This window comes from Deinococcus sp. AB2017081 (assembly GCF_034440735.1).
GTDB lineage: Bacteria > Deinococcota > Deinococci > Deinococcales > Deinococcaceae > Deinococcus > Deinococcus rufus.
In genome coordinates this window covers 595,005-652,675 of record NZ_CP140098.1, presented here as the reverse complement: position 1 = coordinate 652,675, position 57,671 = coordinate 595,005, and the positions used below count along the sequence as shown (strand labels likewise).

The window sequence follows — 57,671 nt, the reverse complement described above, 5'->3', positions numbered from 1 at the left end:
GTCGATCACGAGCACGCTGTCGGGCGGCGCGGCGTCGATGGCCCGGTACACCGCGCTGAGGTCGGTGCCGGCGGTGCGGACGGTCACCGCCACGCCCGCGAAGGTCGCTCCTGTCCACAGCGGGCGGAAGTCGGCCCCCAGGCCGCCGGTGTGCCCCAGCGCATCGCTCAGGTTGCAGGTCAGGTCGCGGCCCGGTAGCGCGGCGTTCAGGCGATCGGCCAGCGCCACTACATTCACACTAGCCATCCGCGTGCCCCAGCGCCCACCACAGGCGCAGCCACGCCTCCTGGCCCTCGTACAGGCGCGGGATACGGAAGAACTCGTCGGGGGCGTGGATGTTCTCGTCGCCCACGGCGAAGGAGAACAGCACCGTGTCCAGGCCCAGCACGTCTTTGAATGTTTCCAGGATGGGGATGGAGCCGCCCATGCCGACCTCGACGGGCGCAGTGCCGTACAGGTCATGCAGCACCTGCCCGGCTGCCCCGCGCAGTGGGTGTCCGTCCGGCAGGGCGTAGGGGCCGGCGGCATGGTCGCTGGGCCGCAGTTCCAGACGCACGCCGGGCGGTGTATGCGTCCGCAGGTGCTCGGCCAGCAGCGCGGCGATGGTCTCCGGGTGCTGGCCCGGCACGAGGCGGCACGTCAGCTTCACGTGCGCCTCGGCGGGCAGGACGGTCTTGCTGCCCTCGCCGGTATAGCCGCCCCACAGGCCGTTGACCTCGACGGTCGGGCGGTGCCACTGGCGCTCCAGGGTGGAGTACCCGGCCTCGCCGTAGGCGGCCGGTGCGCCGGTCTGGGCCACGTACTCCGTGTCCGAGAAGGGCAGGCGGGTCAGGCCCGCCCGCTGCTCGGCGGAGAGTTCCTGAACGCCGTCGTAGAAGCCCTCGATCGTCACCCGCCCGTGGTCGTCGTGCAGGCCGGCGACCAGCGCCGCCGCCGCGTGCAGGGGGTTGTGCAGCGCCCCGCCGTGCCGCCCGGAGTGCAGGTCGCGGGCCGGGCCGTACACGCTGAATTCCAGCGCCGCCAGCCCGCGCCCGCTGACCGTCAGCGACGGGAACTCGGCGCTCCACATGCCCCCGTCGGCGCTGATGACGAAGTCCGCCCGCAGCTCGGCGGCCCGCTGCGCCACCAGCTCCGGCAGGTGGGCCGAGCCGACCTCCTCCTCGCCCTCGAACAGGAACTTCACGTTCAGGGGCAGGGTGCCGGTGGCCGACAGCAGCGCGTCCGCTGCCTGAACGGTCAGGAGCAGCGGCCCCTTGTCGTCGCTGACGCCGCGTCCGTACACCCGCTCCCCGATGACCGTCGGCGTGAAGGGCGGCGTGCTCCAGCGTTCCAGCGGCTCCGGGGGCTGCACGTCGTAGTGGCCGTACACCAGCGCGGTCGGAGCCCCCGGCGCGCCCAGCCATTCGCCATACACGGCCGGATGCCCGGCGGTGATCCACAGGGCCACATCCTGGAGTCCGGCCCGTTCCAGCCGCGCCACCAGCCAGGCGGCAGCGCGGGCCATGTCCGGCGCGTGGGCGGTCTGGGCGCTGACCGATGGAATGCCGGCGAAGTCGATCAGCTCGGCCAGCGAGGCGTCCGCGCGGTTCCTGAGCAGCGAGACGGCCGCCTCCAGTGCCGCCGGCAGTGGAGCCGCGCCGGGCCGGGGCGCGGGCCAGCCGGTCGTCCCCGCGCTCACTTGCCGCCGTCCACGCTGAGCACCTGACCGCTGATCCACCCGGCCTGCGCGGAGGCGAAGAACATCACGGCACTGGCGATGTCGTCCGGCGTGCCCAGGCGCCTGAGGGCAATTCCCTGCACCAGCTTGCGCTGCCCCTCCTCGCCGTAGCTCTCCCACTGGAGCTCGGTGGTGGGGTTCGAACGCACGAAGCCCGGCGCGACGTTGTTGACGGTGATGCCCCACTCGCCCAGTTCGTGCGCGAGCTGCCGGGTCAGGCCGATCTGCGCGGCCTTGGCGCTGGCATAGGCCTGGATGCCGGTCAGGCTGATGCCCAGCCCCGCGCCCGACGAGATGTTGATGATCCGCCCCGAGCGCTGGCGCTTCATGTGCGGGGCCACGGCCTGCGCGAACAGGAAGGCCCCGTCCACGTTCACCCGGAAGATCGCGTGCCAGTCAGCGGCGCTGATCTCCTCCAGCGGGCGGCCGACCTGCCCCAGCACGCCGCCGGCATTGTTCACCAGCACATCCACGCGGCCCGTCGCGGCGGCCACCTCGGCCACGAGGGCCTGCACCGCTGCGCCGTCCCCCACGTCCACGGTGCGCGTCTGGATCGTCAGCCCGTCGTGGGCGGCCAGCCGGGCAGTCTCGGCCAGTCCGGAGTCGTTCAGATCGCACGCCCACACGGAGGCACCGTTCCAGGCGAACGCAAGCGCGATGGCCCGCCCGAAGCCGTGCGCCGCCCCGGTGACGATCACGGTCTGCCCCTGGAAGTCGATGTTCATGCGCCCACCGCCGGCATCGCGGCCCGCAGCGCCCGCATGTTCGGGCCGTCCCCGCCCGCCGTGTCCAGGGTGCGGCGGCCGTCCTCAATGTCGTGGATCAGCTCGACCAGCAGCGCATTCAGGGGCGTGGGGGCGCCGTGCTCGTGGCCGAACCGCACCACCCAGCCGACCTGGGCATCGACCTCGGTGCGGCGCTTTCTCACCGACAGGTCACGCCAGATGCCGCTGTGGGTCTTGGCGCTGCGGCGGTTGAAGGCCACCAGCTCGTCCAGGCTGGCGTGGGCCTGTGCGTCGGCCGCGCCGGGCAGGAAGGCGGCCGGGTCGAAGCCGTTGAAGGCTTCGGGCGTGACGCCGTGGGCCAGGGCCACCCGCATGACCTCGCGGCCCAGTTCCACGTACATGGCGCGGTTCTCCGGGCGGGCCAGCGCGTCGGCAATGGAGTCGTCGGTGACGGCGGTGGCGAACAGCAGCGAACCGTAGCCGAGCTTGCTCCACAGGTAGCCGAAGATGTTGGGCGTCAGGATCGCGGCGGGCTCGAAGTGCCGCAGCAGGGTGTGGATGGCGTGTGCCCGCGCCGTCAGGGTGCCGTCCTGTTCTCCCACGACCACCGCGCCGCGCCCGCCGTAGGTCACCACGCCGGGTTCCAGATAGTCGGCCCCGAAGTTCACGAACGCGCCCAGCACGCGCTCGGCACCGAAGATCTCGTTCAGGATCAGCGGATTCAGGCCGTTCTGCACCGACACGACCGCGCCGTCCGGCGTGACGTGGGGAGCGAGGGCCCGCCCGGCCGATTCGGTGTCCTGCGCCTTGGTGCACAGCAGCGCCAGCGGCCACTGACCGGCCAGTTCCTCCGGGGTACATGCCGGGGCCTGGACGGTGTGATCCCCGAACGCCCCGGTGACGCGCAGGCCCGAGTCGCGGATGGCCTGCACGTGCGCGGCGGCCACGTCCACGAAGGTCACGTCGACCCCTGCCCGGATCAGCGCCGCGCCGATAGAGCCCCCGATCGCTCCGGCTCCCCAGATCAGGACACGGGGTTGGGCACCCTCCGACGAGCCGCTCACTCGATCCACCCGCCGTCCAGCAGTTCCCGTGTCTCCTGCACCGCCACGTCCCAGATCGCGTGCATGTCCTCGTCGGGGCGCTGGAATTTCCCGCCGTAGTTGCCCTCGCCCAGATAATGGCGCAGCGCCTGGGGAGCGAGCAGCCGCAGGCGATCCAGGTTCACCGCGCCCTTCTCGGCGTCGGGCATGGTGACCCCCTCCAGGCGCGTCCACGGGAAGTTCTCCATCCATGACGCGTGGCTGGCGTTGGTGTCGGTGGCCTGTACCTGGGCCCACACGCGCGGCGCGTTCCACCAGTTGTGGAACTTGACCTGTGTGCCGGGGTGGTCGGCCATCCACTCGGCGCTGAAGCCCAGCGCGGGCGAGTTGCCGCCGTGACCGTTCACAATCAGGATGCGCCGGAAGCCCTGTTCGTGGAGGCCGTCCAGCAGGTCGCGCACCACGCTCAGGTACGTCTGCACCCGCAGCGTGACGCTGCCCGGATAGGCCCGGAAATACGGCGTGATGCCGTAGGGCAGCACCGGAAAGACCGGGATGCCCAGCGGCGCGGCCGCCTCGTGGGCCAGCTTCGACGGCAGGATGTTGTCCACCGCCAGGCTCAGGTAGGCGTGCTGCTCGGTGGAACCCAGCGGCAGGACGCAGCGGTCGTCGTGTTGCAGGTAGGCCTCGACCTGCATCCAGTTCATCTGTTCAATCGGGGTCATCCCAGTCTCCTCTGATTCCCAGCCCCGCCGGATACCCCACCGGCCGGTCTGTCCATCGCCGGAGCCTGGGCCAGGTTCCTGCTCACTTCGTTCGGGTTCGTCTTCGACTCACCGGGAATTGTTGTCATGGTGTTCCTTGCGGCGGGCCTCCACGGCGGGAAGCACCAGCCCTTCCACGTCGCGCGGGTCGATCATGTGGCGGTATTCGATGGCGGCGGTGCCGGGCACGAGATCCCGCACCATCTCCGAGCCGGTGGCGTACACGACCACGTCTGCGTCCTCCAGAACGGTCTGGAGGCCGGGGGCGTGCAGGTGCGTGGCGTTCAGTGTCAGCACGTGCGGCGCAAAACGGCGGACGCCGGCCAGGAAGGTGGGCAGGAAGTCCTCGAAGGTGGCGACCAGCGCGACCGTCGAGAGCGGGCTCAGGCCCGCCAGGGCGGCGCGGGTGGCCTGGGCGGGAATGAAGCCCACGGGGATGACGGTCACACCCGGCAGCAGCGCCTGCGTCTCGGCCAGGCGGTGGGCCAGGGCCAGCACCACGTCGGCGGCGTGGGCGTGCTCCAGGCCGTCCCCCCGGCGCAGTTCGCCCAGCGTGACCGTCTGCACCCGGTCGCCGGGGCGCAGCGCGGGGTGCAGGTCGGCGGCGTACGAGCGCGTGGCGTCGGCGAAGAGGCCCACCAGCAGCACGGTCACGCCCTCCTGGGCGGGCTGGCCGGCGCGGGCCAGCAGCACGCCCATGACCTCGCTGATCTGCCGCAGCGTGAAGCCCTCGCGCTGCGCGTCCCCGATGGCCCCCGACAGCAGGTCGCGCAGCCGGGCGTGATCCGGGCTGTTCTGCACGCGCGGCGCGTCGGCCACGTAGGTGCCGCGTCCCCGCGCCGTGACGATCAGGCCCAGGCCCAGCAGCTCCTTGTAGACCTGCGCCACCGTGACGTGCGCCACCCCCAGCTCCTGCGACAGCTCGCGCACGCTGGGCAGGCGGGTGCCCCGCGCGATCTCCCCGCAGGCGATGCCGTATTCCAGCTGCCCGCGCAGCTGCGCCCCCACCGGCACGTCCAGCGTGCGGTCGATGCTCAGGGGCCGGACGAAGGCGGCGGGCGTGTCCAGGGTGGGCGCAGTCATGGAATCACCGTACCCTGCCGCTCCTGCCCCGGACGTTCCGGCACCGACCCGGCGGGATCGTACAGGTGGCACGCGACCTCGCCGCCCGAGGTCGGCAGCAGTGCCGGCCGCTCGGTGGCGCAGCGGTCGAAGGTGTGCGGGCAGCGCGTGCGGAAGGCGCAGCCGCTCGGCACGTTCAGCGGGCTGGGCAGCTCGCCCGAGATGGCGGGCTCGCTGCTGCGGGTGCCGGGTTCCAGCGAGGGGGCGGCGGCCAGCAGGCCCTGGGTGTAGGGATGCCGGGGCGCGGCGAACAGGGTGGCCGTGTCCGCGACCTCGACCACCCGGCCCAGGTACATCACCGCCACCCGGTGCGACAGGTGGCGCACCAGCCGCAGGTCGTGCGCCACGAACAGCACGGTCAGGCCCAGGCGATCCTGCAACTCCAGCAGCAGGTTCACGACCTGCGCCTGCACCGACACGTCCAGCGCCGAGACCAGTTCGTCGGCGATCAGGATCTCGGGCTCCAGCGCCAGCGCCCGCGCGATGCCGATGCGCTGGCGCTGCCCGCCGCTGAATTCGTGCGGCAGCCGTCCGGCCGCTTCCGGGGGCAGGCCGACCAGACTCAGGAGTTCCTGAATGCGGGCTCCGATCTGCTCCGGGGGCCGCATCTTGTGGACGCCCAGCACCTCGCGCAGCACCTGCTCGACCGTCATGCGTGGGTTCAGGCTGGAGTAGGGATCCTGGAAGATCATCTGCACCGAGCGGTTGTAGGCCCGCAGGTCGGCCCCCGCGAGGGTCGTCACCTCCGCGCCGCCGTAGCGGACGCTGCCGCTGTCGGCGTCGTAGAGGCGCACCAGCGTGCGGGCCAGGGTGGACTTGCCGCAGCCGCTCTCGCCCACGATGCCCAGCGTCTCGCCCCGGCGCACGCTCAGGTGCACGTCGGTCAGGGCCTGCACGACCGTGCGGGGCTGTCCCCGCAGCCGCGAGAGCAGCGACTGCCCCGCCGGGAAGGTTTTGGTCAGGCCGCTGACCTCCAGCACGGTGTCGGATGCTGTGGCGCTGGGCGTGAGGGTCTGGGTGGGGGCGCTCATGCCAGGTCTCCGGGGGGCGGCAGGCGGTCGGCGTGTACACACGCGCTGTCGCGGCCGGGGGCCACCGGCACCAGCGGGGGTTCGGTGCCCAGGCAGGCGTCGTCGCCGTAGGCGCAGCGTGGGTAGAAGGCGCAGCCCTGGGGCGTGATCCGCAGATCCGGCGGGCCGCCGGGAATCGGCACCAGCGGCCGGCGCTCGCCGCCCACGCCCGGCAGGCTGCGCAGCAGGCCCAGCGCGTAGGCGTGCCGGGGCTGGCGGAACAGTTCCACGACGGGCGCGGTCTCCATCAGCCGGCCGCCGTACATCACCGCCACGCGGTCGCAGGTCTGCGCGACCACGCCCAGGTCGTGCGTCACCAGGATGACCGCCATGCCCAGCTCGCCCCGCAGTTTCAGAAGCAGCCGCAGGATCTGATCCTGGATGGTCACGTCCAGCGCCGTGGTGGGCTCGTCGGCCAGCAGCACGCGCGGCTCGGACGCCAGCGCAATGGCGATCATGGCCCGCTGGCGCATCCCGCCCGAGAACTGGTGCGGGTAGTCCGAGAGCCGCGCCCGTGGGCTGGGAATCCCGGTCAGGTCGAGCAGGTCGGCCGCCCGCTCCTGGGCCGCCCGCCCCCGCAGCCCTTTGTGTTCGCGCAGGTTCTCGGTGATCTGCTCGCCCACCGTCAGCACCGGGTTCAGGGCACTCATGGGCTCCTGGAAGATCATGCTGATCTGGCCGCCGCGCACGCCGCGCAGCTGCTGGTCGCTCAGGGCCAGCAGGTTCCGGCCGCCGTAGCGCACCTCGCCGCTCATGGCGATCGGCGGGCGGTGCAGCCGCAGCAGCGCCCGCAGGGTCACGCTCTTGCCCGAGCCGCTCTCGCCGACCACGCCCAGCATCTCGCCGGGGTGCAGATCGAAGTTCACGCCGCGCACCGCGTGCAGCGTGCCCGAGGGCGTGGGGATGCGGACGTTCAGGTCGTGGACACTCAGCAGCGGCGCGGTGACGGGCGTGCCGATCCCGGTCTCTGTGAGCGCCGTCATGCGCGGGGCCTCAGGGCGTCGGCCAGGCCATCGCCGATCAGCGAGAAGGTCACGCCGGCCAGCGTCAGGGCCAGGCCCGGGAAGGTCGAGATCCACCACGCGGTCGCCATGAAGTTCTTGCCGTCGGCGACCATCACGCCCCATTCCGGGGTCGGCGGCTGCGCGCCCAGGCCCAGGTAGCCCAGCGAGGCCCCCAGCAGGATGCCCAGACTCATGTCGGTCATCAGGTACACGATGGCCGGCGTGACCGCGTTGGGCAGCAGGTGGCGCAGCAGGATCCGGCTGGGGCTGTAGCCCAGCACCCGGCCCGCCTGCGCGTACTCGGCCTTCTTCTGGCTCATGACCTCGCCGCGCGTGAGCCGCCAGTAGCTGACCCAGCCCACCGCACTGACCGCGATGTACATGTTGGTGAGCCCCGGCCCCAGCACCGCCACGATGGCGATGACCAGCACCAGGAAGGGAAAGACGACCACCAGATCGGCGATCCGCCCGACCACGGCGTCGGCCCAGCGGCCCAGGTAACCGGTGAGCGCGCCCAGCAGCGTGCCGAACAGGAAGGGAAACAGGGTCGTGAAGATGGCGATCTGGAGATCGACGCGCGTGCCGTAGATCACGCGGCTCAGCACGTCGCGCCCGAAGTTGTCGGTGCCGAAGGGGTGCCGGGCGGTCGGCCCCTGCAGGATGGCCTCGTAGTCGAAATCGGTGGGGCTGTGCGGCGCCAGGGCGGCCGGAAACAGCGCCGCGACGATCAGCACGGCCAGCAGGATCAGCCCGATCAGCAGGGTGGGCTTGGGGCCGCGCCGCGTGCGAACCGGGGCGGCGGGAACGGTCGTGACGGCGGTCATGCCGGGCTCCTCGGAATGGACAGCAGAGACATCAGCTCAGCTCCGTGCGGGGGTCGAGGCGGGCGTGCAGCAGGTCGGTCACCAGAAAGACCAGCGACACCAGCACCGCAAAGGTCAGGGTCAGGCCCTGGATGACCGGGTAGTCGCGCCCGAAGATGGCGTCCACCATCAGGCGACCCACGCCGGGAATGGCGAACACCGTCTCGGTGATGACCGCGCCCCCGATCAGCGCCCCGATGTTCAGGCCGAGCAGGGTCACGGTCGAGATCAGGGCGTTGCGCAGCACGTGCCGGCTCAGGATCACCCGCGCCGCCATCCCCTTGGCGCGGGCGAACTCCACGTACTCGGCGGTCAGCACCTCGATGACGGCGCTTCTGAGCGTGCGCACCAGCACCGCCGCCAGGTTCAGCCCCAGCGTCAGCGCGGGCAGGAACAGGTGGTACAGGTGGCCGCCGAAGCCCTCGCCGTAGCCGCCGATGGGAAACCAGCCGAGCCGGGCGCCCAGCAGCGTCAGCAGTTGCAGCGCCACGTAGAACACCGGCAGCGACAGCCCGACCTGGAACACGCCCCGGATCAGCGCGTCCACCCAGGTGTTGCGGCGCACGGCGGCCAGCACCGCCAGCGGCACGGCGAGCAGCACACCCAGCACGGCGGCGTACACGGTCAGGAACAGCGTGACGGGCAGCCGTTCCACGATCAGGCGCATGACCGGCACCTTCAGGCTGATCGAGTCGCCCAGATCACCGGTCAGGAGGCGCTGCACGAAGATACCGAACTGCACCGGCAGCGGCTGATCCAGCCCCAGCTCGCGGTTGGTGCGCTCGACGATCTCGGTGGTGGCACGGTCGCCCAGGATCGCGCTGGCCGGGTCGCCCGGCAGGAGTCTCACGAGCAGGAAGACCAGCAGCATGACCGCCAGGAAGGTCGGGATGATCTGGAGTAGCCGCTTGACAACATAACTGGTGTGCATGACACCTCCAGCACCCGGCCGCCGCACGGGAAGTCGCGGCGGCCGGGGACGGTGGGGACGGGGGCAGATGTCTTCTACGGATTCCGTCCGATTCCCGGACATCCGCGAGAGAGCCGGATGTCCGTCCATCTCCCGAAATCCGTACGGCTCCTACTCCCTTTGGTCGGATTTCACCCCGCTTTCAGCGGGATTCAATCGGAGTCCGTCTTACTTGTCGAGCCACGCTCCGGCGAAGATGTTGTTGCCCAGCGGGATCTGCACGAAGCCGCCCACCTTCTTCGAGAGCGCCACCGGATACGGCGTCTCGTACAGGTACACGATCGGCGCGGCCTGCTGGTAGATGGTCTGGATGCGACGGTACTGCGACGCGCGGTTCACGCGGCTGAGTTCCTGCTGGCTCTGCGCGAAGAGTTTGTCGATCTCGGCATTCTTGAAGCCGGTATGCACGGACTCGATGTTGTCGAAGATCGCGTAGTACGACGTGATCTGCGACGGGTCGTTGATGTCGTTCGTCCACGCCCCGGTGCGCATCTGGAAGTCGTTGGCACGGTAGCGGGCGGTCTTGGTGGCGGCGTCGAGCTGCTCGATCTTGAGCCGCACCCCGATGGCCCCCCACATCTGCTGCATGGCGGTGAGCAGTGCCAGATCGTCGGCGCTGCCGCTGGTGGCCATGACGCTGACCTCGAAGCCGTTCTTGTACTTCGTGGCGGCCAGCAGCGACTTGGCCTTCGCCAGGTCGTAGGGGAAGCCCTTCTGCGCGGCGTCGTACAGCGGCGTGGTCGAGGACATGAACGACTTCATGACCTTGCCGGTGCCGAAGGTCACGACCTGGATCAGGGCGTCCTTGTTGGTGGCGTAGTTCAGTGCCTGGCGCACGCGCACGTCGCTCAGGGGGTTCTCGGCCCCGTTCTTCAGCGTGGGGCGGTTGTTCATGAAGATCGAGCTGACCTTGGTCGAGGGGAAGAGTTCCATGTCCAGCCGGGCGTCGCGCTTGAGTTCGGCCACGCGGCTCAGCGGGATGAATTCTGCGCCCTGGAGTTCCCCGGCCTGCAGCTTCAGGATGCGGGTGTTGTCGTCGGGGATGATCTCGAAGCGCACGGTGTCCAGGTAGGGCAGCGCCTTGCCGTCCTCGCCCTTCTTCCAGTAGTAGGGGTTGCGCTTGAGCACCATGTAAGAGCCGCGCTTCCACTCGCTCAGGACGAACGGCCCCGAGCCGATGGGCTTCTCGGCGAAGGCCTTGGCCTTCTCGGCGTCGTTCTTGCCGGCGGCGGCCGTGAACAGCTTCTGCGGCATGATCGCGGCGTTGAAGGTCGCCAGCGCGGCGGGCAGCGTGGGATCGGGGCGCTTCAGTTTCAGGGTCACGGTCTGGCCGCTGGCCGTGATCGAGTCGATGCTCGCCAGCGAGGAGCTCCACGCCCCGGCGTCGGGCTGCCGGGCGCGGTCGAGCGACCACTTCACGTCGGCGGCGGTCAGGGCGCTGCCGTCGGCGAACTTCAGGCCGGGGCGCATCGTCAGGGTCATGGTCTTGCCGTCGGTCGACGCGGCGTAGCGGCTGGCCAGGCCCGGCTGCACGCCCTTGCCGTCGGCGGTGGGCTGGAGCAGCGTGTCGTACAGGTTGGTCAGGATCCAGATGTCGAGGTTGGCGTCGTTCAGGACAGGGTCGAGAAACAGCGAGTCGGCATAGCGCCCGTAGACCAGTTGGCCACCGCGCGTGACGGCAAGTGAGTGGGAAACACTGAGTGCGGCGGCGAGCGCGAGCGTGGCACGTGACAGTCTGTTCATACCCCTACCTCCAGAACGTCCATAACAACTTCGTAAATGTTATGGTGAACCATAACACCGAGCTCTGGATCTGGCAAGCCCAATGTTCCGGCCTGCAGCGCCGTGCGCCCGGAGGAGAATGTTCCCGCTGCACACGGAGTGACAGCGCGCTGCGTCGACGCCGGGGCGGATGGACACTGGTGGGTCGCGTGATCCGTCGTCCGTCTGCCGGACGGTGCCGGCACCATGGCCAGTCCTACCCGGCTGCTCGCGGCGGTCGGGCCCGGGAACCGGGAGCGTCGAGGACAACCCGGAGTGTGGTCAGCATGAACCGGCCGTCGATCGGCACGGTCAGGGTGTGTGGCGACTCCTGCAGGACGCCGCTGGTATTCGTGTTCACCCGGAACTGGCGGTCGGAACGCGGTGGGCCGGGTGCCGCAGGCGGCGGCCCAGGCGTGCCACTGGGCGCCAGCCCGCCTGCCCGGGGCGAGCCGAGTGGAGCCCGGATCCCTGGGGCGCCTGGCGACTGCCCACGCCACGGGGAGCGCTCATCCCGACAACCCCGTGACGGGCGTGTCCGTTCCCCCCAGCGACGCCCCTGGCACCCACTGACACGGCAGGCTGACGGATGCAGCCGGCAGACCGCCGAGGAGCTGCGTGAGGAGCCGCACTGCCTCACGGCCCATCTGCACGCGGGGGATGGTCACGTGTGCCCACCCGGCGGGCAGTTCACTCTGGTAGATCGGATCGCCCAGCACCGCAACGCCGTCGTCCTGTGGCCAGTGCACGCCGAGGGTCGCAGCCGCCGCGATCCACCCGGCGGTGAGGCGTTCGTTCTCACACAGCACGCCCGTCACGCCGGCGTCCAGCGCGGCCCGCACCACCGACGGGGTGACCGTCTCGACCCGCTCGACCCGGCCGCGTTCCGGCGCGTGACCCATGGCGGCGCGGTAGCCGAGTTCCCGGTCGACCGCCGATTCGTGGCGTGCCACCGTGCCCAGATACAGGGTGCACTCATGGCCCCGGTCGAGCAGGGCCGTGCACGCCCGCGCGGTCGCGGCCGGATGGTCGGCCGTGACGTACGGCAGCTCGTGGCCCGGCAGATCACGCCGGCCGATGACCACGGTGGGATGCCCGCCGCCGCCGAGCTGTGCCAGGCCGCCCGCCATCCGCTCCCCGGGCGTCCACGCCGCTGCTCGCGCTTCCCGGTCAGGGTGTCATGTCCGGGTCACACCGGAATGAGCAGGGCCGCCAGATCCCGGGGATACAGGCTGAGGCGCTCACTACCGCTGCCTGTGACCAGCACCGTGTCGGAGTGGCGGAAGCCGGCGAGGCCCGGCACGTACAGCCCCGGCTCGATAGAGAAGATCATGCCCGGCTCGATGACGGTGTGGTCGTCCAGATCGAGGAAGGGATGCTCGTGACCCTCCAGCCCGAAGGCGTGCCCGGTGTGGTGCCGGATCAGGCGCGTCATGTCCAGGGTGTCCTCAATGTAGCCGCGCACCTCGGCCTCGACCTCGGCACACGTGCGGCCGGGGCGCAGTGCGGCGAGGCCCACGTCCTGCGCGCCGAGCATGGCGGCGAAGTATCGCTCGAAGTCGGGGGTCGGTGCTCCGACGTGCATGGTGCGTTCCAGCTCGCTCTCGTAGCCGCCCACGACGCCGTAGGCCCCGGTCACGAGCACGTCACCCGGCTGGACGCCCACGCTCTGGTGCAGACCGTGTGGATGCGCGGTGTTCGCGCCGCTGATGAACATGGCGTTGGCCGGGAGGCCCTCGCGGGTCTTGGGCACGTAGCGCTCACCCAGCGCCGCGAGCATCTCGCGGGTGGCCCGCAGGCTGGACTCGTGCGACACCACGAGTTCATTCACGCCGGGGGCAATGGCGTCCTGCATCATCCGGTGGGCGTGGTCGCCCCACGCGCAGGCCTCACGGATCAGGGCGATCTCCGCCGGACTCTTGACCATCCGCAGGTCGTCGACGAGGGCCAGGCCGTCCGCGACCGGCTGCTCCAGCAGCGCCGAGAGCGCCGGCCCGCGGTAGCCCCAGCGGTGTTCGTAGCCGTCCACGTCGGCCGCGATCCGCTTCAGGCCCGATCGCCGCAGGTGGTCGGCCAGCACGGTCACCGGGTGCCGGCCACTGCCGCCCCCCGGATACTCGGGATACGTCAGGGGGGCGGGCAGTTCCGGGCACTGGTGGGCGTAGTGCTCGGCCTCGATCTCGGGCAGCAGCATGGTCAGGTCGCCGCCGCCGGTCAGGACGAGCCCGATGGGCCGCTCGGTGGCCGCGAAGTGGAAGCCGGTGAGGTAGGCGACCCGGACAGGCCCGAACACGCAGATCGTGTCGAGTTCCGCGTCGTGCAGCCTTCGTGCGAGCCGCTCCCGACGCTGGGCGTGTTCCGCCCGGCCGATCTCCAGACGATCAGCCACGGTCATGGGCGGTGCGCCTGCGGTTCGTCCTGGGGTTGCAGGATCAGTTCCGTCGCCGCGCGGTGCGCCACCTGCTGCACGCAGGCCGCGAGTTCCGGCACCCGCTCGCGCAGCACGCGGCCGCTGGAGCCGGCGATCCCCACCGCCGCAATCACCTTGCCGGCCCCGTTGAGGATGGGCGCGGACAGGCAGCGCACGCCGATCTCGCGCTCCTCGTCGTCGACGGCGTAGCCCTGCTCACGCACGACCTGCAGCGCCGCATCGAGGTCATCCGCACTGGTGATGGTGTGCGGCGTCCGGGGGCGCAGGCCGGTCTTGTGGATGATGTCGGTGACCCGCGCCGGCGGCAGATCCGCCAGGAAGAGCTTGCCCACGTCGCTGCAGTACAGCGGCGCGATGGAGCCCGGCGTGGTGAACATGCGCACCATGCTCAGCGGCTCCAGCTGGCTGAGGTACATCGCGCTGGTGCCATAGAGCTCGGCGAGGTGCGCGGTCTCGCCGGTCAGGTCGACCAGATCCTGCAGGTACGGCCGCACCCGCCGCACGAGGTCGTAGCGCAGGTACAGCGAGCGGCTGATCTCGACGATCTCCGGGCCGATGTCGTAGCGCTTGGTCGCGTGATCCTGGTGGATGTAGCCCCGCGCGGCGAGGGTCTGGATGATGCGGTGGATGGTGCTGGGGGCCAGACCCGCCGCCTGCGACAGCTCGGCGATGCTCAGGGGCCGCTGGGCATCCACGATGGTGTTGATCAGGGTCAGGGCCCGTTCGATGCTCTGGACGCTTTCACTCATGTCGGCCGCCTCATACGGACTCCGCAGGGGTCCCGGATATCCGGGACAGCGCCGGATATCCGTTCATCTCCCATCTCCCGGACTGCGTGGTTTCTCCTTCTCCCTCTGCTGCGCAGCTTTGCAAGCCCGGTCGGATTGAACTTACATTCTGCGGGATTCAAGCGGAATCCGCCTCACGCCTGGAACATCAGGAGGCTCCGCGGCGAGTGCATCTGGCCGTACAGGGTCTCGATGAAGGCCGCGCGCTGCTCGGGCCGGATGCGCTCGCGCACCGTGCGCACCGCCTCGTCGCCGTGCCAGTACGACGCGATGAACGGCCCCCGGAAGGAATAGCTGGCGAAGCGGATGCGGCCGTCGATCCACACGCGCTGCCCGAAGCTGGACGTCTCCAGGAACGCCCGTACCCGCTCCTCGCTCCAGCCGCCGCCCATCTGATACCACGCGGCGCTGGTGGCGCTGGCCGATCTCAGGCGGCGCAGCGCCATGTGGATGGCGTCGTTGGTGTCCTCGACCCAGTCGATCAGGTGCACGCCCTGGTCGCCGATGCCCTCCTGCACGCAGCCGGTCACCGCGTTGGCGGTGCACAGCAGGACGTCGGCGGTGCTCTCGCCGCGTTCGGCCGCGTCACGGGTGTAGAGCAGCTGGGTCGAGTGGCCCGGGAAAACCTCGTGACAGACCAGGTGCTTGAGCGCCGAGCGCGTGAAGTCGAGATCCACGTTGAGATCCATCTGGCCGGCGTTGAAGTTGCAGCGGGCCGTGAAGGGCACGCCGCGCACCGCGTTCAGGGCCATGGTGTAGTCGCCGGTCGGGTAGATCATCGCGTCGGTGCGGCGCTGGGCCTCGGCCATCAGGGCGGTGAAGGTGGCCTCCAGCTCCGAGGCCGGGGTGGCCCCGTCGGCCTCCCAGCGGTGCACCCGCTCGCCGAGGGTGCCGTCCACGTACCCGGCCTGGCGCAGCAGCGCGTCGATGGTGGCCTGCATGTCCTGGATCACGTCGTCGCTGACCGGCTCGGCAGGCACGCCCACGAGCTGCTCGAGTTTCTCCCGGAAGCTCAGTTCCTCACCCTCGAAGAGCCGCGCAGCGGTACGCAGCGACCTCAGCATGTCCTCCAGGAAGGCGCGGCGGGGGCCGTCCGCGAGCGTCCGGGTGGCCGCGTCGAGGGCCGCGAGTTCGGTGTGCACCTCCTCCCAGTCCTGATACGCCGGGGCAGGGACGAGGTTCTGCCCGAGATAGATCGGGACGAGTCCCTCGCTGTCCAGAACACCGTGACCGCGCGAGAGGCGGCGTTCGAGCTGATCCATACCGATGGTGAGGGCCGTGAGGCGCTGGCCGAGCTCCTGATCCTGAACGGTCGTGTCATGGGTGGGCATTGTGACCTCCGGCTCAAGCGTAGCGCAAATTCCGCATCGTGGAACAACAACTCAACCTCGGCGTTCCGCATCGTGAAATGCATCTGGCCGGTTCGGTGTTGACTTGCTCTGCGGCAGTCCTTACAATCCAGGCGTTCCATAAGAATTGCGTCGGCCCAGTGGAGATTGATCATCACCCCCTTTCCGGAGGTTGCATCATGACTCGGATCACCCGTAGCCCATATTCCGCATCCCGAAACGCGCTGCGCATTGCTGCCGCCAGCTTCATTCTGCTAGGCGGAATGGCTGGGGCCCAGCAGCGTGGCGGCACCCTCACGGTCGGCCTGGGGTATGACATCGACACCCTGAACGTGTACTCGACGGGCTTCCTGGGCGACGTTCAGGCCGCCGTGGTCGAGGGCCTGGTCGCGCCGGATGCGAAGGCGAACTACGTCCCGGTGCTGGCGACCCAGGTGCCCACGGTTCGCAACGGCGGGATCAAGGTCGCCGCCGACGGCAAGAGCATGACCGTGACCTACCGCCTGCGCCCCGGCGTGAAGTGGTCGGACGGCCAGCCGCTGACCTCGGCTGACGTCAAGTTCACGTGGGAGGCCGTGAAGAATCCGAAGTTCATCGCCGAGAGCAAGGACGGCACCGAGGACATCGCCTCGATCGACACGCCCAATGCCACCACGGTCGTCGTGAACTACAAGCGCGTCGCCCCGGACTTCATGAGCACGCTGTTCACCTTCGGGATCTTCCCCAAGCACGCGCTGGAGGGCAAGGATCTCAACACCGACACCTACAACGAGAAGCCCCTGGGCACCGGCCCCTTCCGCGTCAAGGAATTCCGGCGCGGCCAGTACGTGATCCTGGAACGCAACCCCTTCTACTGGCGCAAGGACAGCAAGGGCGTGCAGCTCCCGTACCTCGACGGCATGGTGTTCAAGATCATCCCCGACAGCAACACGCTGGTCACGCAGCTGCGTACCGGCGAGGTGCAGCTCGCCTACGGGATTCCCTACTCGCAGGTCACCCAGCTTGACGGCGTGCCCGGCCTGAAGATCGTCAAGAACACGGTATTGAGCTGGCAGCACCTGGACTTCAACCTCAAGACCGTCGACGCTTTCAAGGATCCCAACGTCCGCAAGGCCTTCGCCTACGCCCTGAACAAGTCGGCCATCAGCAAGGCGCTGGGCGGCTACCCCACGCCGATCAACACCGTGGTCGTGCCGGTGTTCTCGTACACCAACCCAGCCGTGCCGAAGTACGACTACAACCTGGCCCGCGCCCAGCAGCTGCTCGACGCCGCCGGGTGGAAGCCAGGCGCCGACGGCATCCGTGTGAAGGACGGCAAGCGCATGAGCTTCAAGATCATGGCGCAGGCCGGACGCTCCACCGACGAGGACGCCGAACAGGTCATCATCGCGTCCCTGAAGCAGGCGGGCATCGAGCTGCAGCCCGACAACAAGTCCGGGGTGGCGTTCCGCGACGCGCGCTACAAGGGCAACTACGACCTGTTCTACGGCGGCTGGATCACCTCGGCCGACCCGACCTACAGCGTGTTCTACGGCTCCAAGGGCGTGAACAACGGCCAGGGCTACTCCAGCGCGAAGATCGACGCGCTGCTCGCCCGCGCCGAGAGCACCCTCGACCCAGTCCAGCGCACGGCCGCGCTGCGTGAGTTCCAGACCGCGCTGATGACCGACCTGCCGAGCATCCCGGTCACGAGCAACCCCTCGATGATCGCCGTGACCGAGAAGCTGGGCGGCTTCGTGCCCAACCCGACGAACATGACCAACTTCGTCAACACCAGCGGCTGGTGGCTGAACAAGTGACCACAGACGGGTGGGCGCGGCCCGTGCAGCCCACCCGCGAGGACGCCCCGTGAACGTGACCCACCTGCTCCGACGGCTCGTCGGTACGCTGCCTCTGCTGCTCGGGGTGTCGCTCCTGCTCTTCGGGGTGCTGCACCTCGCGCCCGGCGGCCCGCTCGACGTCTACGCCGACAACCCCTCGGTCAGCCCGGAGGCGCTGGCGCAGATGCGCACCGCCTTCGGTCTCGACCAGCCGCTGCCTGTGCAGTACGTGTCGTGGGTGACCGCCTTCTTCACCGGCGAGTGGGGCTACTCGATCCGCACGGCGCGGCCGGTCACGCAGGAGATCGCCGAGCGGATCGGCCCCACGCTGATCCTGGGCGGCACCAGCTTCGTGCTCTCGCTGCTGATCGCGCTGCCGCTGGGCATCGTGAGCGCCGTGCGCCGCTACAGCGGCATCGATTACGTCATCACCTTCCTGTCGTTCCTGGGCGTGAGCATGCCGGTCTTCTGGCTGGCGCTGATGCTGCAGCTGCTGTTCTCCGTGCAGTGGAGACTCCTGCCCTCGGCCGGTATCCAGACCATCGGCAGCGACTCGGTGCTCGACCTGATCCATCACCTGATCCTGCCCGCGTGCATCCTGGCCTTCGCGTCGGTGGCCGGCTGGAGCCGCTACATGCGCTCGAGCATGGTCGAGGTGCTGGCCCAGGACTACGTGCGTACGGCCCGTGCCAAGGGCCTCACGGGCGGGCGGGTGGTGTACGGCCACGCGCTGCGCAACGCCCTGATCCCCATCATCACCGTCGTGGCGCTGGACTTCGCCACCATCCTGTCGGGGGCCGTGATCACCGAGACGATCTTCGCGTGGCCCGGAATCGGGCGGCTCTTCATCGAGAGCATGAACGGCCGCGACTACCCCGTGCTGATGGCGCTGATGATGGCCGGCTCGTTCGCGCTGATCCTCAGCAACCTGCTCGCGGACCTCGCGTACGCGGCGGTCGATCCCCGGATCCGCTATGAGTGACGCCACCCTTGCCCCCACCCGGGCCCGCGCGGCCGACACGCCGTGGCGGCTGTTCCTGCGCCGCTTCCTGCGCCACCGGCTGGCGGTGACCGGACTCGCGGTGCTGACCGTGCTGGGCCTGCTCGCGCTGCTGGCTCCCGTCATCGCCCCCTACGCCTTCGACGGGCAGGATCTCGAGATCATGGGCCAGCCCCAGCCGCCCAGCCGCGAGCACCTGATGGGCACGGACCAGCTCGGCCGCGACGCCTTCACGCGCGTGCTGTACGGCGCCCGCGTGTCGCTCGCGGTGGGGCTGGCGAGCGCGCTGCTCTCCACGCTGCTGGGCACCCTGGTCGGGGCGCTCGCCGGGTACTACCGGGGCGTGGTCGACAGCGTGCTGATGCGCCTGACCGACGTGGTGCTGTGCATCCCGCTGCTGCCGCTGGTGATCCTTCTGTCTGGCATGCTGCGGCCCAACGTGACGCTGCTGGTCGCCATCATCGGCCTCCTGGGGTGGATGGGCACGGCGCGGCTGGTGCGTGGCCAGTTCCTCAGCCTGCGCGAGCGCGAGTTCGTCGAGGCGTCACGGGCGCTGGGCGGCAGCAACAACCGCATCATGTTCCGGCACATCCTGCCCAACGCCCTGGGGCCGATCATCGTCGCCACCACGCTCGCGGTCGGCAGCGGGATCATGCTCGAGTCCGCCCTGTCGTTCCTGGGCCTGGGCGTGCAGCCGCCCACGCCCACGTGGGGCAACCTGCTGAACTACGCCAGCCAGTGGCTCCAGAGCGCGCCGTGGCTGGCCCTGTTTCCCGGCCTGATGATCCTGATCACGGTTCTGTCCGTGAACTTTCTCGGCGACGGTCTGAGAGACGCCCTCGACCCGCGCAGCTGAGCCGCTTCGTCGCGGCTCCCTGGGCGTCCTGTAGGGCAACGTCACCTCTTCACTCCACCCCTCCCTTACTCCTCGCCTCCCCCGGTTGATCCGAAGATCACCGTCGATTCCTCCAGGAGTTTCCATGAAGATCACCATCATCGGCGCGGGCGCCATCGGCGGACTCGCCGGCGCCTGGATGACCGAGGCCGGCCACGACGTGACCCTGGTCGACCGCTGGGCCGAGCACATCGACGCCCTGAAGCAGCACGGCCTGCGCGTGGACGGCGTGCGCGGCGAGCGGCACTTCACCGTCAACGCCCTGCACCCCCACGAGCTGGAAGGGCCGCTGGAGGCTGTGCTGATCGCCACGAAGTCGCAGCATGCCCTGGAGGCGCTGGAGAGCGTCCTGCCACACTTCGGCCCGGACACCTTCGTCGTGTCGTACCAGAACGGCTTCAACGAGCCCGACCTGATCGCGCGGCTGGAGGCGGCCGGTCTGGGCGGCGCAGAGCGCGTCATGGGCTCGATCCCCAACTACGGCGGTGCGCTCGTCGATCCCGGCTACATCGAGTTCGTGCACGAGGGGCCGATCCAGCTCGGCGAGATGACCGGAGAGCGCACGCCGCGCCTGTCTGAACTTGCCGCCATGCTCGGTGCGCTGACCGAGGTGCAGCTCTCCGACAACATCTGGGGCCAGATCTGGGCCAAGGAGGTCTACAGCGCCCAGGTGGTCTTCAGCGCCCTGGCCGACGCCTCCGTGACCGAGACGCTGGGCGTGGAGCGCTACGCCCGCGTGGCCGGGGCGGTGGTGCGCGAGGCGCTCGAGATCGCGGAGGCCAACGGCATCACCGTCGAGGCCTTCGACTTCTTCGATCCCGCGAACTACAAGCCGCAGACCCCCGAGGACACCGGGAGGCTGCTGGCGAACATCCAGCACGCAATCTGGCTGCTCAAGAAGGATCAGAAACCGGCCACGCACCAGTTCAAGAAGAAGGGCTCGGGCATCTGGTGGGACATCGTGTACCGCAACCGCCCGTCCGAGGTGCGCTCGTCGAACGGCAAGCTGGTGACGTATGCCGAACGCGCCGGAGCCGACTCGCGCCTCAACGCGAAGCTGTGCGAGATGATCTACGAGATCGAGGACGGCAAACGTCCATTGGGCTTCCAGAACATCATCGAGCTCGAGGGCTACGTGAACAGCATCGGCAAGGCGCTGCCGTGAGCGGCCGACCGGAATCAGGACAGCGACTTGGCGTCGGCGTCATCGGCGCGCACGCGTGGGCGGAATCCGCTCACCTGCCCGGCTACCATGCCTACGACCGCGCCCGGCTGGTGGCGATCTGCGACACCGTGCCCGAACGCGCCCACGCGATGGCTGCGAAATTCGGTATCGAGCGCGTGTACACTGACCACCGCGACCTGCTGGCCGACCCCGATGTGCAGATGGTCGACGTGTGCACGCCCACCGACACCCACCTGCCGCTGAGCCTCGCCGCCATCCGCGCGGGCAAGCACGTGCTGTCGGAAAAGCCCCTGGCTCACGACGCCGCCGACGCCTTCATGGCCGCCCGCGAGGCCGAGAAGGCCGGCGTCCGCACCAAGCTTGGCTTCACCTTCCGCTACTCGCCCGCGATCCGGCAGATTCACGCGTGGATTCAGGACGGCACCCTGGGCGAGATCTTCCATGTGCACGGCCTGGAGCAGAATTCGCAGTTCCTCGATCCGCAGTACCCACTGCGCCAGGTACCGCAGGGCGCGAATTTCAATGAGCTGATTCCCTCGTCCATCGTCGGCTACGGCTCGCACCTGATCGACCTCGTGCGCTGGTGCGCCGGGGACTACCACAGCGTGATCGGCAGCATGCGCAACTTCGTCCCGGAACGCGTCGTGCGCGGCTACGAGGGCCTGCAACGCATCCAGGTCGAGGACGGCACGGTCGCGCTGGCCGAGTTCACGAGCGGGGCGCAGGGGATGCTGCAGACGTCGTACATCGCCGTGGGCAACTATCCGGGCGTGGAGCTGCGCGTGTACGGCAGCAAGGGCGCGGCGGTCGCGCGGCTCGTCGAGGAGAACGGCGTGGCCGAGACGCTGCGCTTCGCCACCCCCGACGCGGTCGAGTTCCAGCCCATCACCCTGCCCGAGAGCGCCCTGCCACCCGGCACCACCCTGCACACGCCGTGGCCGGAGCTGTACTACCGCAACCTGGTGCGGCATTTCGTGGACGAGATCCTGGACGATACGCCCGCCGAGTGCACCTTCTACGACGGCGCCAAGAGCCAGGAGGCCGTGAACGCGATCGTGCAGTCGCACCGCGAGCGCCGCTGGGTCGAGCTGCCGCTGTATCCGGCCGAGCACCGCCCGGAGGAGGCCCGCGCGTGAGCGATGCGCACGACGCGGCCCGCGCCTACCTGAAGGTGCACGCCCAGTACCGGCCGGTGGACGCGACCTTCATGGGAGTGGGCGGTCACGACCACCAGCTGCCGCCCGCCGGGCCCGGCAGCATCGAGGCCGAACTCGCGGCCCTGGCGGCGCTGCGCGGCGAACTGGGACAGGTGGAAGCCCCAGCCACGCCAGCCGCCCGCATCGACGCGCGGATGCTGGACGCGCAGCTCACCACCGTCATGGCCGAGCAGCGCCGCGCCCCCCGCCAGCGCAACCCCGCGTGGTACACGGGCGAGGCCGCCTTCGGCGTGGTCTCGCTGCTACTGCCCGGCCACGCCGGCGAGGCACAGGACACGCGTGATGCCCTGCGCGTGCGCCTGGAGGCGATCCCCGCGTTCCTGGCACACGGCCGCACCCACCTGCACGGCCGCGCCCGCCCGGAGGACGTCGCGGAGCGGGCGCGGCGGGAGGCGCGGGCGACCGCCCACCTGCTCACCTCGGGCCTGCCAAAGCATCCGCTGTGGGACGATTCGCTGCGTCTGCCCGCTGCCCGCGCGGCCCGCGCCCTGCTCAGTTTTTCAGAGGATCTCGCCGGCCCCGATGCCCCGGTCGCGTGCGGTGAGGAACATCTCGACCTGCTCATGCGGGTCACGCATGCCCTGCCGTTTGGGCCACGCGAGGCGCTGGAACGCGCGACCGAGGCCTTCGAGCGCCTGACGCACGAATTGGAGGCCCGCGCGGCGCGTCTGCCCGGCGACCTGCCGTGGACGGAGCACCTCGCGCGGCTGGAGCAGCTCAGCCCCGAGCCGGAGCGCATGCTGAGCACCTACCGCAACCTGCATGACCAGGCGCTCGACGCCGCCCGGCCGCTGCTGACCCCTGCCGCCGACTACGGCCTGGACTTCCGATTCCTGCCCGAGTGGGCCGAGGGAACGGGCGACCTGTATTTCCTGTTCTACCGCTCGCCCGCCCCGCTGCGGCCCGGCGACGGCAGCGTGTACTGGGTCACGCCGCCGGGGGCGGATCAGGCCGCGTACCTGCGGGCCAACAACTGCTCGTTCGTCAAACTCGTCCACGCCGTCCACCACGGCAGCATCGGGCACCACACGCACAACGCGCGGGCACGGGCCGCAGACTCTGTCCTGGCCCGTGTGGCCGGCACGGACTGCGCCTCAGGCATCGCCCTGCTGGGGGCCGGCACCATGGTCGAGGGCTGGGCGTGCTACGCCGAGGATCTGCTGGCCGAGGCCCCCGGCTTCTACACGCCCGCCGAGGAACTGCTGCTGCTCCAGTTCGAGCGCCGCAACGCCGCGTCGTGCATCGTGGACATCAGAATGCATCTGGGCGAGTGGACGCTGGACGAGGCCCGCGCCTTCTACCGTGACCGCGCCCACTTCGCCCCGGCCCGCGTCTGGGCGGAGACCACCCGCAACGCCATGTTTCCCGCCAGCCGGCTGATGTACTGGCTCGGCACCGAGACGATCAAGGCCCTGCGCGCCGAGCTGAACCTAGACCCTAAAACCTTCCACGACGCCCTGCTCGCCCACGGCCACGCGCCCGCCACGGTGGTGGCCGACGAGCTGCGCGCCGCCTTCCCCCCAGGAGCCTCCAGATGACCCTCACCGCCGACCGCAAACTCGCCCTGCGCGAGCGCTTCCTGAAGGTGGACACCGCCAACGTCGCGGATGTCCTCGACGAACTCGGCCTGCCGGACTGCGGGCTGTCCAGCGACCTGTGGCCTATCAAGGCCCGGCTGGAGAAGATGGGCGGGTGGGCCTACACCATCCGCGGCCAGATGACGCCCTACCCCGGCACCGGCGACCCGAAGAAGATGGAGGCGGTCAGCGGCCTGACCCCCGGCCACCTGAGCGTGTGGAGCGGGGGCGGGGCCGAGGGCGTGTGCTTCTTCGGCGAGCTGATCGCACGCGGCATGCAGTACCGGGGCTGCGTGGGCGCGGTCGTGGACGGCGGCATCCGCGACATCGAGTGGCTCGACCGCATGGACTTCCCGGTCTACACCCGCTACCGCACGCCGGTGCAGTCCATCGGCCGCTGGGAGGTCAACGCGTGGCAGGTCGAGATCTACCTGCCGGGGGCGACCAGCGCGCGTGTGCGCGTCCGGCCGGACGACTTCATCCTCGCGGACGTGGACGGCGCGATCCTGATCCCGCACGAGGTCGTGGAGGACGTGCTGACCCGCGCCGAGGCCCTGACCGAGAAGGAGCGCTCGATCCGCGCCGATCTGGAGGCCGGGGCCACCCTGCCTGAAGTCCTCGCCAAGTACGGGCACGTCTGACATGGAGCTTGGACTGCAAGACCAGCCGGCCATCGTGCTCGCCGCCAGCGCGGGCCTCGGCTACGCCACCGCGGGCGCCCTGGCCCGCGAGGGCGCCCGCGTGGCGCTGTGCTCACGCTCCCTGGAACGCGCCCAGGACGCCGCCCGGCGGATCGAGGCGGACACCGGCACCGCTGTCCTCGCCTACGCCGCCGACGTCGCGGACGCCGACAGCCTGGGCACCTTCATCGACGCGGCCGTACGCGACCTGGGTGGGCTGAAGATCCTCGTGTGCAACGCGGGCGGCCCCCCACCGGGGAACTTCAGTGCCCTGGGAGAGGCGCAGTGGGCCACGGCCTACCAGCTCACGCTGATGAGTGTCGTGCGGAGCATCACCGCTGCCCTGCCCCACCTGAAGGCCGGCGGCGGCGGGCGCATCCTGGCCCTGCTGAGCAGCAGCGTGAAGCGGCCGCTGGACAACCTCACGCTGTCCAACGCCCTGCGCCCGGCGGTGCACGGCCTGCTCAAATCCCTGAGCGTGGAGTTCGGCCCGGAGAACATCCAGGTGAACGGCCTCGCGCCCGGCCGCGTGCTGACCGAACGCATCCAGCAGCTCGACGAGGCCGCCGCCACCCGCCGGGGCACGACGTGGCAGGCCGTGCGCGAGGCCTCCGAGCGCGAGGTGCCCATGGGCCGCCTGGGCACCCCCGACGAGTTCGGCCGGGTCGCCGCGTTCCTGTGTTCGCCAGCCGCGCAGTACGTGAACGGCAGCACCCTGCTCGTCGACGGCGGCGCCGTCACGGCGCTGTAGTGAACCGAGGCCGGGTCTGAGGGTCGAAAATGCCAGGGGTCTCAGGGAACAGGCCGACTGACGCGCCGCTCTCAGACCCTCTGACCCTCAGACCTTTCAACTCCCACCCCCACGAGGTATCCCATGACGACCTACGATCCCGAACGGCACGCCGTCCTGCTTGCCGATTACTGCGTCACCGCCCGGCCCGGCGACCGCGTGCTGGTGTCCGGCAGCACCCTGGCCCTGCCGCTGATCGAGGCGCTGCACCGCGTGCTGCTCCAGCGCGGTGCGCGGCCGGTGGTGCGCCTGAGCTACCCCGCCCAGACCGAGGACGTCCAGCGCTTTGCCAGTGACGAGGTGCTGGATTCGCTCCACCCGGTCGAGATCGAGGACGCCCGCGCGCTCGACGCCTCGATCCGCATCCTGACGCCCACGCCACCCGCCCCGGACATCGACGTGGCCCGCGCGGCGCGGCACCGGGCGGCGCAGGCTCCCGTCGCCATGAGCACGCTGCATCCCCGCTGGAACCTGACCCTGTACCCGACCGCCTTCGGGGCCGAGGCGGCAGGCATGACGCTGCCCGAGTACGAGGCCTTCGTGGCCCGCGCGATGTTCCTGGACACGCCGGATCCCGTGCAGAAGTGGGGCGAGATCCGCGATTTCCAGGCGGGGCTGATCGGGCGCCTGGCCGCCGCTGACGACGTCCACCTCGTTTCAGAGGGCACCGACCTGCACCTGAGCGTCAGGGGCCGCACCTGGAGCAACAGCGACGCCAGGCGCAACATGCCCTCGGGCGAGGTGTTCACCGCGCCGCTGGAGCGCAGCGCGAACGGCGTGGCGCACTTCGATCTGCCGACCCTGTACGGCGGGCGCGTGGTGCGCGGCATCACCCTGACCTTCAACGACGGCGAGGTGGTCGAGGCCCGCGCCGAGGAGGGCGAGGACGTGCTGCGCGCCGCGCTGGCGACCGACGGGGGCTCACGCTATCTGGGCGAACTCGGCATCGGCACGAACGTCGGCATCCAGCACCCCAGCATGAACATCCTGTTCGACGAGAAGATCGGCGGCACCGTGCACCTGGCGGTCGGTCAGGCGTACGCCGAGAACGGGGGCACCAACCGCAGCGCCGTGCACTGGGACATGATCTGCGACCTCCGCAAGGGCGGCACCCTGAGCCTGGACGGTGAGCCGTTCGAGGTGAACGGGCAGTTCGTGTGAGGGCTGGCCACCATCTCACAGCGGTGTTCCGTTCCGTTGAGGGGCCACACAGATGCCCCTGACCTCCACGTGCAACCGCGGTCTCCTGCAGGTGCCCGCTCCGCTCGATTCAGAGGCAGGGAGGGAACCCAGGGATGCCTCTGAATTCTGTTATCAGGCCACGGCACACCACGGCACCCCCGTCTGGATCGGGGGTGCCGTGGTGTGTCTGGAGGACTTCGATCCGCTGGGCTGCTGATCCGGAGCAGAACCGATGCAACACCTGACGGGGGGACACCGGGACGCGCCAATCTGGTGAGATTGGCGGCCAGGACGCTCCATCCGGATCGCCACCGAAGGGAACCGGGCGGACACCGGCCCCCGGGTGACCGGATGGCCTGCCCACGCGCCTGTGGTTGATCGGCACACTGCCATCCCGCGTTCCCACCGTTCGGCGCACTGCGTTCTCCCTGCCGGACGCCGCCAGCGGGGCAGGTGTGGATCCTGCTGCCGACCGACACGAAGCAGCTGCCAGGCGGTTTTCCGCTTCCCACGCCGACTCCGAGCCCCGGCCGATCCGACCGCGGCGGCACGGAGCAGTCATCGACGACGGCGCGAACGGAACCGGGTCACCGGGGTCATGGGCAGGATGCGGCGCTCCGGCCGATGGCCGGACGCTGGGCCCGCCAGAGCGTGAGGTGGCCACCGCCCTCCACCCGGTGGGCACACAGGACGCCCACGCCGGTCAGGCCGCCGTCCAGCAGGAAGTCGAGCTCCACCCGGTCGAGGAACACGCCGAGGTTGAGCACCCTGGCGACGCGAGGCGCGCCATCAGGGCCGGCCTTCCCGAACACCGTGACCACACCGGCCGTCCACCCGCGCAGGGCCTCCAGATGGGCGGGCGCCAGATGCACGGTCGGGAGCGTGCCGAGGCACAGCGCCGTGAGCCACTCGGGCTCCGTGAGGGGCGGCGTGGCCGCGGGGGCGAGCGGATCGCCGTGCCACTGGCCCGCGGCCGTGCGAACTGTGAGGTGAGCGCCGAGCACGCGCGCGCAGTCCTGTACGAGCAGCGTGGGGTCGGCGGGCCACGCGCCCGGGCACGCGAACCGCCGGTCGAGGCGGGCCATGCGCTCCGGGGTGTGCTCCACGGTGCACTGCGGGGGGAGGGGCGTGAACAGGATCATGCGGGTCTCCGGGGGGCAGGACGGCGGGCGGCCTACGCCAGCGCCCGTTCGGCGACGTGCGGGCGGACGTTGACATTGCGGGCAAAGACATTGTGCGGGTCGAGCTGCGCCTTGACCCGCGCGACGCGCTCGCGGTGCCCGGCCGGGTACGCGGCGCGTTCGGGGTGCGCGTCCTGGAGGCCGGCGAAGTTGCCGTACAGGCCGGTGACGTGTGCCTCGAAGGGCGCGAACATGCGGTCGACGATCATCCGCGCCAGGGGATCGAGGCCGGCTTCGGGCACGGCCTGCCCGACCATCAGCACGAAGCGTGCGGCGCGGTGCGCGAATGCGGTGGCGTGGGCGGGCACGCGGGCCATCTGACCGCCCAGGGGGCGCAGCTGCACGATCTGGCCGGGCTGCATGATCTGCACCTCGGTGGCGAGCTGCCGGGCGGCGTGGTCACTCACGTCGTCCAGGAAGCCCGAGCGGATCGCGTGCCGGAAGCCGCGCACGGCCGCATCGTCGGTGAGCTGGAAGATCGCCGGGTACGGCATGGGGCCGGTCAGGTCGATCAGCAGAGGGGCCAGCGCGCGGAACGGGGCCATGACCGCGTCGCCCCACGCGACGTCGCCGCTGTACACGCTCGCCACGGCGAAGATCGTCCGGCCGACGAGGTGTGGCGGCACGAAGGGCGCGGGCGGCGCGGCCATGAACAGGCCCTGCACGGTCAGCGCCTCCGGCGCGTCGTGCGCGAGGCGGGCGAAGGTGGTCAGCAGGCGGGCGCCCTCGGCGGGGTCGCTGGCGTCGAAGGCGAGCATCCCGCCGTAGATCATGCCGGCGGGGTGCGCCTCGAACTCCAGCGCGGTGATCACGCCGAGGTTGGCCCCCGCGCCGCGCAGCGCCCAGAACACCTCGGGGTGCTCGGTCTCGCTGACGGTCAGGAGCTCGCCCGCGGCGGTCACGAGCTCCGCCGAGCGCAGGCGGTCGATGGCGAGGCCATATTTGCGGACGAACCACCCGATGCCGCCGCCCTGCGTGAGACCGCCCACGCCGACCGTGGCGACGTCTCCGGCGGTGATGGCCAGGCCGTGCGGGTGCAGGGCCGCGGCGACCTCGCCCCACGTGAGGCCCGGCTGAACGCGCACGCGCCGCGTGGCGGGGTCGATGTCGATGGCCGTCAGGGCCGAGAGGTCGATGACGAGGCCGCCGTCGATGGTGCCCAGGAGGGCGGGGCTGTGGGCCCCGCTGCGCACGGCGATGGGCAGGCCGACGCCTCTGGCGAAGCGCACGGCGTGCGCCACGGCCGCCGCGTCGTGCGGCTGCGCGATGAGCACGGGGCTCAGGTCGCGGCCGGCGGCGTTCCAGACCTCGCGGGCGGCGTCGTGGCCGTCCTGTCCGCGCCGGATGACGGTGCCGTGGAAGGTGGTGGTGAAGTGGTCGAACGCGGGCTGGTAGTGGTTCATCATCGGTCTCCTGGGGCAAGAGGGCGGGTCGGATGGACGGTGTGGTGGGAGGGCGGGCTCAGTTCACGTGCACCACCCCTCGCATGAACGGGTGCGGCTGGCAGCGGTAGCGGACTTCGCCGGGCCGGTCGAAGGTCACGGTGAAGGAACCGCCGGCGGGGAGTTCATGCACCTCGTCCCGGCCGTCGCGGGTCAGGACGACGTGGTGGATGACGGGGTCGGCGTTGATCCACGTGACGCGCTGGCCGGCCGCGACGTGCAGGTCGCCGGGCGCGTACTCGAAGTTCGAGATGCGGATGACCGCGCTCCCCGCGGGCACCTCCGGGGTGGCGGGCGCGGCGTGGTCGTGCCGGGCGGGAGCCTCGGCCGCCGGTGCGGCGGGCGGTGCGGCGTGGTCATGCGCCAGCAACCCGGCGCTGCCCGGGGTGGGGACTGGCGCGGACGTGCCGTCGGCGCGCCGGGCGGGGCCGCCCGTGACCATCAGGTGCTGCCCGCCGGGGTACTCGCCGCGGTTCACGTTCTGCGCGGTGTTGTGGTCGTGCAGCGGGAAGGTGCCGTCGCGGCCCTTCACGAGCACGTCGTAGCGCTCGCCCGGCAGCACCGGCAGCGTGTCGGCAGCGTACGGGGCGGGGAGGTCGTGGCCGTCCTTGGCGATCACCAGAAAGGCGTGGCCGTGCAGGTGCAGGCTGTGCGGGGCCGCGCCCATGTGGATCACCCGGAGCACGTCCGTCTGGCCCTCGGGCACGTGCACGTCCGGGATCAGGGGAAAGGTGCGGCCGTTCACGAGGAACAGATCCGGGTGCGGGTCGTGCACGGCGGCATCGGGACTCTGCCGGCTGTCCCACTCGTCGAGGATCACGGTGTGCTCGCCCGTCCACGGCACAGCCTGTCCCTCGCGCGGCTCGATGACCAGCGCGCCGTACATGCCCATGTCGAGATGAAGGTTCGTCTGCATGTGGCAGTGGTAGGCGTGCGTGCCGGCCTCGGTCGCCACGAACTCGTACGTGTACGACTGGCCCGGCAGGATGGCGGCGCTGGTGTGCGGCACGCCGTCCATCTCCTGCGCCAGGGACGTGATGCCGTGCAGGTGGAGGGTGTGCGGCTGCGTGTGGGTGTTCACCAGCGTGATCCGCACGAGGTCGCCCACCCGGGCCCGCAGTTCCGGGCCGGGCACGGTCGCGGGCTGGCCCGGGATGCCGAAGGCCCACTGCTCCACGGTCACGCCGGGCGAGACCTCGGTGCGGACGGTGCGGACGTCCAGCGTGTACTCGCGCACCTGCCCCGTGGCCTGCGCCGCGGGCACGGTGCCGACCGGCCGGGCCACGAAGGCGCGGATCAGGTCGTCGCGGCTGGGGACGCCGCCGCTCACGGCCGGGGCGGTGCCGACGGCCAGCAGCGTGCAGAGGGTGAGGAGGGCGCGGGCGTTCATGGCCGGCACCGTACGCGGGCATTCGTGATTGGAGCGTGATTGCGCCGGGTGAGCACAACGCGCAACCAACCCTCCGCCATCTGGCGTAGATCACCTCCGATCAGCGTCCCTACCGCTGAAAACCGGCAATCACTGCCGGATCAGCACGCCCCATCTACGGTGGCGTCGCCCCCACGGCAAGGAGGACGCCCCCATGACACGACGCACCCTGCTCAACGCCGCCCTGATCTCCCTGACCCTCACCGCCTGCGGTGGCGGCGGGAGCTCCACCCCCTCCGCCACCATCGCCTCCATCGACCTCACCCCCCCGGCCGCCACCGTGCCGATCGGCGACACCACCCCCCTCACCGCCACCGCCCGCGACGCCCAGGGCACGGTCGTCCCGAACGCCGCCTTCACCTGGACGTCCAGCGCCGAGAATGTCGCCACCGTCGCCGGCGGCGTCGTCACCGGCAAGGCCGCCGGCCGCGCCCAGGTGACCGCCAGCGCTGCAGGCGTCACGAGCGCCCCCGCCGAACTCACCGTGACCGCCCCCACCCCCGCCGCGGGCTTCACGCTGGCGGTGTCTGCGGACAAGCTGCCCGTGATCACCGGCACGGGCGCGTCCCTCACGGTGACCGTGACGCGCGACGCGGGCTTTACGGACGCCGTGGCCGTCACCCTGAACGGTCTGCCGAGTGGTGCCACGGCCCCGACCGTCACCCTCCCGGCGGGACAGACGAGCGCCACCGTGACCGTGAATGCGGCGGCGAGCGCCCCGCACTCACAGCCCACCGCCGTGACCGTCAAGGGAAGCGCAGGCACGCGGAATGTCTCGAAGACGGTCACCGTCACCGTGCGCGGCCCCGCCGGCAGCCTCGACACCACCTTCGGCGCGGGCGGCGTGAGCGTCACGCCCATGAGCGCCGGGGACGACTACCTGAACGCCGTGGCCGTGCAGGCCGACGGCAAGATCGTGGCGGTCGGCACGGCCCCGGGGGCCGCGGGCAACGAGTTCGCGGTCGCCCGTTTCACGCGGGACGGCGCGCTCGATCCCACGTTCGGCACGGGCGGCAAGGTGCTGATCGACTTCGCCGGGAAGTCCGACGTGGCCCGCGCAGTGGCCGTGCAGGCCGACGGCCGCGTGGTCGTCGCGGGGGGCACCACCGACGCCGCGGACCGCGAACGCTTCGGGCTCGTGCGCCTCACGGCGGCCGGTGCGCTCGACTCCACCTTCGGCACCGCGGGCCGCGTCACGACCGCGTTCAGCGGATCGGCGGGCGACCGCGCGAACGCGCTCGTGCTCCAGCCCGACGGGAAGATCGTGGCCGGGGGCAGCGCCAGCTTCGGCAGCGCGAGCAGCGGCGTGGACTTCGCCCTGGCCCGCTACGACGCCGCCGGCACCCTCGACGCCGGCTTCGGCACGGGCGGCACCGTCACGACGTCCATGAGCACCTCGGGCGCGTCCGACACCATTTCGGCGCTCACGCTGCAGGGACAGGCGATCGTCGCGGTGGGCGGCACCGGCGACTTCAAGGTGGCCCGCTACACGGCCGCCGGGGCGCTGGACGGCAGCTTCGGCAGCGGCGGCCGGGTCACGGGCGTGTTCGGCGTGACCATCGGCTCGGCGAACGCCGTGACCACCGACGCACAGGGCCGCGTGGTCGTGGCCGGCACAGCGCAGAACGACACCGCCGTGATCCGCCTGACCGCCGCCGGCGCGCTCGACCCGAGCTTCGGCACGGGCGGCAAGCGCGTGATCGCCCTGACCGACAACTGGGACGCCGCCGAGGGTGTCGCCGTGCAGAGCGACGGCAAGATCGTGCTGGGCGGCTGGATCTACGAGGGGAACAGCTCCGCCGGGGACTTCGCCGTGACCCGCCTGACGGCCACCGGCCAGAACGACAGCGGCTTCGGCAGCGGCGGCACCACCCTCACCAAGGTCGCGCCCGGCAGCAAGTCCGACCTCGCCCACGCCGTGGCCCTGCAGCCCGACGACCGGATTCCCGCCACCCGCATCGTCCTGGCGGGCGAGCGGAGCGACTCGAACAGCGATGTCGCCCTGACCCGCTACTGGCCCTGAGCGCTCCGGGCCGCCCGGCCCCGGTCGGCCGGCCCACTCCATCCGGCACCGCCTCCGTTCGCCCGCCCCCATCCACCGGCACGCGCGGCACTCCCCCTCCCATCACGGTGACCCGCCTGCAGTGACGCCCGTCCGGCACCGACCACGTGACCGACAAGGAGAACCGACCATGAATGCACGCATCCACACCCTGATCCTCGCCACCGTGACCGCCGCCCTCGCCAGCACGACCCTCGCCCACCAGGGCCACAGCATGACCGCCCCCGTGCAGGTGAACGGCAAGGAGTACGCCTTCAGCACCAGCGCGCCCCTGCCGACCGGGTGGACGACCTTCACCTTCACCAACACCGGCAAGGAACTGCACCACTACCAGATCGCGCGCCTCAAGGCCGGGCAGACCGTGGACGGCTTCGTGGCCGACCTCAAGGCCCGCGGCGAGGCGGCCACCGCCGACCTGACCTTCGTGGGCGGCGTGGGCATCGAGGTGCCCGGCAGCACCGGCACCGTCACCGTGAACCTCGACCAGCCCGGCACCTACGTGGAACTGTGCTTCGTGCCCGATGCCAAGGGTGTGCCGCACTTCGCGCTGGGGATGCTCAACGCCTTCCAGGTGACGGACACGGCGAGCGGCGCGGCGGAACCCAGGGCGGACGTCGCCGTGACGCTGGAGGACTTCGGCATCAACATCCCCGCACAGATCAAGGCCGGGCACCAGGTGTGGGGCGTGAGCAACAAGGGCCCGGAACCGCACGAGATGATGGTCTTCAAGATGATGCCCGGCAAGACCGTGGCCGACCTGATGGCCATGTTCACCGGCGGCGCGCCCGCGGGCATGCCGATGGGCGGCGTGCAGGCCGCGGCATCCGGCCGCACCAACTACGCCGACCTGACGCTCACGCCCGGCGACTACCTGCTGGTGTGCTTCATCCCCAGCCCCGCGCACCAGGGCAAGTCCCACGCGGAACTCGGCATGGTGCGCCCCTTCACCGTGAAGTGACGGAACCTGGAAACCGGGCCGGGGGTGATCCCTCCGGCCCGGTTCCTCTGTGCCGTCTGCGGCCACGGCCATTGCCGGAGGGTGATGCCGCCGTTCAGGCGCGGGGTCAGGCGAGCGGCGCAGCGGACACGGCCCTGCCGGTCGCGCCCGCGACGGCCATGACCGGCACCGTCATGAGTGCCGCGAGAACAGTCCCGCCGGGCACGGCGAGCAGGCCCACCCACGCGTACAGGGCGTCCGGGAGGCGGGCGTCGGGATCGACGGGCCGTCACCGCCGGGGATGCCGGGCAACGGTGCGCAGCGCGCTCACAGCGGTGTTCAGTTCCGCCCCTGGGCTGAGAAGATGCCCCAGGGCTCCACATCCACCCGCGGCCCTGTCCGGGACTCGCTCTGCTTCGCAGCTCTGCGAGTCCGCCTGGTTCAGCGGCACCATGGGGCACCCTCCATGCCGCTGAACGGTGCTGTCAGGCCGGAAGGCACGCGGGCTGGGTCGCGCCGGGCACGCGCTGCACCACGCGGCCCGTGCGGGCCTCGACAACCAGCAGCGTGAATGCGGACACCGGCGGCACGAAGGCCGTGGCCGCGCTCAGCGTGGCCGGGTTCACCTGCGCCGCGCTGAGGGCCACGTGCCGCCCGTCGGCGAGCCAGCACGTGCCCGCCAGCACCGTCACGCGGCCTGCGGGCGCGGCGAGCGCGGTCAGCGGTCGCCGGGTTCTGGCCGCGACGTCCGCGACGGAGACGGCCGTGGAGACCTCGGCGTTGCTGGTGTGCCGGGTGTGCAGGAGCAGCAGCGCGGTGCCGTCCGGCGACGGCAGGAGCTCCAGCGCGCTGCCGCTGAAGGTGCCGAGCCAGCCCAGGGCGCGCAGCGCCACGTCGCGCACCCCCACCTGGAACACGGCAGAGGTGGTGCTGCCGCCGCTGCCCACGCCCCACCCGGCGTTCGTCGCGAAGTACACGCGCTGCCCGTCCCGCGTGACCCGCGGCGGCGTGACGACCCAGCTGGCGTCCTGCGCCTGCGCACGCGGATCGAGCCCTTCGGTGAACGTGCGCAGGGCCGGCTCGCGGCGCAGGGCCGCCATGAGGTTCCCCGGCGCGCTCCGGCTGAACACCTCGGTGCCGGGGCGCGCGCCCGGGCCGTACAGCAGCACGCCCGGCTCGTCGGGCGAGGCGACGCTCCCGATCCCCGCGGTCACGTCGCCGTCCAGCGAGGTCGAGGGCGGCCAGAGTGTGGCGCTCACCCCCAGCGCGCGGCGCGTGGCGACATTCCAGCCGCGCGTGCCGGCGTCCGTGCCGGCCAGCACCGTGCGGCCGTCGTCCGACCACGTGAGCCAGCGGGCGGGCAGCCGCGACAGCGCCGCGTCCGGCACCACGGTCGACAGCAGGGCGGTCGACGTGTACGGCCGCCGGCTGAGGCGCGCGGTCAGGAGGGGCGCACGGTCGGCGTTCACGTCCGCGCCGGCCGGGCCGGTCAGGACGGCCAGCGTTCCGCCGACGGGCGACGCGGCCAGCAGCACGGTTCCGCGCGTGCCGGGCACCCGCCGCGCACTCGGGGCCGGCCCGGCCGTCACCCACACCTCGCCGCCCTTCACGTAGGCCACGCCGGCGCTCGGGGCGGCTGTGGCCGCGCTGCACGCCGCGAGCAGCAGCGTGGTCGTCAGGAGGAGGGGTCGCCGCGTGGCGGGCCGGGGGCCTGGCCCCGCGTGGCGGGCCGATGGTGCGGCGTCTCTCACGGCAGGAGGATCGCCAGGGGCCGCAGGCCTTCCGGCGGGCGCAGGGCGGGCCACGTGGCGGCCGGCCGCACAAGCGGATTGGTGCCGGTCACGGCGCGGGACAGGGCGGCGGGACGGGGCAGCGACAGCAGGTCGGCGAACCGCGGCGCGCTGCGGACGGGACGATCCAGGGCGGTCATGCCGTCACCGTACCGGGAGGAGGATGATCCGCCCGTGATTGCCCCGTGCGCGCGTGTCCGGCGCGCACGGCGGCCCCAATCAGCGGTGAATCACGCCCGGTCGCCTACCCTGCGCTGGAGGTGAAGACCATGACCCGACCCCCCTCCCCTGCCCGTCCGGGCGACCACGACCTGTACCTGCTGCGCGTGTGGTACGAACTCGACGGCGACCGCCCGGTGTGGCGCGCGTCCGTCCGGCAGCCGTACCTCGACGCGCGGCGGCACTTCACGACGCCCGAGGGCCTGCTCGCCTTCCTCGCCGAGCACCTGGGTGCGGGCACGGACGGCGCGGGGCCCGCGCCCTGACGGGCCGACCTCAGCGCCGGGTGTGCCGGGCCAGGAAGCCCTCCCGGAAGGCGTCCGGCACGGTGGGCAGCGTGGCCTGCACCCAGCGGTCGGCGGCCGCCCACTCCGGCGCGGCGTCCAGCCCGAGGGCCGGGGCGGCCAGCGCCCGGGCGGCGTGGAGTTCCCCGGGGTCGAAGACCGGGTCGCCGTCCTCCTCCGGCGCGGGCGGGAGTGCTGTCGCCGCGCCGGCCAGGAACCCGGCGAGGGCGGCGTGCACCGCCGCGGCGTGCCCGAAGCCGCGCAGGCCGTGCTCGCGGGCCAGGGCGTCCAGCTCGGCCGCCGTCCGCGCGCGCGCGTCCGGGGCCTCGGCGGCGGCCCGGCGGGCGAGCAGCTCGGCGTACAGGCCCACGCCGGGTTCGTCCCCGAGGTCGTCGGCGGCCGCACGGAAGGCCGCATGCGCCTCGTCCGTCCGGCCCAGTGCGGCCAGCACGCTGCCGCGGATCGCGTGCGCGCGCGGCCGCAGGTTCACCTGGAAGGCCGGGTGCGCCAGCACGGCGTCGATGGCCACCAGCGCCGGGCCGGGCTGCCCGAGGGCGAGCAGCGCCAGGGCCTCGGCAAGCCCCACGGACGCGCTGACCGCCACGTGGTCTGCCGGGTCGAGCTGCCGGGCCGCCTGCACGTCCTGCCACGCGCGCCCCGGCTCCCCGAGCGTGAGCCGGCACGACGCCCGACCGTACAGCGCGAGCAGCTGCACGTCCAGCACGCCCTCGCTGCCCACCAGCAGGTTCAGGGCCTCGTCGTAGCCGCGCTCGGCGGCGCGGACGTCGCCCAGCACCGCGAGCATGTGGGCCACGCGGGTGAGGATCGCGACCTGCCCGCGCAGGTCGTTGCCGCGCCCGAGGGCCTGCGCCTCGCGGTACACGGCGAGCGCGTCGCGCGGTGACGAGACCTGATACACCAGCCCCAGCCCCTGCAGGGCGAGCGCCTGCATGGGCACCTCGCCCAGGCGCTGCCCCAGCACGCGCAGGCGCTCCAGGGCGGGCAGCGCCACGCGGGGCCGCCCGAGCTTGAGGTTCGCCACTGCCGTGATCTCCTGCAGACGCGCCTCCAGGCGCTCGTCGCCGGCCTCGTGGGCGAGCGCCAGGCCGCCCTGGGCGGTGCGCTCCATGGCCTCCTGATCGCCGGTCAGGCCCAAGTACTCGGCGCGGCGTGCCACGGCCTGCCCGCGCTGCGCGGGCGTGCGCGCCAGACCGTCGAGGCGTTCCAGTTCCGCACGGAAGCCTGCGGCGTCGCTGCCGGTGAGGTCGAACAGCGTCAGGCGGGCGTTCAGGGCGTCGAAGGCGGGCGCGTCCTGCTCCGCGTCGCCGTGCAGCTCGGCGGCCAGGCCGTACAGGCGCGCGGCCTCCGGGATCTGGTAGCGGGCCCGCGCCTCCTGCGCGGCGAGGGTGTACGCGGCGGCGGCGTCGGCGGGCCGGCCGCCCTCCTGCCAGTGCCGGGCCACGCGGGCCGGGGCCGCGTCCGCGCGGGCGAGCGCGCGGGCGGCGCTGCGGTGGAGCAGCGAGCGCACCGACGCGGGCGTGTCGGCCGCGACCCCCTCCAGGATCAGGTCGTGCGTGAAGCGCTCGCCCTGCGCGACCTGCGCGGTTTCCAGTTCCTCCCACGCCGACGCGACGTCCAGCAGCGGCGCGCCGAGCACCTGCGCCACGAGGTCAAGGTCGAAGTCGCGCTGCAGCGTGGCCGCCGCGCGGGCCGCCTGCAGGGCGCGCGGCGAGAGGCCCGTCAGGCGGCGGGCGATCAGGGCGCGCACCTTGTCCGGCATGGGCAGCGGCCCGCTGCCGCCCGCGAGTTCCCCCGTGCCGTGCAGCAGACGCACGGTCTCGAGCAGGAACAGCGGGTTGCCGCCCGCGTGCCGCCACAGCTGCGCGCGCCGCGCGGGATCGGCGGGCACGCCGAGGTCGTCGAGGAGCGTGCCCCCCTCCGTCTCGGGCAGGGGCGGGAGCCGCACGTGTACCGCCACACCCTGCTCGACGAGGCCCTGCACGGTCTGCGCGGTTTCCGGGGGCAGCTCGCCGCGCCGGCACGTGATGATCAGCCGCGGCAGGCCGCCGGGGGCCCCCAGCGGCGCGGCCGAGCGGAACACGAAGTCCAGGTCGTGCCGCGAACCGGCATCGAAGGCCTGCAGGTCGTCCGCCACGACCGTCAGGACGGCCGGGGGCAGCGCCCGGTACGCGGCGAGCTGCGCCTGGCGGAAGCGCAGCACGTCCGCCTCGCCGGTCATGGGCGCGGGCCGCTCGTCCGGGGCGAGTTCCGGCAGCACCCGCGACAGCTCGCGCCGCACCCACGGCTCCAGCACGTCGGGGCCGAGCTGTCCGGTGACGGCGCGCAGCGCGCGGGCGGTCGTGGCGAGCGGCTGGATGGCGTCGCCGGGCCGGCCGGGGCACACCAGCACGCCCCCCCGGCTGGCCGCGAAGTCCAGCGCCAGCCGCGTCTTGCCGACGCCGGGGTCGCCCTCGATCACGATCCACTGCCCGGCCGCCCACGCCGCGTCCAGTTCGGCCCACACGGCCTCCCGCCCCACCAGCCGCGGGGGCCGCAGGGTCGCGAGCGGAGGTGCGGCCACAGGGCGCGGCGGCACGGCGACCGCGCCGCGCTCGATCTCACGGGCCAGCGCGGCCGTGTCCGGCAGGGGCGCGGAGCCGAACTCGCGCTCCAGCATCTCCACGCACGTCCGGTACGCCCGCAGCGCCGCCGGGCGGTCGCCGCGCAGGTAGTGCAGGCGCATCACGCGCCGCCACGCGTCCTCCGAGACCGGGTCGGCGTCCGTGAGCCGCAGTGCCCACGCGAGCGCGCCGTCGAGGTCGCCCGCGCGTTCCAGTTCGCCCGAGGTCTCGCGCAGCGCCGCGACGTGCCACTCCGCCCAGCGGGCCCGCTCGGCGGCCAGCCAGTCGTCGAGGTCGGGGCAGTCGTCGTAGGTCAGCCCCGCGAGCAGCGCCGGGGCCGTGGCGGCGAAGTCGGCCGGCCGGCCCTGCGTGACGAGCGCGCGCACCGCCGCGGCGTCCACGCCGAAGTCCGGGGCGAGCGACAGCACGTCGCCGCCCGACACGACGTCGTGGCCGGTCGTGACGCGCAGCTTGCGCAGCAGCTGCACGAGGTTGTTGCGCGCCGCGGCCTCACGCGTCTCGGGCCACAGCAGCAGCGAGAGCCGCGCGCGGTGCGTGGGGCCCTCCAGCGCCAGGTACGTCAGGAGCGCGGCGGCCTTGCGCTCCAGGGGCACGTCCGCGCCCGGCCCCACGAGCCGCGCCCGCCCAAGCACGGCGGCGCTCCAGGGGGCAGCGCCGTCAGGGCCGTCGGGCGCAGCGCCGGGGGCCGGGACGGTCATCGGGATGGACTCGCGTGGAGCATGGCGGACACCGGCCCACAGCGTAGCAGCACGCCTGTGGGGCGTGCCGCTCAGATCCACCCGCCGGGCGGGCTTAGTGCTTCGCCTTCCAGTCGCTGCCGAAGTCGTCCATCTGCGACACCAGTTCGGCGCGCAGACGGAACGCCAGGTTCTCGGCCCCGGTGGCGGTGCCGGCCCCCAGGCCACTCCACAGCGTCACGAACTCGAAGCCGCCGTCGTAGGGGAACTCGTCGTCCTTCAGGTTGTGCAGCGCGGACGTGCCCAGGCTCGGCGTGATCAGGCTCAGGGTCGCGGCGTACACGGTGTTCCCGTTGCCGTCGCCCGTGACGTGCGCGCGGTAGCTCAGCCACGCGGGGCAGTCCGTGTACGCGGCCCCGCCCCCGAGCTTCAGGGACGCGACGAGCTTCGTCAGGGTCTCCTGCGCGTTCCTCGTCAGGGCGTCGTCGGTCTTGCCCCGCACGAGCACCTCCGCACGGCCGGCGCACACGTGCTCGGCCTCGAAGGGCTCCAGGTTGGCGGGCAGGCGGGCGGCCCCGGCCACCCCGGCTGCCAGCGCCAGCACGGCGAGCAGCACCCGGCTCACTGGAACCGCCAGTACACGTACGCGCGGCCCGGCGCGCCGCCGGTCGTGCCCTTGCAGGTGTCCCCCGAGGGCCTGAAGTTCACGGTCGCCTGCGCGGCGTAGTCGCCGTCCGTCGCGGAGACGGTGAGCGGCTCGCGCTTGCCGCTCGCGGCGATGAAGGTCGCCTGCACGCGGTACGTCCCGATGGGCACGTCGAGCGCCATGCCCCGCGCGGGCGCGGTTCTCGTGAGCACCTTCCCCGCGCTGCCGTCGATGAGCGGCCCGGTGGGCGTGAGGGTGAGTTCGATCTCGTCGTCCTGCGTCGCCCAGCGCTCCTGGCCGAAGCCGGCCATCAGCGGCAGGCTGCCGCCGTAGTAGCCCAGGTCGCTGTACGGCTCCTGATCCGGGATGCGGCCCGACAGCTGCCAGCGGAAGTTGCGCGTCAGGGTGCCGTTCGGGACGAAGGGGCTGTCGTCTCCGCCCGCTGCCGACGCGAGGCGGTAGCAGAAGGTCTTGCCCCGGTACGGCACCGCCAGCCACGCGTATGCGCGGTAGCCCACGGGCGGCAGCCCCGGCACCGCGTAGCGGCCCTTGCCGTCCGTGACGGCCTCGGCGACACCGGTCGTGACGACGGGCTTGATCCACACCTGCACGCCGCCCAGGGGCTTGCCGGCGGTGTCGAGGGCCTGGCCCTGCACGGTGCCGGTCGCGGCCTGCGCGGCCCCCCCGGCGAGCAGCAGCCCGAGGACGGGCGCGAGTGGTCTGGCGTGGCGTGGTCTGGGTCTGGTCGCGTTCATGGGTTCACCTCCTGCCAGTCCCGCGGCGGGCGGAGCCTGGCCTTCCCCCCGGGAAGTGCACGGAGCGTACGGAGGGCACCGTGACCCGCGGATGATTGGCGGCCCGGAAGCGGTGTGGCGGCCTGTGAACGCCGGGCGTTCCGCTCCGTTCCCGCGTGTCCTACACTGGGAGGCGATTCCCATGTCCGCGTCCCTGTGGCACGTTCGGCTGATGGGCTCCGCGATCCTGACCGGATCGGCCGGGGGAGAGCTTCGTCTGGAACGCAAACTCGCGGCCGCCCTGGCCTACCTCGCGCTGGAGGGGGCGACGCCGCGCTCGCGGCTGGCCGGCCTGCTGTGGCCCGAGTCCCCCGAGGCGACGGCCCGCAACAACCTGTCGCAGATGCTGCGCAAACTGCGGCTCGCGGTCCGGGCCGAACTCGTCGCCGGGAGCGACTCCCTTGACCTGCTGCCGGGGGTGGAGGTCGATGTGATCCGGCTGCGCCAGGGCTTCGCGCAGGGCCGCACCGGAGAGCTGCTGGCCCAGAGCGGCGAGCTGCTGCCCGGACTGTCCTACGACGACTGCCCGGATCTGGACGACTGGATCGCGGCCGAGCGCGAACGCGTGGTCGAGTGGCGACGCCTCGCGCTGCGGGCCGAGGTGGCGCGGCTGGAGCAGGACGGCGACCACCCGGCGGCCCTGAACCACGCCCGGACGCTGCTGGAGCTCGACCCGGTCTCGGAGGAGGCGTGGCGGCAGGTCATGCGGCTGCACTACCTCTCGGGCGACCGGCCCGCGGCGCTGCGGGCGTACCACCGCTGCAAGGAGACGCTGCAGCGCGAGTTCGGGGCCGAGCCGCTGCCGGAGACCGCGCAGCTCGCCCGCGAGATCAACCGCGGCACCATCCCGGCCCCGGCGGTCACCGCGCGCACCACGCTGCCGCTGGCGGTGCTGCGCCCGCCCCAGCTGATCGGCCGCGAGGCCGAGTGGGCGCAGCTCGAGGAGGCCTGGGAGCGCGGCCAGATGATCTACGTGGAGGGCGATCCCGGCGTGGGCAAGTCCCGCCTGGTCATGGACTTCGCGGCCAGCAAGGGCACGTTCCTGGAGTTCCGGGGGCGGCCCGGCGACCTGCACCAGCCGTTCACGTCGTCGGCGCGCAACTACCGGGTGCTGGCCGAGCGGCTCGGGAACGTGACCCTGGAGCCCTGGGTGCAGCGGGAACTGGGCCGGGTGCTCCCGGAGTACGCGCCCGCGGGCGACGCGGCCGAGCCGCTGACCTCGGGAGCTGACCTGCTGCGCTACCGCCAGGCCATGACAGCGTTCTCGTACGTGGGCTACCGCGGCGTGGACACGGTGATCGCCGACGACCTCCAGTTCTACGACGCGCCCTCGACCCGCGACGGCCTGTACTTCTTCTCCAACCTGTTCGGCGCGCCGCGCGGCCCGGATCGCCCGGCCCCGCGCGTGATCGGCGCGTACCGCACCGGGGAGCTGATGCCGGAGGTGCTGCGCGACACCGAGGAACTCGTGCGCCAGGGCATCGCCGTCCACATCCGGCTGCGGCCGCTGGGGGACGACCTGCTGGGGCCCCTGATGGACGACCTCGGCGTGCCGGACGATCCGGCGCTGCGCCGGCGGCTGGCGCACTACTCCGGCGGCAGTCCGCTGTTCCTGCTGGAGATCGTCAAGCACCTGATCGAGAGCGGCACCTTCGCCCGGGGCGAGCTGTCCGGGCTGAACCTGCCCATCACCGCCCGGGTGGGCGAGATCATCTCGCGCCGGCTGTCGCGGCTGTCGGCCCCGGCCCTGCAGGCGGCGCGGGCCGCCGCGACGCTGCAGAGCGACTTCGACGTGGAACTCGTCGCGGAGGTGCTCGGCGCGCCGCTGTTCGACACGGCCGCCGCGTGGGAGGAGCTGGAGGCCGCCGGCGTGGTGCGTGGCTCGGGCTTCTGGCATGACCTCGTGTACGAGGCGGTCGCGGGCGGCATTCCCACCACGGTGCGCACGCTGCTGCACCGGGCGGCGGCGCGCGCGCTCGACCGGGCCGGCGGCCACTCGGCGCGGGTGGCCCGGCACTGGCAGGAGGGCGGCAAGCCCGACCACGCCGCACCCGCCTTCCTGCGCGCCGCGCGCGAGGCGCGCGACCACTTCCAGCTCACCGAGACGGTTCAGTACTACTCGCAGGCCGCAGAGGCCTTCGACACGCTGGAACAGCCGGGCCCGGCCGCCGCGGCGCGGGGCGAGGCGGCGGCCGTCCAGGCGCAGCTGCTGACCGTGGGGGTGCAGTGACCACGCCCCCGCGCCTGGACGTGCTCGGCGTGCCCCGCCTGAGCGCCGGCGACGTGGTGCTGGTGCCCCTGGAACGCAAACTTGCGGCGGCGCTGAGCTACCTGTCGCTGGAGGGGGCCACGTCGCGCTCGCGGCTGGCCGGGCTGCTGTGGCCCGAGTCGCCCGAGGCGACCGCCCGCAACAACCTGTCGCAGATGCTGCGCAAACTCCGGCTCGCGGTGGGGGCCGAGCTCGTCTCGGGGGCCGACCTCCTTGCGCTCGATCCTGGCGTCGAGGTCGACGCGGCGCGCCTGCGGGCGGCGTACACGCAGGGACAGACGGCGGAACTGTTGAACGATCCGGGCGGCCTGCTCGCGGGGCTCGCCTACGACGACTGCCCGGAACTCGACGACTGGGTGACGGCCGAGCGCGAGGGCTTCGTCGAGCTGCGGGCGCAGGCGGGCCGGCAGGAGTCGCGGCGGCTGGAGCACGGGGGCCGCTACGCGGAGGCGCTGGCCGTCGCCCGCACGGTGCTCGACCTCGACCCCGTCTCCGAGGACGCGTGGCGGCGCGTGATGCGGCTGCACTACCTGTCGGGCGACCGCCCGGCGGCGCTGCGCGCGTACCACCGCTGCAAGGAGATCCTGGAGCGCGAATTCCAGGCCCGGCCACTGCCGGAGACCGAGGCGCTCGCCCGTGAGATCGACCGCGGCACCGTGCCCGCGCCGGCGGCGGGCGCACGCGCCGAGCTGCCGCTCGCGGTGCTGCGCCCCCCGCACCTCGTCGGGCGCGAGGCCGAGTGGGCCCGGCTGGAGGCCGCGTGGGCGGCGGGACAGTGGATCTTCATCTCGGGCGAGCCGGGCTCCGGCAAGACGCGGCTGGCGCACGACTTCGCGGGCAGCAAGGGCGGGTTCATCACGTACCTGGGCCGCCCCGGCGACCGCGTGCAGCCGTGGGCGACCCTGACGCGCATGAGCCGCATCAATACGGCCCGCCGCCCGGACCTCGTGATGGAACCGTGGGTGCGCCGCGAGATGTCGCGCCTGGTGCCCGAACTGCTGCCCCCGGCGGAGCGGCCGGGCCCGATCACCAGCGACGAGGAGCTGCTGACCTTCCGCGAGGCGCACATGCTCTGGACGATCGCAGTGCACGAGGGCCTGATGTCGAACGTCTGCGATGACTGGCAGTTCTACGACGACCACACCAACCAGATGGGCATGTACATGTTCGGCACGTCCTTCCCGCTCGGCCAGCCGGGCGGCATGCCGCGGCTGCTCGCGACGTTCCGCCGGGGCGAGCTGCCCCCGGAGAGCGCCGCGCTCGTCCGGCAGACCGTGGACGCCGGGATCGCGGTGCTGATCGACCTCTCGCCCATCGACGGGCGCGCGGCCGACGCGCTGATGACCGACATCGGCGTGCCGGCGGACGCGGCGCTGCGTTCACGGCTGTGGCAGCACTGCGCCGGCAACCCGCACTTCCTGCTGGAGACCGTGAAGCTGCTGCTGGAGGCCGGCGGCCTGGACGGCCCGGTGCCGGAGCGGCTGCCGCTGCCCGAGCAGGTGCGCAGCGTGATCGGCCGCCGCCTGGAGCGGCTGTCGGCCCCGGCCCTGCAGGCGGCGCGGGCCGCCGCGACCCTCCAGAGCGACTTCGACGTGGATCTCGTCGCGCTGATGCTGGGCGCGCCGCTGCTCGACCTCGTACAGGCGTGGGAGGAACTGGAGGCCGCGCAGGTGATCAGCGGGCAGCGCTTCGCCCACGACCTCGTGTACGAGGCGGTCGATGCCGGCACACCCGCGTCGGTGCGGGGACTGCTGCACCGCGCCGCCGCGCGCACCCTGGAGTCCGCCGGCAGCGGCGCGGCCCGCGTGGCCCGCCACTGGCACGAGGGGGGCAAGCCCGAACTGGCCGCGCGGGCGTACCTGCGCGCCGCGCGCGAAGCGCACGACCAGTACCTCCTCACGGACGCCGTGCAGTTCTACACGGTGGCCGCCGCCCTGCTCGACGATCACGGCGACGCGTCGGCCGCGGCCGACGCGCGGGCCGCCGCGGCCGCCGTCCCGCTGCCGGGCACCCCGCCGCCCCCCCGACCCACCGCCGCGGGCTGACGCCGGAGCGGTCAGCGCAGTGCGCGCAGGATCAGTCCGGCGCGCAAGGACGGACGCTGCCGCCTCAAGCATGTTGCGTGGATCGGCCACGGTAGCCACGCTGGCGTCGCCGCTCCAGACGCCACCCGCAGCCCAGCCTTTCGCTGTGAGCGCCGCTGCCACGGGCGCGCAGTCGTGACCGGGAGGTGCAGAGGGACGCTACCGCGGGGCTGTTGCGGTTGCTCAGCAAGCCGGTCGACAAGGTTGAGTTGCGCACATCTGCACGCGAAGGGGGCCAGGGTTGATCCGTGCCCCTCGTCCTGCGCCATCCCCCTCTCCCCTGCCGCACACGCGACAGCACACACGGCCCACGGCACCCGTATTGCAAAGAGAAAACCCACGTCCTAGACGTGGGTTTCTGTGGTGTGCCCGAAGGGATTCGAACCCCTGGCCTTCTGATCCGTAGAAGGAAAAAAGGGGCAGATGACGGGAGTGCACCGGCACACACAAATCCAGCACAATTCCCCGCCAGGACGCAGGATTCGCAGTGTCCTCGAGGGGAACCGAGTGGAAGCCAGAACCACTGAATACCCCTCTCTACTGCACACACTACTGCACACGCGACACTCGCCATCTCAGGGTTTGTCAGCCACCTGATGCAACACGCCGCCGTGACTGTCAGCGGCCAGTCGGTCGAAGAGGGTGTACCACGCTCTGTACCGGGCCCGGCGGCGCGCCTGTGACTGTTGTGTGACCGGCCAGGCCCCCCCGGCGGCCCGGCCACGTCACCAACCCGCCGGGGGGGATCTGGGGTGGATCAGAGGAGTCACAGAAGAGTCACGGACGGCGCCCACAGTGAGGGAGATCCGCCCCGTGCCGCGCGCCACCCGACACGGGCAGCAAGGAGAGTCCATGTCGATGTCCACACGCTTCCCCGCTCTCCTCACCCTCGGCATCCTCCTCAGTGCCTGCAGCCAGACCGCTGCGCCCCGCGCCGCTGCCCACGCCTTCACCACCACCGTGCCCGTGGCAGCTACGGACTCGGTGGCGACCGTCGAGGCGAGCCACGGCGGCCATGTGGTGGCGTGGCACCCGGAGGCCGGGTTCGCCGTGCTGGGCCTGTCGTCACCGTCGGGGAGCACCGACACCGTGTCCACCCAGACCCTCGCGTCGGAACCGAACGTCGGCGCGCTGGAGGCCGGCGGCGCCACCTCGGCGTGGAACGCGCCGGGCCTCGCCGCGAGCGGCCGGGCGTACTTCTGGGGCGGTGGGCGGGCGTACTTCTGGGGTGGAGGCCGCGCGTACTTCTGGGGCGGCGGTGCCGGCGTCGTCGGCGGCGTGGCGGAGAACGCGGCACTGTGGCAGCGCACGCGCCTCGCGGCCGCGTGGGCCCTCGCTCCACGCCTGGGCGAAGGCGTCACGGTCGCCGTAATCGACACGGGGCTCGATCAGACCCACGAGGCCTTCCAGAACTCGCTGGCTCCGGCCGCCGATCGCCACGACTTCGTCGACGGGGACGCCAGTCCCCAGGAGGAGGGAACCCTCGACGACCCGCTCTACGGCCACGGCACCAATGTGGCGGGGATCATCCTGCAGGTCGCTCCCCACGCGCGCATCCTGCCGCTCCGCGCGCTGCGCCCGGACGGCAGCGGTGACACGACTGCGGTCGTCCAGGCCATCGACTGGGCCGTGGCCCACGGCGCGCAGGTCATCAACCTCTCGCTGGGATCGGTTCAGAAGACCGGCGTCCTGAAGAAGATGATCGAGTACGCCACGGATCAGGGGGTCTACGTCATCGCGTCCTCGGGGAACACCGGCGACCGGCGCATCACCTATCCGGCCCGCTACAGCGCCGGCGGCGGCACGCTCGGCAGCCTGTCAGTGAGCGTGGGCAGCGTTGACGCGAGCGACCACAAGTCAGCGTTCTCCACCTACGGCAAGGAGCTCATGCTCACGGCCCCCGGCGAGCTGGTCTACGGGCCGGTGCCGGGCAACCTGCTCTCCGCGTGGAGCGGCACCTCCATGGCCGCACCCATGGCCGCCGGCGCGCTGGCGCTCGCGCTGGGCCAGCCCCTGAAGGTCAGAGCGGGCGATCTCCCCAGGACGCTGGTCTCGACCGCCGCCGAGCTCAACACCCTCAACCCGGAGTACAGGGATCAGCTGGGCGGCCGGCTCGACATCGGGGCCTTCATCCAGGCTGCCGTCCAGCCGTAATCCGGCCGTCCATGCCGTCGCCTGCTCCGTCCACCTCCGACCACACCCTCGGCCTCCTCACGGCGGCCGAGGCGCTGCTGTCCACCGCGCCGGCCCGCGCCCTGGAGCTCGCCCGCGAGGCGCTGGCGGCCCCGCTCGACGCCCCGGTGGAAGCGCGGGCCCGCCGCTGTGCCGGACAGGCCCTGCATCACCTGGCGCAGTTCACCGAAGCCTCCACGGAACTCGAGTGCGCGGCCGGGCTCACGCGGAGGGCCGGCGACGAGGCCGGGGAGGCGACCACGCTGGTGACGCTGGCCAAGGTGTCGCGCGAGCTCGGCGAACTGCCGCGCGCCGAGCGGGCCCTGACGCGCGCCCTGGAGCTCGCCCGTCACACGGCCGACGGTCGCCTGGAGGCGGATATCCGCAACCAGCAGGCCGTGCTGCTCCAGATGGGGGGGCACGCCGACGCGGCGCTGACCCAGTTCCAGGCGGCGCTCGCCCTGCGCGAGGCGCTGGCCGACGATCTGGGCACCGCCCAGGTGCTGAGCAACATCGGGCAGGTGCACCTCAGCCAGTCGCAGCACGGCCAGGCGCTGATCGCCCTGAACCGCGCCTCGGAACTGCTCAGCGGCCACCACGAGCCGCTGCTATGGGCGCAGTGCCTGATGACCACCGGACACGTGTACGAGGATCTCGACGACTGGCCGCAGGCCTACGCCTCCCACCTCCGGGCCGGTGAGCTCGGCCGGGCCGGCGGCCACCGGCTGGTCGAGCTGTACGCGCTGAACAACCTGGCGGGCGCGGCCCTGCAGCTGGGACGACCGGCCGAGGCGCAGGGCCTGTGCGAGCAGACGCTGCGGCTGGCGACCGAGGCAGGACAGCGCTACCTCGTGGGGGTCGCCCACCACGGGCTCGGTCAGGCGCTCGGCGGTCAGGCGCGCTGGGACGAGGCGCTGGAGCACCACCGTCTCGCCCTGGACATCGCCTGCGAGCTCGGCGACCCAGGCAGCGAGATCGACGCCCTGACGGGTCTGGGGGAAGCGCAGCTGCGACGGGGCGAGATTTTCGCCGCGTCCCAGCAGCTGCGCGCGGCCCTCCCACTCGCCCAGCGCAGCGACCATCGACGTGCCGCCGCGCGGATTCACGGACTGCTCGCCGAGACCTTCGAGCGTTCCGGCGACCTGCAGGCCGCCCTGACCCACCTGCGGAACCAGCGCGACGTCGAGCAGCGCCTGGCCGCCGAGGGGCGCGAGCGGCAGATCCGGCAGCTGACCGTGCAGTTCGACGTGGAGCGCACCCGGCACGAGGCCGAGACCGAGCGGCTGCGAACCGAGGCGGCCGAGCGGGCCTACGTCGAGGCCGAGGTTCGGGTGGAGCGCCGCACGCGCGACCTGGCGCGCACCCAGGTCGAGGTGCTCACCCGCCTGGCCAACGCCGCAGAGTTCCGCGACGACGTGACCGGCGAGCACACCCTGCGCGTCGGGCAGGTCAGCGCCCTGCTCGCCGCCCAGCTCGGACGCCCGGCCGACGAGGTCGCGCTGCTGCGGCTTGCGGCGCGTCTGCACGACGTCGGCAAGATCGGCATCTCCGACCTGATCCTGCTCAAGCCTGACCGGCTCACGCCCGAGGAATTCGACCGCATGAAGGCGCACACCGTCATCGGCGGGCAGATCCTGGCGGGGGGCGATTCCAGGCTGCTGCGCCTCGCGCGGGAGATCGCGCTGCACCACCACGAGCAGTGGGGTGGGGGCGGGTATCCGCAGGGCCACAGCGGGCTGGCGATTCCCCTGTCGGCCAGGATTGTGGCCGTGGCCGACGTCTACGACGCCCTGTCGCACCAGCGCCCCTACAAGCGCCCGTGGAGCCAGGCCGAGGTGCTCGCGGAGCTGCGGCGGCAGAGCGGCCAGCAGTTCGATCCCCAGGTCATCGCGGCGCTCGAGGCGCTCCACGCCACGGGCCAGTTGCCGCTCGGCTCGCAGCACGCCGACGACAGCGAGGTGCAGGACGTCCTGGTGCAGCTCGGCGTGGAACCCGGGCCCGGTGACGTGCCTGCTCCGGCCATGCCGGAACTGCAGACCGAACGCTTCCAGCAGCTCCGAACCCGCTACGAGCAGGCGCGCTCGGAGATCAGCGGCCTGCAGGTGGCCGCCTTCACCGACGCGCTGACGGGCCTGGGCAACCGCCGGGCCTTCGAGTCGGATCTCGAGTCGGCCTTTGCCCAGGCGGAGCGACATCAGCGCCACCTGAGCGTCCTGAGTCTGGATCTCGACGGACTCAAGACCCTCAACGACACCGAGGGCCACGACCGGGGCGACGCTCTGCTCATCACGGTGGGTCACGGCCTGCAGGCGGCCTTCGAGACGCTGGGCCGGCTGTACCGGCTCGGCGGCGATGAGTTCTCGCTGATCGTCTCGTGGACCGGCGCGCCTGACACCGATGACCTGCACGCGCGGTTGGAGCGCGGCATGGACAAAGTTCGCCTCGCCGGATTCGTGGACGTCACGGCCAGTTCTGGAGTGGCCACGTTTCCGGACGAGGTCGCGGCCGCTGGCGACGCGCTCAGGCTCAGCGACCAGCGGATGTACCGGCAGAAGTTCGCGCGCCGCCGCGCCGCCGCGCCGTCCGCCCTGCACTGACGACAGATTGCCCTCGCGCAGCGTCTGCTGGCGTCGGGCGTGCCGACCGAATTGCACGTGTACCCGGGCGCATTTCACGCCTCGGAGCACCTCGCCCCGGAAGCTGCGCTCAGCCGCCGGATCATCGAGACCCGGCTGACGGCGCTGCGGAACGCGCACGCGCCGGGGCGCACGCTGCCCAGGGAAGCAGACCTGACACTGGCGCGGTGAGCTGATGGGGGGCCGGCAACCGGGTTGACCCGGCCTGCGGCCCCCGTGAAGCCCTGGGGCGTGTCCTCGGACTGGCATCCACCGTCATCCTCCAGGGAGACGTCCACGTCACGACCGATAAACCCCACCATTGTCGCGGTTCTCCGTGGTGTGCCCGAAGGGATTTGAACCCCTGGCCTACTGATCTGCAGAAAAGAACGATGCGCCATGTGACGGTGGTGCAGCGAGCCGGACACATCTGGAGCCACGCCTTGCCAGGACGTGAGATTTGCAGTGTCCTCCAGGCAAATCGAGTGGACACCAGACCCACTGAAGATCCCCCGCTACTGCCATCCACGCGTCCACCAGACCGCGCTCCCACCATCACGAGGCCGCCTCCAGACCGGAGCAGTGGCGCGATCACCCACAGAGCGGGGACACACGCACCGGCCGCAGCCCGAATTGAAGGGGAAGCGTCTGCGTGCGCTGGCCGCCCCCCCTGATCATGGGCCGATCACGGGGGCAGCGGAATACTGCGGACGGCTCAAACGCAGGCCAAGGTGCTGGATGACCGCACCAGCTGTACTGCCGCCCATACCCGGCGGGCGGCCACGTGAAGCGGCTCGGAAAGGGAAGCCCAGAGGCTCGCAGGCATGTTGGGGACGCGCGCCCGGCGATCGGGGGGACACATGAAGGTTTCGGCGTTGGGGCGCTTCCTGTTGCTGGCCCTCGCGGCGCTGCACAGCACGGGGGCGGCACAGGATCCGGGGATGATGTTGGTGAATTTCAGTGTTCCGGAACCCACGCCCGTCGGCCGCGTGGCGCGCAGCCGGATCGTGACGTCCGTGACCCGCTGGCAGGGGCTGGGCGCGCAGCCGGCCACCCGTCTGCAACGCACCAACGTCAGTGCGTACCTGGCCCGCAGTGGGATCTTCAGCGCGGCCACTGCCGATGCCGTGGCCGCCGCGCCCATCGACGTGAAGGACGTCGTGACGGCCAGCACCGTGACCTACCTGGGCCACCGGGTCTCGCTGCGGCGCGGCAGGGGCTCGATCGCCCTGACAAACCAGGCCGTCACGCAGAACGGCTTCGACAGTGCCCCGAAACTGACGGTGCTGATGCCGCAGCTGGAGCGCCGGAGCCAGTTCAGCCTCGAGGTGAACAGCGCCCTGCTGGGCACGGACGGCAGCGCCCCGGCTGGGGACGACTACCGCGTGGTCTTCGACCAGATTCCGGCCGATCTCCAGGTCAGCAAGACCGTGACCGAGGACGGGAAGATCCTGCTGGACTTCACAACCGGCGACGCAGCCGTCACGGATCAGGCTGTGTCCTTCGAGCTGTACCGCACCTTTCCGTCGCTGAACCCCACGCTGTACGGCGAAGACTATCTGCGACACGCGTATGGCGCGGCCGCGCCGCCCGGAACACCCACGGAGCGGCGGGCCACGATCCAGAGTTCCAGCCTGCGCTGGACGCCGATGAGTTCGCTGTTCAACAAGAACCGCGCCGCCACCGTCGCACTGAACCGCCCGCCCCTGAAGGCGATCTTCGCGGGCTTCAAGCTCGCGCCGGCAGTGTTCAAGGATCCAGCGCAGGCCATCAGCGACGGTGACCTGGGCCGCAAGAACGGCTATACCCGCTCAGAGGACACGCCCCTGTACCGGGCCATCCAGAGCACGGGGTCGTGTCTGCAGAACATCGTGAGCCTCGACGGCGCCGACCTGACCCACGCCGCGCACGGCTGGGTCTTCGGGGCCAGCCCAACCTGCTACGACATCAAGGACTGGCAGCACGAGGGCACGGACTTCCGCGCCCAGCCGGGGCAGCCCATCTACGCCATGCTCCCCGGCGTGGTGAACGCCGCCCGCCCCTTGCCCGGCGGCACCGTCCGGCCCGGCGGGGCGGTCGAGGTGACCCTTGGCCGCTTCACGGACTCCGGCGGATACGCCAACGACGTGGTCATGCGCTACCTGCACCTGAACGCCTGTCAGCTTCAGGTGCAGGCGGGCCAGACCGTCCGGGCGGGGCAACTGCTGGGGTACATCTCCAGCCGGGGCACCGGCCCGTGCACCATCTCCTTCGGGCCGCACTTCCACCTGGACGTCAAGGTCATCCGCTCCCGGCCCGCCGCACACACCAACGTCTCGGACTACTACTTCGTGGATTCCCTGCTGTTCGTCAATCAGGTGTACCGCTACCTGCAGAACGCGCCCACCGCCGACGCCCCGGTCACTCCGGATCGTGCCCCCACCTTCACCGGCTGGACGCTCGAGCGCTGCGTCCGGGGGAGCCAGGCGGGCCCCGTGCTCAGGGCCGGCGCCGGCGTCCACCGCTGCGACATCACCATCGACACGGTGCCCAACGGCGCCCGGCCGGTGCGCGCCGAGTTCTCGTACGAGCTGTCCTACACCGGCGCGGACGGCCGGCCCGTGCGGATCGCGCTGCCCGACATGGACGTGTGGGACACCCACACCTCCAGCTCAGCCCTGAGGCTGATGGCCCAGGGCGCGCAACTGCGGATCACCCTGCCGCTCTCGGTGCGCAAGCGGCCAGACCGGGTGTACACCGAACTCCTCGTGATCGGTCGGCTGTACTTCGACAACCGGGCCAGCAAAACCATCACCCAGGTCATCAAGGTGCAGTAGGCGGTTCTCCGCGTACGCTGACCTATGGACACCCTGCGCAGACCCCTCTTCCTCGGCGCGGCGCTGTGCGTGCTGCTGGCCGTGCTGATCGAACTGGGCCAGTCCGTCCTGCTCGCGGGCGGGCAGGCGCGGCCGGGCTTCGGCGTGCGCGCCCTGGCCCTGGTCGACGGCGTGCTGCTCTACACCGTCGTGCTCATGGGTCTGGCCCTGGTCGTCCCGGAGCGCGTGCAGGGCCGGGTGCAGGGCATCGTGACGCTGCTGCTGTCGCTGCTGCTGCTGCTGGCCGTGATCCTGCTGGGCCTGACCGCCTTCGTGACCCTGACCGTCATGCTGGGCTTGCTGCTGTCCTTTTTCGGCTTTCCCGTGTACCTGGGCCTGTTCGGACACTTTGACCGTGGCGGGGCCGCCGCCACCCTGGCGCTGCTGATGACCCTGAAACTGGGGTTCGCGGTGCTGCTGGTGCTGTCCCAGCCACGCTTCCTTCAGAACCGCAGCCTGGTGCTGCTGACCCTGACGTCGGTGGTCAGCAGCCTGCTGCTGGCGTGGCTACACGCCCTGGTGCCGGGCCTGCTCGTCAGCGTCACCGATGCCATCGGCGCCATCGTAATCGCCATCCTGGCGTTCATCTGGGGCGTCCTGCTGCTCATTGGCGGGGCGGTGGCCACCGTCAAGAGCATCCGCCTGCGGGCGTGAGGGTGTCCTACGGCCCGCCCTGCTGGATGCTGCACGCCGTCAGCAGGCAGGTCACGATCACCTGCGCGCCGTCACGGGACACGTCCACGGTCACGTCGTAGCGCCCGTCCGTGACCTTGGCCGGCTCCGGGTTGCCCCTCAGGTCGCCGTAGACCAGCTGTACCTGAAATGGCTGTGGACTGCGCAGACGCAGGTCACGGATCACGGCGCTGGTTCGGGGCAGGGCGCGCAGCACGTACGAGCAGCCCTGCCCGGCCCCCAGCGACAGCCTCGTCGGATCGGTGCAGGAGCCCAGCAGCCCCTGGATATCGCTGTCCTGTACGGGCCGGTGGCGCACCAGCCGCGCCCCCAGCCCCTGCGCCCACGCGGGCGTATCAGGACGGTCACCAGGAGCTGCGGTGCCGTCCCGGCGGGTGAAGCTCAGGCCCGACGCCACGTAGGCCGCGAGCGCCAGCAGGGCCAGCACGACGAAGAACACCCGGGGGTTCACGGCTGATCAGGAACCCGCAGCATGTCGTTGCGGAACCGCAGGTTCGGACTGATCAGCACCGGGGAGATGACGCGCCGACAGGCCAGGGTGCCCCGCCGGCACGGGCCGAGCGACACGGCCACTCTGACCTCGCCGGCCTTCGTGACCAGCTGGCCGGCCCCCGGCGTCGTGTCGATCACCTGCTCGGCGGGCACCGTCTCCGAGTACCTGCGGTCGAGCGCAAACTTCGTGATGCCGGCCTGTTGAAGGGCAATGACGGCCGCCGACGCCGCGCTGCCCACGACATTCGGCATGGGAAAGGTGGCCGGGCCGCTGGACGCGACCAGGGTCACGGCGGTGCCCCGCGCCTGGGTCGTTCCCTCGGCCGGTTCGCTTCGGATGACCAGCCCCTGCGCCAGCGTGTCACTGTTCTCAGCTTTCAACGGCTCCGCGACCCTCAGGCCGGCGGCCGCGATGAGCTCCTGGGCCTTCACGAGGCTCTGGCCCGCCACGACCGGCACGGTCGCCGGCTTCGGCCGGAGCAGCACGAACGCGCCGATGCCCCCCAGCAGCACCACGGCGGCCACAATCACCACCCACCACGGAAAGGGTTTCTTGGGCGGGGGTGCGGCCACCTGGAGGGTCACGCTCTGGCCCTGCACCACGTCGTCGGGCGAGGTCACGTCCTGCATGTCCAGGCGCAGGATGTGCTGGCCCTCCGGGGCCGTGGACGGCAGGGTGAACTTCACCGCGTACTGCTGGGTGCCCGCGATCGGGAAGACCCGCTCGGTATCGCCCTGCACACTCGCCCACGCGGCGCGGTCGGTGGCCGGGGGCTGCCACGTCAGCAGGGCGCGGCCCTGGATGGGACGGCCGCTGACGTTGGTGACCACGAAGGCCGCCTCGCCCTGGCGATCGGGGCCCAGGGTCACGGTATTGGTGGCGGTGGTGATGGTGAACGCTCCGGGCATGGGGACTCCTGGGGGGTGGGGGTCAGATGGCTCCAGGCCCTCTGCCGTGCTGGCGGGTTCAATCCGACCGAAGAGAGGGACAGGGCGGGGTGCGGGCGCCGGACTCGCAGGAACCGCCCAGACGCCGGCTCAGGACACCAGGAGCCTGACGGCAATGGCCACCACGATCAGGCCGACATTCACGACCCACACCCACATGGGCAGGTGGTCGAGCGACGCGCCGAAACTGCGATCACCGGGGCGGACGGAGGGGGTGGCCCCACCGCCGCTGACCCACGACAGGGTGGCGACGACGATGAACGCCACCCCGAAGGCGACCACGCCTGCGCTGGGCGAGAGCAGCAGCCCGGAGACCATGCATGCGGCCCCGGCGAGCAGGATCAGAACGAAGCCGAGCCAGCGGGGCACCCAGCCGAGGATGGTGTTGAACGGACCGCTACTGGATGTGCTGATGGACATGATGGTTTCCCCCTGTGAGGACGCGAACGGTGGACGGAGGCCACGGTGGTCAGGTCATGGGCACCTCCCTCCATTCCCTCATCGCCAGCCCCAGGGAATGACCCTCAGGCTCAGCCATACGAAGGCGGCGACCAGCGCCACTCCGAGCACGACCGTCCAGACGGTGCCCAGGGCGACTTTGGGGCTGTGGCCGCCGCCGACGGCGTAGCCCATCGCCTCCCAGGGATTGCTGTCGTAGGTGTAGCCCTCGATGCCGTCGGCCACGCTTCCCTTCTTGCTGACGCTGCCGGCGATCAGGCCCGGCACGAACAGCAGCACCATCCACGCCACGTACGACAGCACGAAGAACGGCCCGGCGAGCAGGTTCTGCACGACGTGCACGAACTCGTGGCCGAACAGGGACGTCGAGGTATTGCTCATCACGCAGCCCTGGGTAAAGGCGTATGTCCCCTTGATGCGAAAGCCCGAGGCATAGCGGTGCGCCTCTCGACGGGTCTCGCCACTGTGGTCGCCCCACGCGAAGTTGACGAGGTGCAGCAGCAGGCCGTTGGTGTTGCCGGCCAGGCCCCACGTGACGTTCAGGGGAAAGGTCAGGATCCCGGCCAGGCCGTGGATTCCCCACAGCCCGTTCATGAACCCCACGCCGCCGCCCACGACCGTGCCCAGCGCCAGGATGGTCTCCGGCGTGGTCAGCCAGCGGTGGCCCAGCAGCGCGGGAATCGTGTCGATCACACCGGGCCACAGCAGGAACGCCCAGCCGATCACGAAGGCCGCGTGCTCCGGGTGCGGCGCGCGGCTCAGCATCCACGCAATGAACAGCCGCGCCAGGAAGGCCCCGGCGAGCAGCAGCGCCCCCGCCTCCACGCCGCGCAGCAGCGCCCAGCCGGACTGGCCCTTCACCAGCCCCAGAGCCACGCCCACGATGAAGGCCACCGCCGCCGCAATCAGCGCAGGCGTCAGCGGCGCGAGCAACAGGGTCCAGGTGAGCGTCATGACGTTCCTCCGGGGGTGGGCCACACCACCTCGTGGGTGAGGGCCACGGGTTTTTCCAGCTCGACGAGGTGCCGCACCAGTTCGGCGTACCGGGCGGAGTCCGGGGGTGCCCGCACCAGCAGGTGGAAGGCGCGCGGCTCGCCGCCGGCCGTGACGTTCTCCTGGACGTGAAAGCCGCTGACGCCAGTCGCGGCCTCCAGCACGCCGATCAGGCCACGCGCGGTGCCGCGCATGAAGTTCAGCGGCATGGTGCGAGCGATGAGCAGCCGCAGCTGCGACAGGCCCGGCGCGTACCGCGTCTCCAGCGGCCCCGGACGCAGCAGGCCGTCCAGGTCGAGCCAGCCCGCCAGCCATGGCAGGAAGGCGTCGGGCGCGCGGTAGGGGCTCAGCACCGCGTCCACTCCTGCAAGCGCGTCCTCGACCGGCGTGACCAGCGCCTCCATGACGTCCAGGGCGGCGGCCAGCGGCTGCCCCGGCTGGGCAGCGCGCTGCATGACCTCGGGCAGCAGGCGGTCAAGGTCGGGTCGCTTCATCCTCATCCACCACCTCGATGTCATGCGCACCGGAGCAGAACAGCCACGTGGGCGGCAGGGTCACGGCGTCGGCCCCGCCCTCCGGCACGACCGGCTGGTAGGTCTGCCCGGCGTCGCGGCTGACCCGCAGGCCCCACGGCCCGCCGGCCAGGACGAGCTGCGGCGCCGCAGCCACGGCCCGCACGCGCTCGAAGCGCCGCTGGTCGTTCAGCGGGAGGCCACTGTCCACCGCCGGCGCCGCCCAGGTGGCCGCGCCCGCCGCGAGGGGCCACCTCGCCACCCCCATGTGATGCGACGCGGCGTAGGCGGCGTCCGGCGTGAAGGCCAGCGCGAGACAGCTGCCGCCCTGCCAGCCGGCGCTGTGGGTGACCCAGCCCTCCGGGGGATCCTCCTGGCCGCGCAGTTCCCAGCGCCGGCAGCCGGGGCCGTCCTCGTCGCCCACCGCCGCCAGGCCCGCCCACAGGAAGGCGCGGCCACCGTCACGCTGCACCGCCAGCACCCGCACGTCCAGGGTGTTCAGACCGATGGCGCGGAAGGACTTGCTGCCCCCACCCCCCGACAGGTACACCCCGCCCAGCGACTGTGCCGCGACCGCGACCGTCACGTCGCCCTGTGGGTCGTGATGGGCTGCCACGGCGTACAGCGGCAGATTGGGGGTGCCCGGCGTGACGGCCAGCGGCGTCACGCGCACGCCTCCAGGCACCACGAGCACATCCAGCAGGCCGGTATCGGTGGCGAGCAGCAGCGACACCTGCCCCGCGCGCGTGACCCACGCGGCGTCCTGCACCTTCACGTCCAGGGTCTGCGGGGGCTGCCAGCTCTCGCCGCAATCGAGCGACACCCGGACGGTCACGCCCTGCGCGGCCGTCTCTGCCACCGCAGCCAGGACACCGGGCTGCGCGGGGTGGGCGCGCACCAGCCGCAGCGCTTCGCCCGGCACGGTCAGCACCGCCTCCCAGCCCTCGCCGTCATTCAGCGAGCGGAAGACGCGCTCGCCGCACGCGGCGTACCACGTGCCCGGCTGGAAGGCGTCACGATCCAGCGCGCGCACCTCGCCCCCGGGCTGCTCGTCCACGGACAGACCGACCCGGTCTACCCACGCCACGCCCGGCTCGGCCAGCGCCACGCCGTACACGTCCGAGGCGCGCAGCGTCTGGCCGAAGCGCCAGCCGTGCTCGCTGTGGGCGGTGGGCAGCGGGTTGATGGTCAGCTGCAGGCGTTCCAGCACGCGCGCGCGGATCTGCTCGCGGTTCTGATAGCGCCGCGCCACGATCCGCGCGCTGACCCGCACGGTCTTGCAGCGGGCCCACTGCACGTCGCAGGCGGTGCCCAGGATGCGCCGCGCCTCGACGGCCCGGCCGATATTCCCCAGCACCTCGGGCTGCTGCGCGCCCAGCAGCCGCTCCGGCGTGAGCTGCGCGCGCTCACCGGGCGGCACCTCGGGCACCAGCACCAGCCCCACGGTGCCGGGCGTGCCGTGCGCCCACAGCTCGCGCTGCGTGAACGCCCGCGCCCGGGCCACCGAGCGGGCGTGCGCCAG

Annotated in this window: 48 protein-coding genes and 1 tRNA gene (2 of these 49 cut by a window edge); 19 read left to right on the top strand and 30 right to left on the bottom strand. The window is 71.7% G+C overall.

Annotated features, from left to right (window positions below):
- From U2P90_RS03140 to U2P90_RS03070, 15 genes are all read right to left on the bottom strand, one after another.
- Positions 1-237: the beginning of an RraA family protein gene (locus U2P90_RS03140; RefSeq protein ID WP_322473760.1), read on the bottom strand. It extends 342 nt beyond the left edge of the window; only the first 237 of its 579 coding nucleotides appear in the window; it begins with the start codon at positions 235-237; the stop codon falls past the left edge of the window.
- 1 nt (position 238) lies between these two features.
- Positions 239-1,678: a dipeptidase gene (locus U2P90_RS03135; protein ID WP_322473759.1), complete on the bottom strand. Its 1,440-nt coding sequence runs from the start codon at positions 1,676-1,678 to the stop codon at positions 239-241.
- Positions 1,675-2,442, bottom strand: a complete 768-nt coding sequence (locus tag U2P90_RS03130) for an SDR family NAD(P)-dependent oxidoreductase (RefSeq protein ID WP_322473758.1) — start codon at positions 2,440-2,442, stop codon at positions 1,675-1,677. Before U2P90_RS03130 ends, U2P90_RS03135 begins: the two co-directional genes overlap by 4 nt.
- Positions 2,439-3,506 carry a 2-dehydropantoate 2-reductase gene (locus tag U2P90_RS03125; protein ID WP_322473757.1) on the bottom strand — a complete coding sequence of 356 codons (1,068 nt, stop codon included), beginning with the start codon at positions 3,504-3,506 and terminating at the stop codon, positions 2,439-2,441. The genes U2P90_RS03130 and U2P90_RS03125 overlap by 4 nt, the downstream gene beginning before the upstream one ends.
- The gene (locus tag U2P90_RS03120; RefSeq protein WP_322473756.1) at positions 3,503-4,210 is read right to left on the bottom strand and encodes a creatininase family protein; all 708 of its coding nucleotides are present in this window, start codon (positions 4,208-4,210) and stop codon (positions 3,503-3,505) included. The genes U2P90_RS03125 and U2P90_RS03120 overlap by 4 nt, the downstream gene beginning before the upstream one ends.
- A 108-nt stretch (positions 4,211-4,318) precedes the next feature.
- Positions 4,319-5,332, bottom strand: coding sequence for a GntR family transcriptional regulator (locus U2P90_RS03115; protein WP_322473755.1), 1,014 nt, complete (start codon positions 5,330-5,332; stop codon positions 4,319-4,321).
- The gene (locus U2P90_RS03110; protein WP_322473754.1) at positions 5,329-6,402 is read right to left on the bottom strand and encodes an ABC transporter ATP-binding protein; all 1,074 of its coding nucleotides are present in this window, start codon (positions 6,400-6,402) and stop codon (positions 5,329-5,331) included. The genes U2P90_RS03115 and U2P90_RS03110 overlap by 4 nt, the downstream gene beginning before the upstream one ends.
- Entirely contained in the window at positions 6,399-7,424 is a 1,026-nt protein-coding gene (locus U2P90_RS03105; protein ID WP_322473753.1) for an ABC transporter ATP-binding protein, read from the bottom strand. The genes U2P90_RS03110 and U2P90_RS03105 overlap by 4 nt, the downstream gene beginning before the upstream one ends.
- Entirely contained in the window at positions 7,421-8,269 is an 849-nt protein-coding gene (locus tag U2P90_RS03100) for an ABC transporter permease (protein WP_295816810.1), read from the bottom strand. Before U2P90_RS03100 ends, U2P90_RS03105 begins: the two co-directional genes overlap by 4 nt.
- A 31-nt stretch (positions 8,270-8,300) precedes the next feature.
- Entirely contained in the window at positions 8,301-9,239 is a 939-nt protein-coding gene (locus tag U2P90_RS03095) for an ABC transporter permease (RefSeq protein WP_322473752.1), read from the bottom strand.
- Positions 9,240-9,446: 207 nt separating this feature from the next.
- Positions 9,447-11,021, bottom strand: coding sequence for an ABC transporter substrate-binding protein (locus tag U2P90_RS03090; protein WP_295816805.1), 1,575 nt, complete (start codon positions 11,019-11,021; stop codon positions 9,447-9,449).
- 527 nt (positions 11,022-11,548) lie between these two features.
- On the bottom strand, positions 11,549-12,169 hold the full coding sequence (locus tag U2P90_RS03085) for a substrate-binding domain-containing protein (RefSeq protein ID WP_322473751.1): 621 nt from the start codon (positions 12,167-12,169) through the stop codon (positions 11,549-11,551).
- A gap of 59 nt (positions 12,170-12,228) precedes the next feature.
- Positions 12,229-13,434, bottom strand: a complete 1,206-nt coding sequence (locus U2P90_RS03080; protein ID WP_322473750.1) for a M24 family metallopeptidase — start codon at positions 13,432-13,434, stop codon at positions 12,229-12,231.
- Positions 13,431-14,219: an IclR family transcriptional regulator gene (locus U2P90_RS03075; RefSeq protein ID WP_322473749.1), complete on the bottom strand. Its 789-nt coding sequence runs from the start codon at positions 14,217-14,219 to the stop codon at positions 13,431-13,433. Before U2P90_RS03075 ends, U2P90_RS03080 begins: the two co-directional genes overlap by 4 nt.
- A gap of 173 nt (positions 14,220-14,392) precedes the next feature.
- Positions 14,393-15,589: a hypothetical protein gene (locus U2P90_RS03070; protein WP_322473748.1), complete on the bottom strand. Its 1,197-nt coding sequence runs from the start codon at positions 15,587-15,589 to the stop codon at positions 14,393-14,395.
- A 281-nt stretch (positions 15,590-15,870) separates the two neighbouring features.
- Here U2P90_RS03070 and U2P90_RS03065 point away from each other — a divergent pair, with 281 nt between their 5' ends.
- The 9 genes from U2P90_RS03065 (at position 15,871) to U2P90_RS03025 (ending at position 25,933) form a co-directional block, all read left to right on the top strand.
- Positions 15,871-17,406 (top strand): peptide ABC transporter substrate-binding protein, encoded by a 1,536-nt coding sequence (locus U2P90_RS03065; RefSeq protein ID WP_295816799.1) that lies wholly within the window; start codon positions 15,871-15,873, stop codon positions 17,404-17,406.
- Positions 17,407-17,455: 49 nt separating this feature from the next.
- Positions 17,456-18,409, top strand: coding sequence for an ABC transporter permease (locus U2P90_RS03060; RefSeq protein WP_322473747.1), 954 nt, complete (start codon positions 17,456-17,458; stop codon positions 18,407-18,409).
- Positions 18,402-19,283: an oligopeptide ABC transporter permease gene (opp4C, locus tag U2P90_RS03055; protein ID WP_295816795.1), complete on the top strand. Its 882-nt coding sequence runs from the start codon at positions 18,402-18,404 to the stop codon at positions 19,281-19,283. The genes U2P90_RS03060 and opp4C overlap by 8 nt, the downstream gene beginning before the upstream one ends.
- Positions 19,284-19,407: 124 nt before the next feature.
- Positions 19,408-20,487, top strand: a complete 1,080-nt coding sequence (locus tag U2P90_RS03050; RefSeq protein ID WP_322473746.1) for a ketopantoate reductase family protein — start codon at positions 19,408-19,410, stop codon at positions 20,485-20,487.
- Complete coding sequence (locus tag U2P90_RS03045) at positions 20,484-21,644, top strand: Gfo/Idh/MocA family protein (protein ID WP_322473745.1); 1,161 nt, start codon at positions 20,484-20,486, stop codon at positions 21,642-21,644. Before U2P90_RS03050 ends, U2P90_RS03045 begins: the two co-directional genes overlap by 4 nt.
- Entirely contained in the window at positions 21,641-23,263 is a 1,623-nt protein-coding gene (locus tag U2P90_RS03040; RefSeq protein WP_322473744.1) for a DUF885 family protein, read from the top strand. Before U2P90_RS03045 ends, U2P90_RS03040 begins: the two co-directional genes overlap by 4 nt.
- Positions 23,260-23,943: an RraA family protein gene (locus U2P90_RS03035; protein ID WP_295816788.1), complete on the top strand. Its 684-nt coding sequence runs from the start codon at positions 23,260-23,262 to the stop codon at positions 23,941-23,943. The genes U2P90_RS03040 and U2P90_RS03035 overlap by 4 nt, the downstream gene beginning before the upstream one ends.
- A gap of 1 nt (position 23,944) precedes the next feature.
- The gene (locus tag U2P90_RS03030) at positions 23,945-24,733 is read left to right on the top strand and encodes an SDR family oxidoreductase (protein ID WP_322473743.1); all 789 of its coding nucleotides are present in this window, start codon (positions 23,945-23,947) and stop codon (positions 24,731-24,733) included.
- Positions 24,734-24,856: 123 nt separating this feature from the next.
- Entirely contained in the window at positions 24,857-25,933 is a 1,077-nt protein-coding gene (locus U2P90_RS03025; protein ID WP_322473742.1) for an aminopeptidase, read from the top strand.
- A 617-nt stretch (positions 25,934-26,550) separates the two neighbouring features.
- Here U2P90_RS03025 and U2P90_RS03020 read toward each other — a convergent pair.
- The 3 genes from U2P90_RS03020 to U2P90_RS03010 are packed head-to-tail and all read right to left on the bottom strand — an operon-like array spanning position 26,551 to position 29,967.
- The gene (locus U2P90_RS03020; RefSeq protein ID WP_322473741.1) at positions 26,551-27,096 is read right to left on the bottom strand and encodes a hypothetical protein; all 546 of its coding nucleotides are present in this window, start codon (positions 27,094-27,096) and stop codon (positions 26,551-26,553) included.
- Between the two features lie 32 nt (positions 27,097-27,128).
- On the bottom strand, positions 27,129-28,538 hold the full coding sequence (locus U2P90_RS03015) for an FAD-binding oxidoreductase (protein WP_322473740.1): 1,410 nt from the start codon (positions 28,536-28,538) through the stop codon (positions 27,129-27,131).
- A 58-nt stretch (positions 28,539-28,596) separates the two neighbouring features.
- Positions 28,597-29,967, bottom strand: a complete 1,371-nt coding sequence (locus U2P90_RS03010) for a multicopper oxidase family protein (protein WP_322473739.1) — start codon at positions 29,965-29,967, stop codon at positions 28,597-28,599.
- A 193-nt stretch (positions 29,968-30,160) separates the two neighbouring features.
- Here U2P90_RS03010 and U2P90_RS03005 point away from each other — a divergent pair, with 193 nt between their 5' ends.
- Both U2P90_RS03005 and U2P90_RS03000 read left to right on the top strand, forming a co-directional pair.
- Positions 30,161-32,029 carry a hypothetical protein gene (locus U2P90_RS03005; RefSeq protein WP_322473738.1) on the top strand — a complete coding sequence of 623 codons (1,869 nt, stop codon included), beginning with the start codon at positions 30,161-30,163 and terminating at the stop codon, positions 32,027-32,029.
- A 169-nt stretch (positions 32,030-32,198) separates the two neighbouring features.
- Positions 32,199-33,026 (top strand): hypothetical protein, encoded by an 828-nt coding sequence (locus U2P90_RS03000; RefSeq protein ID WP_322473737.1) that lies wholly within the window; start codon positions 32,199-32,201, stop codon positions 33,024-33,026.
- A gap of 464 nt (positions 33,027-33,490) precedes the next feature.
- Here the strand turns inward: U2P90_RS03000 and U2P90_RS02995 are convergent, their stop codons facing one another.
- Together U2P90_RS02995 and U2P90_RS02990 are read right to left on the bottom strand one after the other, a co-directional pair.
- Entirely contained in the window at positions 33,491-34,756 is a 1,266-nt protein-coding gene (locus U2P90_RS02995; RefSeq protein WP_322473736.1) for a hypothetical protein, read from the bottom strand.
- Positions 34,753-34,935 (bottom strand): hypothetical protein, encoded by a 183-nt coding sequence (locus tag U2P90_RS02990; RefSeq protein WP_322473735.1) that lies wholly within the window; start codon positions 34,933-34,935, stop codon positions 34,753-34,755. The genes U2P90_RS02995 and U2P90_RS02990 overlap by 4 nt, the downstream gene beginning before the upstream one ends.
- A 129-nt stretch (positions 34,936-35,064) precedes the next feature.
- Between U2P90_RS02990 and U2P90_RS02985 the strand changes: the two genes are divergently transcribed.
- A complete protein-coding gene (locus tag U2P90_RS02985; RefSeq protein WP_322473734.1) occupies positions 35,065-35,280 on the top strand; it encodes a hypothetical protein in 216 nt (71 codons plus the stop codon).
- A 10-nt stretch (positions 35,281-35,290) separates the two neighbouring features.
- On the opposite strand, the gene U2P90_RS02980 is transcribed toward U2P90_RS02985, so the two are convergent.
- The 3 genes from U2P90_RS02980 to U2P90_RS02970 all read right to left on the bottom strand — a co-directional run bounded on the left by U2P90_RS02980 (position 35,291) and on the right by U2P90_RS02970 (position 40,018).
- Positions 35,291-38,638, bottom strand: coding sequence for an ATP-binding protein (locus tag U2P90_RS02980; protein ID WP_322473733.1), 3,348 nt, complete (start codon positions 38,636-38,638; stop codon positions 35,291-35,293).
- A 94-nt stretch (positions 38,639-38,732) separates the two neighbouring features.
- On the bottom strand, positions 38,733-39,242 hold the full coding sequence (locus U2P90_RS02975; protein ID WP_322473732.1) for a hypothetical protein: 510 nt from the start codon (positions 39,240-39,242) through the stop codon (positions 38,733-38,735).
- Entirely contained in the window at positions 39,239-40,018 is a 780-nt protein-coding gene (locus tag U2P90_RS02970; protein WP_322473731.1) for a carboxypeptidase-like regulatory domain-containing protein, read from the bottom strand. The genes U2P90_RS02975 and U2P90_RS02970 overlap by 4 nt, the downstream gene beginning before the upstream one ends.
- Before the next feature lie 181 nt (positions 40,019-40,199).
- Between U2P90_RS02970 and U2P90_RS02965 the strand changes: the two genes are divergently transcribed.
- Both U2P90_RS02965 and U2P90_RS02960 read left to right on the top strand, forming a co-directional pair.
- The gene (locus tag U2P90_RS02965) at positions 40,200-42,287 is read left to right on the top strand and encodes a BTAD domain-containing putative transcriptional regulator (RefSeq protein WP_322473730.1); all 2,088 of its coding nucleotides are present in this window, start codon (positions 40,200-40,202) and stop codon (positions 42,285-42,287) included.
- Complete coding sequence (locus U2P90_RS02960) at positions 42,284-44,371, top strand: BTAD domain-containing putative transcriptional regulator (protein ID WP_322473729.1); 2,088 nt, start codon at positions 42,284-42,286, stop codon at positions 44,369-44,371. The genes U2P90_RS02965 and U2P90_RS02960 overlap by 4 nt, the downstream gene beginning before the upstream one ends.
- 400 nt (positions 44,372-44,771) lie before the next feature.
- Here U2P90_RS02960 and U2P90_RS02955 read toward each other — a convergent pair.
- A tRNA-OTHER gene (locus U2P90_RS02955) sits at positions 44,772-44,858 on the bottom strand.
- Between the two features lie 404 nt (positions 44,859-45,262).
- Between U2P90_RS02955 and U2P90_RS02950 the strand changes: the two genes are divergently transcribed.
- From U2P90_RS02950 to U2P90_RS02930, 5 genes are all read left to right on the top strand, one after another.
- Complete coding sequence (locus tag U2P90_RS02950) at positions 45,263-46,564, top strand: S8 family serine peptidase (RefSeq protein WP_322473728.1); 1,302 nt, start codon at positions 45,263-45,265, stop codon at positions 46,562-46,564.
- Positions 46,565-46,575: 11 nt separating this feature from the next.
- On the top strand, positions 46,576-49,179 hold the full coding sequence (locus tag U2P90_RS02945; protein ID WP_322473727.1) for a diguanylate cyclase domain-containing protein: 2,604 nt from the start codon (positions 46,576-46,578) through the stop codon (positions 49,177-49,179).
- 39 nt (positions 49,180-49,218) lie between these two features.
- Entirely contained in the window at positions 49,219-49,389 is a 171-nt protein-coding gene (locus U2P90_RS02940; protein WP_322473726.1) for a hypothetical protein, read from the top strand.
- Between the two features lie 668 nt (positions 49,390-50,057).
- Entirely contained in the window at positions 50,058-52,013 is a 1,956-nt protein-coding gene (locus U2P90_RS02935) for a M23 family metallopeptidase (RefSeq protein ID WP_322473725.1), read from the top strand.
- A gap of 24 nt (positions 52,014-52,037) precedes the next feature.
- A complete protein-coding gene (locus tag U2P90_RS02930; protein ID WP_295820884.1) occupies positions 52,038-52,706 on the top strand; it encodes a hypothetical protein in 669 nt (222 codons plus the stop codon).
- Positions 52,707-52,713: 7 nt separating this feature from the next.
- Here the strand turns inward: U2P90_RS02930 and U2P90_RS02925 are convergent, their stop codons facing one another.
- From U2P90_RS02925 to U2P90_RS02900, 6 genes are all read right to left on the bottom strand, one after another.
- On the bottom strand, positions 52,714-53,196 hold the full coding sequence (locus tag U2P90_RS02925) for a hypothetical protein (protein WP_322473724.1): 483 nt from the start codon (positions 53,194-53,196) through the stop codon (positions 52,714-52,716).
- Positions 53,193-54,146, bottom strand: a complete 954-nt coding sequence (locus U2P90_RS02920; protein ID WP_322473723.1) for a PASTA domain-containing protein — start codon at positions 54,144-54,146, stop codon at positions 53,193-53,195. The genes U2P90_RS02925 and U2P90_RS02920 overlap by 4 nt, the downstream gene beginning before the upstream one ends.
- 129 nt (positions 54,147-54,275) lie before the next feature.
- Entirely contained in the window at positions 54,276-54,605 is a 330-nt protein-coding gene (locus U2P90_RS02915) for a hypothetical protein (RefSeq protein ID WP_322473722.1), read from the bottom strand.
- 78 nt (positions 54,606-54,683) lie between these two features.
- Complete coding sequence (locus tag U2P90_RS02910) at positions 54,684-55,598, bottom strand: hypothetical protein (RefSeq protein ID WP_322473721.1); 915 nt, start codon at positions 55,596-55,598, stop codon at positions 54,684-54,686.
- Positions 55,595-56,131, bottom strand: a complete 537-nt coding sequence (locus U2P90_RS02905; RefSeq protein ID WP_322473720.1) for a phage tail protein — start codon at positions 56,129-56,131, stop codon at positions 55,595-55,597. Before U2P90_RS02905 ends, U2P90_RS02910 begins: the two co-directional genes overlap by 4 nt.
- A protein-coding gene (locus tag U2P90_RS02900; protein WP_322473719.1) for a baseplate J/gp47 family protein crosses the window boundary here: on the bottom strand, positions 56,112-57,671 show its 3' portion. Its footprint extends 972 nt past the window's final position; the window shows 1,560 of its 2,532 coding nt (coding positions 973-2,532); its start codon lies off the right edge, out of view; its stop codon occupies positions 56,112-56,114. Before U2P90_RS02900 ends, U2P90_RS02905 begins: the two co-directional genes overlap by 20 nt.

What these genes read in the sequence shown, in the direction of transcription:
- U2P90_RS03065 (WP_295816799.1), top strand. Translation starts at nt 15,871, where the DNA reads ATGGCTGGGGCCCAGCAGCGTGGCGGCACCCTCACGGTCGGCCTGGGG.
- U2P90_RS03115 (WP_322473755.1), bottom strand. Translation starts at nt 5,332, where the DNA reads ATGACTGCGCCCACCCTGGACACGCCCGCCGCCTTCGTCCGGCCCCTG.
- U2P90_RS03090 (WP_295816805.1), bottom strand. Translation starts at nt 11,021, where the DNA reads ATGAACAGACTGTCACGTGCCACGCTCGCGCTCGCCGCCGCACTCAGT.
- U2P90_RS03130 (WP_322473758.1), bottom strand. Translation starts at nt 2,442, where the DNA reads ATGAACATCGACTTCCAGGGGCAGACCGTGATCGTCACCGGGGCGGCG.
- U2P90_RS03000 (WP_322473737.1), top strand. Translation starts at nt 32,199, where the DNA reads ATGAATGCACGCATCCACACCCTGATCCTCGCCACCGTGACCGCCGCC.
- U2P90_RS02970 (WP_322473731.1), bottom strand. Translation starts at nt 40,018, where the DNA reads ATGAACGCGACCAGACCCAGACCACGCCACGCCAGACCACTCGCGCCC.
- opp4C (WP_295816795.1), top strand. Translation starts at nt 18,402, where the DNA reads ATGAGTGACGCCACCCTTGCCCCCACCCGGGCCCGCGCGGCCGACACG.
- U2P90_RS03015 (WP_322473740.1), bottom strand. Translation starts at nt 28,538, where the DNA reads ATGAACCACTACCAGCCCGCGTTCGACCACTTCACCACCACCTTCCAC.
- U2P90_RS03035 (WP_295816788.1), top strand. Translation starts at nt 23,260, where the DNA reads ATGACCCTCACCGCCGACCGCAAACTCGCCCTGCGCGAGCGCTTCCTG.
- U2P90_RS03020 (WP_322473741.1), bottom strand. Translation starts at nt 27,096, where the DNA reads ATGATCCTGTTCACGCCCCTCCCCCCGCAGTGCACCGTGGAGCACACC.
- U2P90_RS03080 (WP_322473750.1), bottom strand. Translation starts at nt 13,434, where the DNA reads ATGACCGTGGCTGATCGTCTGGAGATCGGCCGGGCGGAACACGCCCAG.
- U2P90_RS03010 (WP_322473739.1), bottom strand. Translation starts at nt 29,967, where the DNA reads ATGAACGCCCGCGCCCTCCTCACCCTCTGCACGCTGCTGGCCGTCGGC.
- U2P90_RS03050 (WP_322473746.1), top strand. Translation starts at nt 19,408, where the DNA reads ATGAAGATCACCATCATCGGCGCGGGCGCCATCGGCGGACTCGCCGGC.
- U2P90_RS02965 (WP_322473730.1), top strand. Translation starts at nt 40,200, where the DNA reads ATGTCCGCGTCCCTGTGGCACGTTCGGCTGATGGGCTCCGCGATCCTG.
- U2P90_RS02920 (WP_322473723.1), bottom strand. Translation starts at nt 54,146, where the DNA reads ATGCCCGGAGCGTTCACCATCACCACCGCCACCAATACCGTGACCCTG.
- U2P90_RS03105 (WP_322473753.1), bottom strand. Translation starts at nt 7,424, where the DNA reads ATGACGGCGCTCACAGAGACCGGGATCGGCACGCCCGTCACCGCGCCG.
- U2P90_RS02980 (WP_322473733.1), bottom strand. Translation starts at nt 38,638, where the DNA reads ATGACCGTCCCGGCCCCCGGCGCTGCGCCCGACGGCCCTGACGGCGCT.
- U2P90_RS02945 (WP_322473727.1), top strand. Translation starts at nt 46,576, where the DNA reads ATGCCGTCGCCTGCTCCGTCCACCTCCGACCACACCCTCGGCCTCCTC.
- U2P90_RS02905 (WP_322473720.1), bottom strand. Translation starts at nt 56,131, where the DNA reads ATGAAGCGACCCGACCTTGACCGCCTGCTGCCCGAGGTCATGCAGCGC.
- U2P90_RS03100 (WP_295816810.1), bottom strand. Translation starts at nt 8,269, where the DNA reads ATGACCGCCGTCACGACCGTTCCCGCCGCCCCGGTTCGCACGCGGCGC.
- U2P90_RS03095 (WP_322473752.1), bottom strand. Translation starts at nt 9,239, where the DNA reads ATGCACACCAGTTATGTTGTCAAGCGGCTACTCCAGATCATCCCGACC.
- U2P90_RS03075 (WP_322473749.1), bottom strand. Translation starts at nt 14,219, where the DNA reads ATGAGTGAAAGCGTCCAGAGCATCGAACGGGCCCTGACCCTGATCAAC.
- U2P90_RS03120 (WP_322473756.1), bottom strand. Translation starts at nt 4,210, where the DNA reads ATGACCCCGATTGAACAGATGAACTGGATGCAGGTCGAGGCCTACCTG.
- U2P90_RS02985 (WP_322473734.1), top strand. Translation starts at nt 35,065, where the DNA reads ATGACCCGACCCCCCTCCCCTGCCCGTCCGGGCGACCACGACCTGTAC.
- U2P90_RS03110 (WP_322473754.1), bottom strand. Translation starts at nt 6,402, where the DNA reads ATGAGCGCCCCCACCCAGACCCTCACGCCCAGCGCCACAGCATCCGAC.
- U2P90_RS02910 (WP_322473721.1), bottom strand. Translation starts at nt 55,598, where the DNA reads ATGACGCTCACCTGGACCCTGTTGCTCGCGCCGCTGACGCCTGCGCTG.
- U2P90_RS02935 (WP_322473725.1), top strand. Translation starts at nt 50,058, where the DNA reads ATGAAGGTTTCGGCGTTGGGGCGCTTCCTGTTGCTGGCCCTCGCGGCG.
- U2P90_RS02990 (WP_322473735.1), bottom strand. Translation starts at nt 34,935, where the DNA reads ATGACCGCCCTGGATCGTCCCGTCCGCAGCGCGCCGCGGTTCGCCGAC.
- U2P90_RS02950 (WP_322473728.1), top strand. Translation starts at nt 45,263, where the DNA reads ATGTCGATGTCCACACGCTTCCCCGCTCTCCTCACCCTCGGCATCCTC.
- U2P90_RS03005 (WP_322473738.1), top strand. Translation starts at nt 30,161, where the DNA reads ATGACACGACGCACCCTGCTCAACGCCGCCCTGATCTCCCTGACCCTC.
- U2P90_RS03085 (WP_322473751.1), bottom strand. Translation starts at nt 12,169, where the DNA reads ATGGCGGGCGGCCTGGCACAGCTCGGCGGCGGCGGGCATCCCACCGTG.
- U2P90_RS03070 (WP_322473748.1), bottom strand. Translation starts at nt 15,589, where the DNA reads ATGCCCACCCATGACACGACCGTTCAGGATCAGGAGCTCGGCCAGCGC.
- U2P90_RS03025 (WP_322473742.1), top strand. Translation starts at nt 24,857, where the DNA reads ATGACGACCTACGATCCCGAACGGCACGCCGTCCTGCTTGCCGATTAC.
- U2P90_RS02930 (WP_295820884.1), top strand. Translation starts at nt 52,038, where the DNA reads ATGGACACCCTGCGCAGACCCCTCTTCCTCGGCGCGGCGCTGTGCGTG.
- U2P90_RS02915 (WP_322473722.1), bottom strand. Translation starts at nt 54,605, where the DNA reads ATGTCCATCAGCACATCCAGTAGCGGTCCGTTCAACACCATCCTCGGC.
- U2P90_RS03030 (WP_322473743.1), top strand. Translation starts at nt 23,945, where the DNA reads ATGGAGCTTGGACTGCAAGACCAGCCGGCCATCGTGCTCGCCGCCAGC.